This is a genomic window from Bacillus sp. S4 (genome assembly GCF_040838205.1).
Taxonomy (GTDB): Bacteria; Bacillota; Bacilli; order Bacillales; family Bacillaceae_G; genus Bacillus_A; species Bacillus_A cereus_U.
Genome location: NZ_JBFPJI010000003.1, coordinates 1 through 57671, shown reverse-complemented (window position 1 = coordinate 57671; position 57671 = coordinate 1). Strand labels below are relative to the sequence as shown.

Sequence of the window (57671 nt, the reverse complement as noted above, 5' to 3'; positions counted from 1 at the left end):
AACTAATATTTCATCTGTTACATTGTTAGAAATGGTACTAGCAACTAACTGTAGTAAGTCATTTACATATGTTTGTGAAGATTTAAACTCCTGTACAACTGGGATATTATCCAACTTATCTTGAAGCGCATCAATTTCAGCTTCTACTTTTTTCAAAGCTTCCCATTTCCCATAATGTTGCAAGTTTACTGCTTGTTTTTGCAAAGCTTTTATTTCATCAATTGCTCGCTTTACATTTTCATTTTTATGAATTTGTGCTTCTGCTCGCTTAAAAAAATCGACTTCTTCTGTTTCAGAGATCATTTTTGCTAATTCTTTCGCTTGCTCAACAATTTCATCTTTCGTATATACTTTCATCTATTATTTCACCTCAATCGGTTCCTTAACCAATTTCCCGTTAAGAGACCAAGTTTTTGCTTCCGTTACTTTTACTTTCACAAGCTGACCAATTAAAGATTTTGAAGCAACAAAGTTTACAAGTTTATTCGTACGTGTGTATCCTGCAAGTACTTCAGGGTTATTCTTACTTTCTCCATCAACTAATACTTCTACAATTTGTCCTATATAGCGCTTATTCTTATTAACTGCATATTCATTCACTAGTGTATTTAAGCGTTGTAATCGCTCTTTCTTCACTTCCATCGGCACATTATCCTGCATTTTTGCAGCTGGTGTACCTTCACGCGGAGAATAAATAAATGTAAATGCCGTATCAAATCCTACTTCACGATATAACGACATCGTCTCTTCAAACTGCTCATCCGTTTCATTTGGGAAACCAACGATAATATCAGTCGTTAGTACTGCATTCGGAATGGTTTCTTTAATTTTTCGTACAAGCTCTAAATAGTGTTCTCGCGAATATTTACGCGCCATAATTTTAAGCATATCTGTACTACCAGATTGAACTGGTAAGTGGATATGTTCTACTAGGTTACCACCTTTTCCAAGAACATCAATTAAATGATCATCAAAATCACGTGGATGGCTTGTTGTAAAACGAATACGTGCGATATCGATTTTACGAAGTTCATCCATTAAATCGCCAAGACCATATTGTATATCTTCAAAGTCTTTACCGTATGCGTTTACGTTTTGTCCAAGTAACGTAATTTCTTTATAACCGTTCGCAGCTAAATGGCGAATTTCTTTAATAATATCTTCTGGACGTCTGCTGCGCTCTTTTCCGCGTGTATACGGTACAATACAATATGTACAGAACTTATCACAGCCATACATAATATTTACCCAAGCTTTAATATCACCACGACGTACTTTCGGAAGGTTTTCAATTACATCCCCTTCTTTTGACCAAACTTCAACTACCGTCTCTTTTGAGAACATTGCGTCCTTTAAGATATACGGTAATCTATGAATATTATGTGTACCAAACACCATATCTACATGCTGATTTTTTTGCATAATTTTATTTACAACAGATTCTTCTTGAGACATACAACCACATACACCAATTAAAAGATCCGGATTTCTTCGCTTTAATGATTTTAAATGACCAAGTTCACCGAACACTTTATTTTCAGCATTTTCACGAATTGCACAAGTATTTAATAAAATCACATCTGCCTCTTCAGTTGAAAAAGTTGGCTCATATCCAAGTGTTGTAAAAATCCCAGCCATTACTTCTGTATCATGTTCATTCATTTGACAGCCGTATGTACGAATGTAAAACTTTCTTCCTGCGCCAAAATTGCGGAACTCTTCAGGTAAGCCAAAATCTCGTTCAATTTTAACTTCTTCTTTCCCACGCTTTTTCGCCAATTTCAAGGAAGGTGGTTGGTATACACTTTCAAAGTATTTACTATAATCTTTCTCTTCTTTTTTCGTAGAGGAATTTGCTTGTCGACTTGCTAATCGTTGTTGCTCGTTCATCGGTAATCTCCTTTCACCCTTAACTATACACACTCTGTAGTCCATTTTACTGCGCTTAGACCCATCTCAATGATGTTAGATAGCTTGAGAGATAACTTGCCCTTTGAAACTTGAGTAATCGATCTAATCATCCGTAAGAATGAAGTCTTCCCCACACAAATAGACATTCCCTTTTATTATTTCATCTTGTCCTACCCAAAAGCATATTGCTTTATCCCTATACACATTATCATAGTATAGAGCCTTTAGCCAACTTTAACGAAGAAGAAGCCTTATCCTATATTACATTTCACAGTTAATGAACATGCTATTTTTATACAACGATTTATATATTATTTTATCATTCTGAATTTTCTAAGTAAACAAATCTATTAATTATTTTTATTCACTCAAAAAGAAGGTTGCCAAGTGGCAACCTTCTCTCCGATCATTACATAAATTCAGCAACAAGCTCATCAAACATTTTCTGATCCATATTTAAATCAGCTTGCACTAAAGGCTTTTCACTATAGTCTTTTACAAGCTCTTGGTAAGAAGGCTGCTTTGTATTTTGATAAATTAAACCTGTTACTAACCCGTTCTTTTCCATTAATGTTTGCATAGCCATCATGCGGTTAGATGGATCATATCCTTCTACTGTACTTAGTTTCGTTAAATTCTCTTTAAACCAATCATAAGTATTTACTTTATTGTAAGTAACACATGGACTAAATACATTAATTAATGAAAAGCCTTTATGGTTAATACCAGCTTCAATAATTTGCGTCAATTCTTTTAAATCACTTGAAAAGCTTTGCGCCACAAATGTCGCACCAGCTGTTAATGCCATTTCCATAACATTTAGTGATGGTTCAATTGAACCTTGTGGTGTACTTTTCGTTTTAAATCCAGCTTCACTACGTGGTGAAGTTTGACCTTTTGTTAATCCGTAAATTTGGTTATCCATTACGATGTACGTAATATCAATGTTACGACGAATAGAATGGATCGTATGTCCCATACCAATCGCAAAACCATCACCGTCACCACCGGATGCAATAACTGTTAAATCACGATTTGCCATTTTCACACCTTGTGCAATCGGAAGAGCACGTCCGTGAATACTATGCAAACCATATGAATTAATATACCCTGAAATACGACCTGAACAGCCGATACCAGAAATAACAGCTAGCTCATCTGGATTTAAACCAACGTTAGCTGCCGCACGCTGAATCGCAGCCTGCACCGAGAAGTCTCCGCAACCTGGGCACCAGTTTGGTTTTACACTGTTACGAAAGTCCTTAAATGTTGCCATTTAATACAACCCCTTTTTTACATTCGTTGTAAATCTCTTTCGGCAAGAATGGATTTCCATCGTATTTTAAAAGATTAGAAATTTTCTCACCATTGCCAAGATTCATTTTCATAATGTTAGCAAGCTGACCAGTTGCATTGTTTTCTACTACTACAACACGCTTCGCTTTTTTCACAAGTGGATCGATTTCAGCTGTTGGGAACGGATGAATTAAACGTACATGGGCATGGTTTACTTTCATTCCTTCTTGTTCCAAACGCTGCATTGCCTCTTCGATCGCACCACGAGTTGAGTTAAAGCCAACTAACAATACGTCTGCGTCATCATGCTTAGCATTTTTGTAAATAGGGGTATTAAACTGCAAGTTCGCCATTTTACGGAAACGTTTGTCCATTTGATCTTTACGATTTAACGCTGATTCAGATGGTTTACCCGTTTCATCATGTTCTACACCTGTAACATGGTGAATACCATTTTTCATACCAGGTAAAACACGTGGTGAAACTCCATCTTCTGTTACTTCATAACGCTTGAAGTATGCTTTATTTTCACGTTCTGGTAATTCTATTTCTAAATCAAGCTTACCGCGACGAATTTCAACTTTATCTAACTTAAGTGGTTCTACTGTTTGCTTTCCTAAAGAAAGCTGTAGATCTGTTAAGAAGATAACAGGCACTTGATATTCTTCTGCTAAGTTAAACGCTTCTACAATATCATAGAAAGCTTCTTCAACTGTACTTGGCGCCATTACGATTTTTGGAATTTCACCATGCGTTCCGTAAATCATAGCCATTAAGTCAGACTGCTCTTGTTTTGTTGGTAAGCCCGTACTTGGACCACCACGTTGTGTATCAATGATAACTAGTGGTGTTTCAGTAATACCTGCTAAACCAATTGCTTCCATCATTAATGAAAGACCAGGACCAGCAGATGCTGTTAATGTACGAACACCAGCGTAGTTTGCACCGATCGCCATTGTACAAGCTGCGATTTCATCCTCAGTTTGGATTACTGTTCCGCCGACTTTCGGTAACTTTTTAATTAAATATTCCATAATTTCAGATGCAGGTGTGATTGGGTATGCGGACATAAAGCGAGCACCACCAGCTACCGCACCAAATGCGATTGCGTCGTTTCCAATCATAAACATGCGTTTCTTACCATCAGCTTTTTCAAGCTGCATCATGTTTACTTTCTCACCAAGCAATTCTTTCATATATTGAGAGCCGCGTTTAATTGCTTCCATATTCTTTTGAACGACTTGCTCCCCTTTACGACCAAAGATTTCTTCAACAACCTCTAAATAAGCTGTTTCGTCTAACCCTAATACCGAACTAGATGCCCCAACAGCAACCATATTTTTCATTAATGATGTGCCTAACTCTGAAGCAATATCTGTAAACGGTATCACATATAGATTTACATCTGTATTATCAGGTATTGTTGGATTAAATTTCGCATCCGCAACTACAATTCCGCCCGGACGTAGTTCGTGGAAGTTAAAATCAATTGTTTCTTGATCAAAAGCAATTAAAATATCTAAATCATCTGAGATCGCGCGTACTTCTGTTGTACTTACACGAATTTTATTATTTGTATGGCCGCCTTTAATACGTGATGAGAAGTGGCGGTAACCGTATAGGTAATATCCTAATCGGTTTAATGCAATACAGAAGATTTCCCCTGTACTTTCAATTCCTTCACCTTGTTGGCCTCCAACTTTCCATGAAAGTTGACTAATCATCTCCTACACCCCTTTTGGCTGCATTCATTGTAGTGTATTTTTTTACAGTATTAGTTTAGCATTTTTTATGCAAATAAACTACAATGGACGCAAATTATGCCTCTTCTGATTTCCCTTAATCTTTAGTATAATGCTATTTCGTTCACCATTCTAGTATTAGGTCTTAAAAAAATCAATAAATTACCGCGAGTAAAATTTATTTTTTCTGATTTTTTAGAAAATAATAATCAAAAAGTAATACAGTCAATAAAATTTTTATACAAAAAATGCTCTACCATTGATTCACTATACTTTTTACAAAGTTGGTTAATTATATTTTCATAATCCCTATATGCTTCTACACCTACAACAGTTTCTAAAATCCCATCAAAATCAGAACCAAACCCTATATTTTTTTCTCCACCTAATGAACAAATATATTCCACATGCCTTAATATATCTGCTATATTCGCTTGTCTTTCATTCGTTAAAAACTGTGGTACGAAAGTAATACCAATAATGCTATTTTTCTTTATAAGAGCTCTTATTTGTTCATCGGTTAAATTGCGTGGATGCCCACAAAGTTGATAACAGTTTGAGTGAGATGCAATTGGGTTTTCAGCAATTTCTATAACATCCCAAAAGCTTCTTTCATTTAAGTGAGACACATCCGTCCATAAATGTAACGTATTAAGTTCTTGTACAACCTGTCTACCAAATGTAGTTAAACCTGCCCCACGTGCCTCTAGCGCTCCATCCGCTAACAGATTGGCATAGTTCCATGTCAATCCAAAGGAACGTACACCTAAGCGATAAAACAAACGTAATTTCATCGCTTCTTTTCCAATTGCTTCGCATCCTTCTAATGTTAATAATGCTCCAATCTCGTCCTGTTTTAGCATGTTAATATCGTTTTTTGTCTGAATAAACTTCATTCCTGGTAGCGATAAAATTTCATTATGAAAAATATCTATCATTTGCAGCGCAACTTCAAAACGATTTTCATACGCTACTGTTTCTGGTACATATATAGCAAAGCATTGTATACTTCCTTTTCTTTTCTTTAATTGTTCAAATGTAATATGTAATTGTGAATCGTTTTGAAAGTCTTTTTTCCCCTTTGCACTCCATAACTGAAAGAGTACATCGCAATGCGCATCAAAAATTTTCATTTTCATTCCTCCATTACAAAAACAACCTGTTTGCATACATGCAAACAGGTTGTTTCAACTTAACGCGGTTCTACAATTAATTTTATTGCTGTACGCTCTTCACCATCAATCATAATATCTGTAAACGCTGGGATACAAATCAAGTCCAAACCGCTAGGCGCTACAAATCCTCTTGCAATTGCTACTGCCTTTACCGCTTGGTTCAATGCACCTGCACCAATAGCTTGAATTTCTGCTGTTCCGCGTTCGCGAATAACACCTGCAAGTGCACCAGCTACAGAATTAGGGACCGACGTTGCTTTAACTTTTAATATTTCCATTCCGCGTTTCCTCCTCGTTTCTATAAAAAGTAATAGCAATTATTTCACTTTAACTTATATTCACGAGGAATGACACGTATTCCTGCTAAATCCCTGTAATTTTTCTAAAAAATTAAAATATAAAAAATCCTCTAACTTTTCGTTAAAAATCAATCAAAAAACGGCTGGTCATCATTAATTAAAATACGCTCAATTTTCTTCGCTTTCCCTGTATTAGGATCCACATCAATTAACACTGCACTTAATTGCGTTCTACCATTCGTCACTTCAAAACGTACTGGTAAGTTCGTTAAAAACTTCTTCAATACCGCTTCGCGATCCATACCTAAAATCCCATCATATGGGCCTGTCATACCAACATCTGTAATATAAGCTGTTCCGCTTGGTAAAATACGATTATCAGCTGTAGGAACGTGTGTATGTGTACCTACTACCGCTGTAGCACGACCGTCTACGTACCAACCTAACGCCTGCTTCTCACTTGTTGTTTCAGCATGAAAATCAACAAAGATAATGTTTGTACGTTTTTTTGCAATGCTGATCAACTCATCCACTTTACGGAATGGACAATCGATTGGAGGAAGGAAAGTACGTCCTTGTAAGTTAATAACTGCAACTTCTGTTCCATTACAATTTACAAAGATAAGCCCTTTTCCCGGCGTCCCTTCTGGGAAGTTAGCTGGTCTTGCAAGATATTTTGCATCATCAATAAACTCAAATACTTCACGGTTATCCCAAGCATGGTTTCCAAGCGTAACCGCTTGTGCCCCGCACTCTAAAAAGTTTCGATATATTTTTTCCGTAATTCCACGTCCACCCGCAGCATTTTCTCCATTAATAATTGTTACTGTAGGTGTATATTTTTTCTTTAAAGCCGGTACGTACTGTTGAATCATGTCTCTACCAGGAGATCCTACTACATCCCCAACAAATAATATTCTCATATGTCTTACCCTTTCTATGTACTACATTTTTTATTACCATACTATAACGTGAAGCTATTTTCTTACAACAGTTACAATTTATCTATTATAAGTTTCTTTCACTTGCATACTGCTCATAAAGTGAAACTATAATCAGTGGGGCGTTAACGGGCAGTTTATCCCCCACCTAATTTCTTTGCTCAAGCCGAATTTTGAGGTGGGAGTTTTACTACCCGTTAACGCGGGATAAATAGTTTTTTTATTTTACCCAATTCCAACACAAAAAAATAAAGTGGTGTTTCACCACTTTATTTTGCGTATTCCACTGCACGTGTTTCACGAATAACAGTTACTTTAATATGTCCTGGATAATCCAGTTCATTTTCAATACGTTTTCGAATATCACGAGCTAAACGATGAGCTTCTAAATCATCAATTGTATCTGGTTTTACCAGAATACGAACTTCACGTCCTGCTTGAATTGCGAAAGATTTTTCTACGCCTTCATAAGACTCTGAAATTTCTTCTAACTTTTCAAGACGACGAATGTAGTTCTCAAGCGTTTCACTACGAGCCCCCGGTCTTGCAGCTGATAATGCATCTGCTGCTGCAACTAGAACTGCAATGATAGAAGTTGGTTCTGTGTCACCATGGTGAGATGCGATACTGTTTATTACAACAGGATGCTCTTTATATTTCGTTGCGAGTTCAACACCAATTTCAACGTGACTACCTTCTACTTCATGATCGATTGCTTTTCCGATATCATGTAATAGACCAGCACGTCTTGCTAGTTTTTCATCCTCACCAAGCTCCGCTGCCATAAGTCCAGTTAAGTATGCAACTTCCATAGAGTGTTTTAAGACGTTTTGTCCATAACTTGTACGGTATTTTAAACGACCTAAAATTTTAATTAAATCTGGATGTAAGCCATGAACACCCACTTCAAACGTTGTTTGCTCTCCGACTTCACGAATATACTCGTCCACTTCACGTCTTGATTTTTCGACCATCTCTTCAATACGCGCTGGGTGAATACGTCCGTCCTGTACTAGTTTATCAAGAGCGATACGAGCTGTTTCACGACGAATCGGGTCAAATCCAGATAGAATTACCGCTTCTGGTGTATCATCGATAATAAGGTCAATACCTGTTAACGTTTCTAACGTACGAATATTACGACCTTCACGTCCGATAATACGTCCCTTCATTTCGTCATTTGGAAGATTTACAACCGAAACGGTTGTTTCAGCAACATGATCAGCTGCACATCTTTGCATTGCAAGAGATAAAATCTCTTTTGCCTTCTTATCCGCTTCTTCTTTCGCGCGAACTTCACTTTCTTTTACCATAACGGCAATTTCATGAGAAACTTCACTTTCCACTTTACCAAGAATAATTGCTTTCGCTTGTTCGCGGGTCAGATTGGAAATGCGCTCTAATTCTGTTTGTTGCTTTTGAACTAACTCTCCCACTTTGCTTTCCAACTCTTCAATCTGTTGTTGTTTCGCTACAAGAGATTCCTCTTTCTTTTCTAACTGTCGCTCGCGCTTATCGAGCGTTTCGTCTTTACGATCAAGGTTCTCTTCTTTTTGCATTAAACGATTTTCTTGTTTTTGTAATTCGCTTCTACGGTCACGAATTTCTAATTCAGCTTCTGTACGAAGTGTATGAATTTCATCCTTTGCTTCTAAAAGCGCTTCTTTCTTAAGTGCTTCAGCATCACGATTCGCTTCGTCTAGAATACGTTTTGCTTCATTAGCTGCACCATTAATCTTCGCTTCAGCAATAGACTTTCGAACAAAAAAGCCAACAACTGCACCGACTGTTGCAAGCAAAATGGAGATGAGTATCCAAACTGTACTACTCATGATTTCACCTCCCCTTGCTATGAATGAAAAAAGACTGTCGGCATGTACATTGAATTACAACGTACAGCAAAGACCGTCGTCCCGCTTTTTTAAGGGACTTTCTTCATTTCACAATTAAAATGTCATATTATTATTTCGGCAAGATTTAAGTCTTACTCCGAATATTACTTCTCTTCTTGAGAAGAGTGTATCGTATATAAGAAAAAATATACATTCTCATTGTATCTATCGCAATTTTCATTGTCAAGCGTTGTCTACTTTTACTTTCTTTACCTTCAGCCCTGAATCTTATATGGATTAAAAAAACAGACGGCATATTATCCTGGAAAACCTTAGAAAATCCCAATTCATTCACTTAAAATATATGAATATTCCCCTTTACACATAGCCTTTTGGACAGAATAAATATTTTATCTCCAGCTATATACAACGCTTTCATAGTGGATTAAAAAAATAAAAGACACGGTCCCGTGTCTTTTATTTTTTAATCTTGACGAGTTGAATCTTCCGTGTCTTCAACACCAGAGTTTTCACCAATTCCGTGATGTTCACGAACAAAGAAGGCAATTTCCTCTCTTAAATCCGTATTCTCTTTTAAGAATTGCTTCGAATTTTCACGACCTTGCCCTAAGCGTTCTTCATTATAAGAGTACCAAGCACCGCTCTTTTGAACGATATCAAGTTCAGAAGCCATATCTAAGATTTCACCTTCTCTTGAAATACCTTCTCCGTACATAATATCAACTTCAGCAACGCGGAATGGCGGTGCTACTTTATTTTTAACTACTTTTACTTTCGTTTTATTACCAACGATGTCATTACCTTGCTTTAATTGCTCAGCACGACGTACTTCAAGACGGACAGTTGAATAGAATTTCAACGCACGACCACCTGGAGTTGTTTCTGGGTTCCCGAACATAACCCCAACTTTTTCACGAATTTGGTTGATAAAGATTGCGATTGTTTTTGATTTGTTGATTGCACCTGAAAGTTTACGAAGTGCTTGTGACATTAAACGTGCTTGTAAACCAACGTGAGAGTCACCCATGTCCCCTTCGATCTCAGCTTTCGGTACAAGAGCTGCTACAGAGTCAATTACGATAATATCAACCGCGCCACTTCGTACAAGTGCTTCTGCGATTTCTAGTCCTTGCTCCCCTGTATCAGGCTGTGATAATAGTAATTCATCTATGTTAACACCTAATTTTTGTGCATATACAGGATCCATTGCATGCTCCGCATCAATGAACGCTGCTTGTCCACCTTGACGCTGTACTTCCGCGATTGCGTGTAATGAAACTGTTGTTTTACCTGAACTTTCAGGTCCATAAATTTCAATAACACGACCACGTGGGTATCCGCCTACCCCTAGTGCCACATCAAGTGCTAAAGAACCACTTGAAATTGTAGAAATTCTACGCTCCGCTTGTTCTCCTAATTTCATAATTGAACCTTTACCGAATTGCTTCTCTATTTGTTTTAACGCCATATCTAATGCCGCTTGACGATCGCTCATTCAAAATTCCTCCTTAACTAAATTGCTAATCTTATTATACCTATTTTCAATTCAATTTGCCAACAAAAATCGAACATTTATTCGATTTTTTTATTTTAGATCGAATAAAACTAGGTTTTCCAACAAAAAAAACTAGAAGAAATTTATATCTCTTCTAGCTTTTTAAATAAATGATAAAATCCATATTTTGTAGAGCGTTCTCTAATTTGTTGACGACTTCCACTTAAATTAAGCGAGAAGACTACAGCTGGTTCATCTTTAATCGCCAATCCAATAAATACGGTTCCTGGTTCTTTATACTCTGAAGCATCCGGTCCTGCCACCCCAGTGAAACTAATCCCGATATCTGCTTTTAACAGTTTCTTTACATTTTCAGCAAGATAACGAGCACACTGTTTACTAACCGCGCCGTCAGTGCGTAACACTTCTTCAGGCACATGTAAAATTTGTTGCTTCACATCATTTTGATAACAAATGACACCGCCTTTAAATACAGACGAGACGCCAGCATTTTCTGTTACTTGATTTCCAAAAAGACCACCTGTTAAACTTTCTGCACATGCTAAAGTTAACCCTTTTTCCTTCAATAGCCTTATTGCCTTGTAATGAAGGAAATCTTGGTCATATCCGTAGAAAAATTCTCCTACTCTTTCTAAAATCAAATCTTCCACATGCTGAATCAGTTTCTCCGCCTCATCAGCATTTTGATGTTTGGCAGTTAAACGTAATGTCACTTCTCCATCATTTGCGAGTGGTGCAATGGTTGGGTTCGTTTGACCATCAATTAAATCTTGAACTTTCACTTCTAATTGAGATTCCCCAATACCAAAAAAACGAAGAACACGAGAATAAATATTTTCCCCCGTTGTAAACTTACATAAAAAAGGCTCTACGTAACTTATATACATCGGCTTCATTTCTTTTGGTGGTCCTGGTAATAAAATATAAACTTTTCCGTTCTTATTTAACCCCATACCAGGCGCCATACCGTGATCATTCGCAAATACAGTCGATCCATTTAAAACGAGCGCCTGCTTTTTATTATTCTCCGTAAATTCACGGCCTGTACGCTTAAAATAATCGCTTATCGATGTTAATGCCTTTTCATCATACACAAGCTCTTCATCTAAATTAGATGCTATTGTTTCTTTCGTTAAATCATCTTTTGTCGGTCCTAATCCACCTGTAAAAATGAGCATATCAGCTCGTTCTTCAGCCAATTCAATTGCCTTCTGTAATCGCTTGTTATTATCCCCAACAACAGTATGGTAGTACACGTTAATTCCGATTGAAGCTAACTTTTCAGATAAAAACTGGGCATTTGTATTTGCAATTTGTCCAAGTAATAATTCCGTTCCAACCGCAATAATTTCAGCATTCATCCCAATTCCCCCATAAACTTCTATTTTGAGTTTACAAAAGCATCTTTATTTTTCCAGAAATAATCCCATCCTGAAATAACGGTAAAGAATAATGCAATCCATATGAAAATATCTGCAACTGGAATATGAAGTAAACTTAACGGTACATCATGTAATAAGTATGCTGCAATCGCAATAATTTGTGTCCATGTCTTAATTTTCCCTAGCTGATTTGCTGCAACTACTTCCCCTGTCCCAGCAAGCACAAGGCGTAAACCTGTTACTGCAAACTCACGGCTTATAATTACAATAACGATCCAAGCAGGTACATATTGCATCTCTACCAATGTGATAAGTGCTGCAGAAACAAGTAATTTATCTGCTAACGGGTCAAGAAATTTCCCTAAATTCGTTACAAGATTATATTTCCTTGCATAATATCCATCAATCCAATCTGTAGCTGCAGCAATTATAAAGATTAGTGCTCCTACTAAATGTTGAATTGGTAAATTGACATCACCAATTGTATATGAGCCCCAGTTAAAGGGCGCTAGCATAATTACCATAAAAATTGGAATTAAGCAGATTCTAGATATTGTAATTTTATTTGGTAAATTCACAGCTATTCCTCCATCATGTCAAAAACATTTGTTCATTGAAAAAAGTCATCGAAGCGATGACTGTTATTGCGCAGGTTGCCCTATCCCTTGGTTTTTTATCACCAATCTTTGGTGATATTCTTTTTCTGGATCTAATGGGAAAGTAACCACTTGGCCATTCAGTTTAATTTCAACATTCGGTGCACTTCCAATATTAAGCCGCACTTCTTTTACTGTTGATAAATCACGTTTTTCTGTTTGACCACTTTGTACTGTAGTGTTTAGAATTTCGTTACCCGCATCATCTTTAACATCTACATAGCTTGCACCCTTCGCTGAAATTTCCAGTTCTAATGTTTTATTATTATGAATTTCCAAAGTAGATACCTTACCACTCGTTCCAACTACCTTCACTTCTTGTTGTCCAGTTGGTTGCACTGGTTGTTCCTCTTTCTTTGGCTCTTCTTTCTTTGGCTCTTCTTTTTTTGGTTCTTCCGCTTTCACTTCATCTTTCTTCGTATCTAGCGGAGAATCTTTTGCTTTTTGAACTTCAATTTTCTCACTTTGAGCATTCGGAACTTGTCTATCATCTTTTCCAGTTAACGCTTGAATAACAAACCAGACTACCACTCCAAATGCGATTACTAACAACACAATCAAAATTTTTGGCATATGATCTGCAATTGGCCATGATGAAGATTTTTGCATTGTTTCTTGTGTTTTTTGTCCAGTTGATACTTGTGGAACTTCACGATTTTCAGATTGTGGTATCGTACTCTGATATTCTACAAGCAGTTCCTCTCCATTTAATCCAACAGCATCTGCATATTGTTTAATGAATGCACGCGCATAAAAAGCTCCTGGCAACACATCATAATTGCCTTCTTCAATCGCTACTAAATGGCGTTTTTGAATTTTTGTAATCTCATGCAGCTGATCAATAGATAAGCCTTTCGCTTCTCTTGCTTCTGTCAGCTTTTGTCCTAATTCCGTCACTACTAACACCTCAATATTTCTTTAAAAGTCGAACATAGAGAAATTGTTTTTCGTACCTTGCTCAATTTCATCTACTAAATTATATTGAATTTCTTCATCATAATCGTTACGCAATTCGATAATATAATCAAAATCATCCAATGTGTATTCTGACTGACTCACAAACACATCCGGATGTTCCACAACTTTCGTTGCAGGCAATCTCATGATTTCACGAACGAGCTGCCAGTGTCTTTCATTGGCACGCTTTGTCGACACAATTCCATCTAGTATGAAAATATTATCGTCGCTATACTCATCTTCAATCAATTGGCTACGAACAGTTTGCTTAATGAGAGTAGATGATACGAATAACCATCTCTTATTTGCACAAACACTTGCGGCAACAATAGATTCTGTTTTTCCGACACGAGGCATTCCTCGTATCCCAATTAATTTATGACCTTCTTTTTTCATTATCTCCGCCATAAAGTCTACAAGCAATCCTAATTCATCACGCACAAATCGAAATGTTTTCTTATCATCTGCATCTCGTTGTATGTACCTACCATGTCTAACTGCTAGCTTATCTCTAAGCTTTGGCGGACGATATTTCGTTACCGTTATATTATCCATCGTATTTAAAATTGATTCAAGTCTAGAGATTTGTTCTTGATTATCACACATAAGCAAAAGTCCACGTCGTGCATTATCTACACCATTAATTGTGACAATATTGATGCCAAGCATACCGATTAACGAAGAAACGTCACCAAGTAAGCCAGGTCGGTTTTTATGTATTTCATATTCAAAATACCATTCAATCATCCAAGATCACTCCCCTACGCTTACTTTACACCTACGTACTATATTATATGATTTCACCTTAATAGGGAAGCTAAATGTATAATCTATTCCTCCTAATTACTATACAAAAAAAGTAGAGAGGAGCTTCTCCTCTCTACTTTTACTTATGTTGTACAAACTTCACCATTAAATTTGCGATTGTATGTTGCTCTTGTTCATCAGCAACTTTCCAAAGCTCAGACAATAATTTTTCTTGATCGTTGCGCGCTTCTACTTCATTTGCTAAATAATCACCAACACGAAATGCCATATCTGATACGGCACCACCATCAAGCCCTTTTCCCCCCGCTTGTTCTAAACGTTCTCCTAAAAAGCTCTTCCACTGATCAAAATTATCTAACACTGACATGTTTAAGCACCTCACTATTTTAGTAATATAATCATGCTTAATTTGTGCATTTTTTTATTTTTTATGTAAGAAATTTTTAGCAATGCCAACCGCCATTGACTCCAATAATTTGCCCCGTAATATAAGAAGCTCCTGGCGAAACAAGGAAAGAGATTGTTTTTGCTACCTCTTCGGGTAGTCCTATTCTACCTAATGGAATATCTTCAGCAATTTCATTTTTATCATCTTCTGAAAATACATGTAACATTTCTGTTTCGATCGCACCTGGCGCTACCGCATTAACGCGCAATCCACTTAAAGAAACTTCTTTCGCTAAAGCCTTCACATATGAATTTTGTGCACCTTTTACCATTGAGTACAGCACCTCACAAGACGCTCCTATTTGCCCCCAAATAGATGAAATAATGACAACATTACCACTTCTCCGCCCAATCATTGGTGGAAGTGCCATCGATAGAAGTCTATATAAACTCTTTACTTGAAGCTCCACCATATAATCTAATTCTTCATTAGTAACATCTGTTACTAATCCAAAGATACTCTTTCCAGCTGCGTATACAATAACATCAATAGGATGTTCGATTTGTCCCCACAATTTCTCCGCTCCATCGATAGAAGCTAAATTTGCTTGCACAGGAATCACTACATCAAATTCCTTTTGTAACTCCTTTACCTTCTCTTCGCTTTTATTGTAATGAATATAGACTGTGTAACCATCCTCAATTAACTGCTTCGAAATAGCAGAGCCAATCCCTCCGCTTCCTCCAGTTACTAATGCATACTTTTTCATAAATTCCCTCTCTTATCTTTTATGTATAAATAAATAATACCCTCATCTTACCATTTGGCAATAACCAAACGTTAGATGAGGGATATAGATACTGCGTTTTTCATTCACATATTACTTCACTTTTTTGGTAACACTTGGCAGACACTCATTTTCTCTTCAATTAATAATGTTTTTGCTGCTTGTTGTAGGTCTTGAACAGTTAATCCTTCTAACACTGTAAGAGCATCAAATAAACTAGATTCATTAAACGCATATCGTGTAAACTGATTTGCAATATATTCAGGTGAATTCAACGATCGTAAAAATCCGCCAATTTTCTTTTTCTTCACCCGTTCCAGCGCATTCTCATCTAACTGATCATAATTCGTTTGTAGTAAAATACCTTTTAATTGTTCTGCCAATTCATCAGGTTGCTTCGTATCTCCACCAACCATTGCAAAACCGAAGTTATTTTCTTCTGTATAGTCATACGAGAACGAATCATCAATAAGACCTTCATTATATAAAGATTCGTAATGAACTGACCCTTTTCCAAATAAATAATCTAAAAGTAATGTAAGCGCAATTTCTTGTTTTAAAAGGGCTTGCCCTTTTTCTTTTAAATTCGTTGCCTTAATACCAACTAAACATTTTGGAGTTTGGACTGGCATTGAAATAATCTTTTTCTTTTCATTTACTTCTTCTGGTTCCTCTTCAAAAGAACGAACAATTTCCGGTTGATTTTCGTAATCTTTTTTCGCTTGATTTTCACGAACTAAATCCATTGTTTTTTCAGGATCAATCGCTCCAACAACAAATAATAACATGTTGCTTGGATGGTAAAAAGTCTCATAACATTCATACAGTAGGTCTTTTGTAATTTTACTAATAGACTCAATCGTCCCTGCAATATCAATTTTAATTGGATGTTTCACAAACAAACTATCGATTAACCCAAAGTATAAACGCCAGTCTGGGTTATCTTGGTACATTTGAATTTCTTGACCGATAATACCTTTTTCTTTTTCAACCGTTTTTTCAGAGAAATACGGTTCTTGTACAAAGTCTAACAACGTATTTAAATTGCTTTCTACATTTGATGTACAGGAAAAGAGATAAGCGGTTCTTGTAAAAGATGTAAAAGCGTTCGCTGAAGCACCTTGTTTACTAAACAATTGAAACGCGTCATGGTCCTCTTTTTCAAACAATTTATGCTCAAGGAAATGAGCAATTCCATCTGGTACACGAGTCATGTCTTCTTTTCCAAGCGGAACAAATGTATTATCAACAGAGCCGTACTTCGTCGTAAATGTTGCAAATGTTTTGTTGAAGCCTTGTTTCGGTAAGATATATACGTCTAATCCATTCGGAAGTTTTTCATAATATAGCGTCTCTTTTAATTGCTCATACACAATTTTCTCCATTTATTCTCCCTCCGTTCCATGTAAAAAGTAAATTGTATCTAGTTCAATATTATTAGCAACTTTCACAATTTCTTCTTTCGTCACGCTTTCGATGCCCGTTAGCCATTCTTCAACTGGACGCGTACGCTCTGAAATCACCCCGTGATAAAGCATTTCAACAAAACCACGTGGTGTATCAATTGCCTCTAAGATTTGATTTTGAATTACACTTTTCGTTTGCTGAATCTCTTCCTCTGAAAAATCACCACTTTGCATTGCTTTCATCTGTTCTTTAATTATTTCAACAGCTTTTTCAAAGTTCTTCGCTTCAATCCCAGACATAACGAAGAGCAAACCTTTATGACTTTCAAATCTCGATGCTGCATAGTACGCTAAACTATTTTTTTCACGGACATTTACGAATAACTTCGAATGAGAAAACCCTCCAAATAATCCGTTAAACAATTGTAATGCAAAATAATCTTCATCTTTATACGTAATGAATGTGCGATAGCCGATATTTAATTTACTTTGCTTTAGTTCTTGTTTTTCAACAATTTCTTTTTCTTCATTATTTCGTTTATGAAGAAGTACATTTCTTTCTTTCCTAGCGCGAGGTGAAATCGAAAAATACTTATTTATAAGCTCCACAGCATCTTCTGAAATGTCACCAATGATATATAAATCCATTTCATCTTCAGCTAACACTTTTTGATAATATTGATACAAACTTTCATTTGTAATAGAAGCAACACTCTCTTTTTTCCCATTTGCACTTAAGCGATATGGTTCTACTTTGCACATTTCTTCAATTAAACGCTCGTTTGCATAACGCATTTTATCATCATAAGTAGCTTCAATTCGTTGCAAGAGTGCTCGTTTCTCACTTTCTACAATAGAAGATAGAAAACCGTCCCCTTCTGTCGCTGGATGTAAAACAATATCAGATAACATAGAAAGCGCCTTTTCAAATAACGGTGGTGCATCGCGTAAATATGTTTCATTTGCAATGTCTACATAAATAGAGATGATATGGTCTTCCCCTTTTTTACTTACATCTACCGCTAAAGAAGATCCATATAATTCTTCTAAATATTGACGAAGACGAATTACAGAAGGCAGTTTTTCTGTCGCACTTTGCAATACGTACGGCAATAGAGCACGCTCTGTCACCGTCTCCTCATTTAAAGGTGCTTTAAAACGAAATACAAAGGTATTTGTTTTAAATTTATCAGTCGGAATAATATGTACTCGCAAGCCACCTAATTCATGCAGTTGCTGTTCCATTAGTTTCATTAATAGCCCTCCTTTACGTATGTAGGAATATTCCTCTTCAATATACAGTTTTTAGAAATAAAAAATCAACTTTTCTTCCTTATTATGCTTACATTTGATTCTTTCTAAAAACTTTAATATGTAAGGAACATAGTAAAATTCCGTATTAAATATATTCTATGTAAAAAAGCCCGCACTAATGTGCGAGCTTTTCTTATACTTTCTAAATACTCATCGTTTTCCTTTTTCATAAGGCGTTCCTAATGCTTTCGGAGCTTCAGATCGTCCTACAAAACCAACAAGTGCTAATATTGTAAATACATACGGTAATATCGTTAAGAATACACTTGGAATTTCTTTTAATACAGGAATGGTACCACCTGTTATCCCAAGTGATTGAGCAAATCCGAAGAACAGCGCTGCTCCAAGAGCACCAAGTGGATTCCATTTACCAAAGATCATAGCTGCTAGCGCCAAGAAACCTTGTCCAGTAATTGTAGCACCTGAGAAGTTACCAGAAATCGACATTGCGAAGACCGCACCACCCACTCCTGCAAACATTCCAGATATACAAACTGCAATATAACGCATTTTATATACATTAATCCCCATCGTATCTGCTGCCATTGGATGTTCACCAACAGCACGAAGACGAAGACCGAACGGCGTTTTATAAATAATGTACCAAACAACAAAAGCTAAAATAATAGCAATATACGATGTTAACGGTACATTTGAGAAAAAGATTTTCCCGATTACCGGAATATCCGAAAGTCCTGGAACATCGATTTTTTCAATTCGGTATTGAATAAAATCAGTCTGTCCTTTACCAAAGATTTTCTTAATCGCAAATACTGTTAAACCGAGGGCCAAAAAGTTAATCGCTACCCCGCTTACTACTTGATCCGCGCGGAATGTAATGGATGCTACTGCGTGAAGAAGTGCAAATAACCCACTACCAATAGCTGCAAATAATAGTGCAATCCAAGGAGTCATTGCTCCCCACGTATCACCCATTAATAACGTTGTAACGATACCAGTAAATGCACCAAATAACATTAAACCTTCTAATGCTATATTTACAACTCCAGAACGTTCACTGAACACTCCACCTAACGCCGTAAAAATAAGTGGCGCTGCCGTATATAACGTACCAGTCACAAGAATGGCTAAAACATCTAAAAAGCTCATTTATTTTCCCTCCTTGCTCATGCGTGTAAGTGCCCAGCGTAAAACATAACTGCAAGCAACAAAGAAAATAATACATGCGATAATAACATTAATTAACTCAGAAGGTACATCTGCTTCAAAATTCATTTGTGGGGCTGCACTTTTCAAACCACCGAACAGTAAAGCCGATAATAATATACCAAATGGATTATTCCCTCCAAGAAGAGCTACCGCAATCCCATCAAATCCAATACCTGTAAACGAAGACATCGCTGTCATGTTTTGGAATGTACCAAGCCCTTCCATAGCACCACCAATCCCTGCAAACGCACCCGCAATCGTCATAGATAGCACAACATTTCGAGAAACTTTCATCCCCGCATACTGAGAAGCATGTTGATTAAATCCAACAGATTTCAATTCGTATCCCAATGTCGTTCTATCCAATAAGAACCACATAATAATCGCAATTAAAATCGCTACGATAATTCCCCAGTGTAAACGAGAACCATCCGTTAAAGAAGATAACCATTCAGAAGATAAAGAAGCACTAGATTTTATGTCATACGATTTCTCATTCGCCTCATGTAAAAAGCGCTTAATTAAATCATACGTCACATAAAGTGCAATATAATTCATCATGATTGTTACGATTACTTCATTTACTTTAAATTTCCCTTTCAAATATCCCGGGATAAATCCCCACAAACCACCAGCTATCGCCGCTACTAAAATTGACAACGGAATATGTAAAATTGCCGGTAATGATACTGCATATCCAAACCAAACAGCAGCAAGCCAACCAACTAATAATTGCCCCTCTACTCCGATGTTAAAAAGACCTGTACGGAATGCAAATGCCACAGAAAGTCCTGCTAACACAAGCGGAATCATCGTACGTAATGTCTCACCAATTGCTTGCGGATTTCCAACCATTCCTTCCCAAAGCGCTGCATACCCAACAATTGGATCATATCCACTAACTAACATTACAATGGCACCAACAAGTAAACCAAAAATAACGGATAATACAGGAACTAAAATGTTAATTGTTCGCTCCGTTAAAAATTTTTTAGCCATTTGTATTCACCTTCTCTTTCTCCGTTCCGCCAGCCATCAACAAACCAAGCTGTTGTTCATTTGTTTCTTTCGCATCGACAATTGCTACAATTTTCCCTTCATATATAACAGCAACTCGATCACTTACATTCAAAATTTCATCCAGTTCTAGCGATAGAAGTAATACTGCTTTCCCATTATCTCTCTGCTCGATTAATTTTTTATGAATAAATTCAATCGCACCTACATCTAAACCACGTGTTGGCTGTGCCGCAATTAATAAATCCGGATTACGATCCACTTCACGTGCGATAATTGCCTTTTGCTGGTTTCCACCAGATAGTGCGCGAGTTAAGGTTTGTTCACTAGGTGTACGTACATCAAACTGTTCAATAAGCTCTTTTGCTTTTTGTGTGATTTTACTAAAGTTTAAAATCCCTTTCTTTGAGAATGGGTTTTTATAGTACGTTTGCAAAACTATATTATCTCTAACAGAAAAATCAAGCACAAGCCCGTGTTTATGACGGTCTTCTGGAATATGACCAATTCCTTCCTCTGTAATTCTTCGAACAGGCCAATTCGTTATTTCTTTTCCTTTAATTGCAATAGAACCTGACTCAACTTTTCGTAAACCAGTAATTGCCTCTATTAATTCACTTTGTCCATTTCCATCAATCCCTGCAATACCAACGATTTCTCCTGCACGAACAGTTAAGTCAAGGCCTTTTACAGCAGGTAATTGGCGTGCATCATGAACGACAAGATTCGCAACAGACAGAACCTCCTCTTTCGGTTTGGCCCCTATTTTTTCTGTTTTAAAATTCACTTGACGTCCGACCATTAATTCTGCAAGTTTATGTTCATCCATTTTCGCAACGTCAACTGTACCAATTCCTTTACCTTTACGAATAATTGTGCAACGATCGCAAACTTCCATAATTTCTTTTAATTTATGTGTAATAAGAATGATAGATTTTCCTTCTTGCACAAGCTTTTTCATAATTTGAATCAACTCATGAATTTCTTGAGGAGTTAACACTGCAGTCGGTTCATCGAATATTAAAATCTCCGCACCACGATAAAGCGTCTTTAATATTTCAACCCTTTGCTGCATCCCAACCGAAATATCTTCAATCTTTGCATTTGGATCAACAGCTAAACCGTACTGTTCAGATAATTGTTTAATTTCTTTTGCAGCCTCTTCAACAGCTATTTTCCCTTTTCTCTTCGGCTCATTTCCAAGAATGATATTCTCTGTAACTGTAAAATTATGAACAAGCATAAAGTGCTGATGGACCATCCCAATTCCAAGGTCATTTGCTATATTCGGATTTGTAATTTTTACAGGGTTTCCTTTAATTTTAATTTCGCCCTGTTCTGGTTGATACAAACCGAACAGTACATTCATCAACGTTGATTTCCCTGCACCATTTTCTCCAAGTAAAGCGTGTATCTCTCCCTGTTTTACTTGCAGCGTAATATCATCATTCGCTACAATGCCTGGGAATACTTTTGTAATATTGTTCATCTCAATTACGTATTCCATTTTGTTCCTCCTTCTAGCAGGGAACACTCCCTAATTACACTCTATTAAAAGTATTTTTATATATACAAAGGTTAGTTCTAAGAACTAACCTTTGCTATTGCTCTATCATTATTTCTTTAGAGCAGCTTCGTATGCTTTATATTCATCATCAGTCGCAGGTACTTTAATTTCACCAGCAGTGATTTTCTTCTCAAACTCTTCTACTTTTGTTAAAATTTCTGGGTTTACTTTTTTCACATTATCAGTTGATTTCGAGATACCAACACCATCATCTTTTAAACCAAACTCTTCTACTTTACCGCCTTTTAACTTACCATCTTTCGCTTCTTGTGCTACTTTTGCAACTGCAATATCAACACGTTTCACCATAGAAGTTAAAGTTACGTTTTCAGGCATACCTTCTTGATTTTGGTCACGGTCAACACCGATTACCCAAACATTTTCACCTTTTTTCTTACGGTTTTTCGCTTCTGTGAATACACCGTTACCAGTTGCACCTGAAGCATGGTAAATTACGTCAACGCCTCCACCGTACATCGCTGAAGCTAATATAGATCCTTTTTCTGGCTTATCAAATGCATCAGCATATTGTGATACGATTTCGATATTTGGGTTTACTGCTTTTGCACCAGCTTTGAAACCTGATTCAAATTTTGTAATTAATGGACTCTTCACGCCACCAACAAATCCAACTTTATTTGATTTTGTTGTCATTGCTGCTACAGCACCAACTAGGAATGAACCTTCATGGTCTTTAAATGTAATACTTGTTACATTCGGTTCTTTCACAACAGTATCTACAATTGCAAATTGCTCTTTCGGATATTGTTTTGCAACCTTTTCAATCGAGTCTTGCATTAAAAATCCAATACCAAACGTTGTATTATAATGATCTTTCGCAAATTTCGTTAAATTCGGAATGTAATCAGCATCTTTACTTGATTGAAGGTAACGATATCCTTCATTTTTCTTTAAATCGTTGTCTTTACCAAATTTCGTTAAACCTTCCCAAGCTGATTGGTTGAATGATTTATCATCAACGCCCCCAACATCTGTAACCATACCAACCTTAAACTCTTTATCCCCTTTTTTGTCACTATCCGCTTTATCCGAGTTACCACATGCACCTAACACTGTACTTGCCGCTAACGTTAACGATAATAAAAGACCTGTTTTTTTCTTCATACTAGAAACCCCTCCTGAAATGTTTTGTCTAATGATTCATACGCTGCTGTCCCTTACTTCTTGCTGTCACCTCCCTAAAAAGGAACTTCCCTACATACGCTTTCTTAATACGTGGAAGCTAAACTTATCAGCTCTAAAGTAATTAATAGAATATAAGATTGGCTCATCATTTTGATCATAGTGCATTTGTTTTAAAACTAGCAGTGCCGTTTCAGGTTCACATTCTAAAATCGGTGAAATTTTCGGGTGATAACCAATCGGTTCAATGTGAGCAACTGCGTACGTGATACGCTTGTGCGTATTATTATGTATTACTGTAAGCAGCGATTCCTCATTGTATCCCGATAAATCTGGTAATATCTCTTTTGCCAGTTTATCAATACAATATACAACTGGTTCCCCATCCGCTGTACGAACACGTTCAATCATTACTGCGCTAAAACCATCTTCACAATCAAATTTCTCTTTTTCTTCTTCTGTTAAAGTTGTTGTAGATGATGATAAAAAGATTGTTCCTGGTGTTTTCCCCACACTAGAAATCATATCTGTAATACTAGAAAGTTGCTCTATTCCAGAAGAAAATAACGGCTTCGCATTTACAAATGTCCCTACACCATGTCTACGAATAACAACATTTTCTTCTTCTAAAATACGCAGTGCTTCCCTTAAAGTTGCCCTACTTACACCAAGTTCTTTCGCTAGATCAAACTCTGAAGGTAACTTTTGTTTTTCTTTGTAAGCCCCATCTTTAATTTTTCCTTTGATGTGATCAATCACCCGCAAATATAGGTGACGACTATCGGATTTTACTGACATAAGACTCCCCCGCATTTCAATTATTCGACCTCTGATGTAAGACTTCTTTTCTCTTTTTTCAACTTACAACATAGTATAAATTACTAAATACTAAAAATAAGCGTAATTATCGAATAAATATTAATAATTTTTCAAGATGAAATTTTCACACTTTATTCCATAAAAAAAACTTTGCACCATAAACATTCCTCATATCGAGAAAAAGTTCGGCACAAAGATTCCTTACATCCTTTGTTACACACTTTTCCCCTCATAGTCTAGCAATTCATGGTTGCCAGGTAGAAACTTATGGACCTTATCTCCAAGATTATATGAGGTAGTGGTTCTTTTCGAAGTAATCTTACCACTTGCTCCCATATGTGTCAACAGAATTCAACATTTTTCTACATTAAATATCGAACGTTTAGAAAATCAAAACGATAAGCATTCGTATTCTAAAGAGCCCTCCGTTATGTAAGCACTTTCTTTTCTATTGACTATAGTATATAACAAAAACAGCATATAAAAAAGCCTAATTGTAAAAACAATTAGGCTTTTTTTAAGAACTTTTTTCTTGCACATCTTTAATGAGTACTCCCCTTGGTTTACTACCTTCATAAGGACCTACTACACCATTCATTTCCATGGCATCAATTAAACGAGCTGCTCGCGTATATCCTACCCTAAATCTACGTTGTAACATAGAAACAGATGCTGTTTGCATTTCTACTACAAGCTGAACCGCTTCATCGTATAATTCATCTTCTACTTCCTGCTTTGTTTCAGGAACATCTTGTGGAATCATATCCTCTTGATATTGCGCTTTTTGCTGCGCAATAACAGATTCTACGACTCTCTCAACTTCATCATCTGATAAAAACGCCCCCTGTACACGAACAGGTTTCGATGCACCAATTGGTATGAACAACATATCTCCACGACCTAGCAACTTCTCTGCACCACCACCGTCAAGAATCGTTCGAGAGTCTATTTGGGAAGATACAGCAAATGCAATACGCGATGGAATATTCGCTTTAATAACACCCGTAATAACATCAACTGACGGACGCTGAGTCGCAATAATTAAATGAATACCAGCAGCACGTGCCATTTGTGCTAAACGCATAATCGCATCTTCTACATCCGAAGAAGCAACCATCATTAAATCAGCTAACTCGTCCACAATTACCACAATATATGGTAATTCAGGTTGTTTCGCTTCCGATTGGCTATTATGTTCTTTAATATAATCGTTATACCCTTCAATGTTACGCGTACCGCTATGCGCAAATAATTCATAACGACGCTCCATTTCACTCACAACTTTCTTCAAAGCCTGTGACGCTTTTTTCGGATCAGTTACAACTGGTGTTAATAAGTGCGGAACACCGTTATATACATTTAACTCTACCATTTTCGGATCAATCATCATTAATTTTACTTCATGCGGTTTCGCACGCATTAAAATACTTACAATAATTCCATTAATACATACACTCTTTCCACTACCAGTCGCACCAGCTACTAATAAATGGGGCATTTTATTTAATCGTGCCAATACAGCCTCTCCTGTAACATCACGTCCAAGACCGATTAATAACTTCTCTTCTGGGTGGTTATTCGCCTTTGAATCAAGAACTTCTCTCAGCGTTACCATAGAAACTTCTGAATTCGGAACCTCAATCCCTACAGCTGATTTCCCGGGAATAGGTGCTTCAATACGAATGTCTTTCGCTGCTAAAGCAAGCGCCAAATCATCACTTAAACTAACAATTTTACTTACCTTTACTCCCATATCAGGATACACTTCATACTTCGTAACTGCAGGACCTCTATGTACTTTTGTTACTTTCGCTTTCACACCAAAACTTTGGAATGTACGTTCCAATTTACGAGCATTTTCATAAATTTCCGCATTTTCATTTGTAACTTGCTTATTTTGGGGAAACTTTAATATATCAAGCGAAGGAAGCTTATAATCTTTATTTTCCACATTAGAAAATTGCATAGGAGGTGCTTTCGTTTCACCTTCTAGCGATTCAACGATTTTTTCTCCTCGTTTCTTTTGAGATTGTTCTTCTGGCGTAGGTGGAACTGCCTCTTCAATAAACGGAGGAGTGATTAAATCATTTTCTTCTATCTGCTTTTCCGTCTCTTCACTTACTGGATAATTCTCAGTAAAATTTGAAATAATTGGTGGACCAATTTCTATTTCTTCTACTGGCTCAATAGCTTCTTCTTGTTCAGCAACACGTTCACGTCTCTTGCTTCTTGTTGTTTTTTTCTTTTCAGTTTGCTCGGCGACCCTTTGAGATTTCCAATCTTTATAATCCCCTTGCATTACTTGAAATTGACTTCTAAGAATTCTCCCTACCGGAGCAAGTACTTCTCCAATGTGCTTATTTGTTATACAAAGTATTCCAAGAATAACTAAAATAATTCCAATGATATATGCCCCTACTTCGTCAAATAAGAAGTAGCACGTTGCGAACATCAGTGCACCGAACATACCACCACCTAAATGAACACTATCCGGGCCCTTTTTCATTTCAAGGAAGAAGTAATCTTTTGTACTAACAATTACAGAAGTATTTTGCACAGCTCCATCTTTCGTAAGAAGGTTAAATAATGTAATATGACTAAACATTAATATTGCTAGTACAATTAAATAAACACCTATTAACCGTTTATTTAAAAGGTTTGGCCATCCACGCTTTATTACAAATGCAACAGATAAAGCTATTACACCTAACACACCAATTATGTACCACTCACCAAAGAAGAAGCGAAAAAATAACACAAACGATTTACCTACAACACCTAGCTGTAAAATCGTAATAATTGAAAGTGCAAAAAGAGTCAACCCGACGATTTCATAATACAAAGTTGGCTTTATCGTACGTCTTGCCTTTGCCTTCGTCCCTCTTTGCTTTTGTTTTGCCATTTCTTCACCTCGTGTTCTAAAAATTAAGTACAACTTCCTTATAAAAAAGTTCTACTTATATGTCTTTCTCTCTATTTTTCAGGTCTTTATATCTTCTATTTTTACACTTCTTGTAAAATGTTAAATAAACAGAAGAAAGCAGCCTACTCATGGCTGCTCAACCGTCTTGTTTTGTATATTATACCATAGCTCCTAAACAAAATCCTTCTTTTTGCTAAAAGGTAATTTTCTGTCCAGGCTCAAAATCTAGGTAGTGAGACGGATTCGTACTTAATACACGTACAATAGAGTAACATTGATTATCCTCCTCAGAAACCACTAATTCCACGCCATTTATATTCACAACTTTTTGGCTTTCGCATTGTGAATAATCGGCCGGATACACAAGTTGCTCCGGCATAATTGTATATAAAATCATTGTAGCATTGTCCCTTCTGCACTATTATCCATGCGTTCATCAATTAATTCGTTTAATTTTCGAAGTGCGCTACCAATACCACCGACACCATCTATAAGACCATACTTCACTGCATCTCCACCTATTACATTCGTCCCAATATCTCGCGTCAAATTCCCTTTTGCAAACATAAGCTCTTTAAAACGATCTTCCGTTACTTTCGAATGCTTTGTCACAAATCGAATGACTCTTTCTTGCATTTTATCCAAATACTCAAATGTTTGCGGCACACCTATAACAAGACCTGTTAAACGAATCGGATGAATTGTCATCGTCGCTGTTTCGGCAATAAATGAATAATTAGTCGAGACCGCAATCGGTACACCGATTGAATGCCCTCCTCCTAAAACAAGAGATACAGTTGGTTTTGAAAGCGAAGCCACCATTTCAGAAATCGCTAACCCAGCTTCAACGTCACCTCCAACTGTATTTAATATTAACAGTAAACCTTCAATTTTTGGATTTTGTTCAATCGCGACAATTTGCGGAATGATGTGTTCATATTTTGTTGTTTTATTTTGTGGTGGCAACTGAATATGACCTTCCACCTGCCCAACAATTGTTAAGCAATGAATACGCGATTCATTCATTTGTGGTACATTCGTCTGTCCAAGTTGCTGAATTTTCTCCACTATAGAAGCCTCTTTTGGAACTTCTTTCGGCTCAGCTTCTTTTTCTTCATTTGTATAACGATCACGTTCTGTCATATCGCATCCCCTTTCACTCGTATATAACTATTATTTCTTAAGTTATAAATTTCATTCGATAGGGTTAAAAAAGAAAAAGATCACCTGTAAAGGTGACCTTCTTTATACTTCCATAATAATCGGTAAAATCATTGGCTTTCTCTTCGTTTCTTCGTACAAGAACTGGCCTAATAATTCACGAATATTTTGTTTCAACATAGACCATTCAATTGTATACTCTTTAATTGATTGTTCAACAATCATACGTACAATATCTGTGGATCGTTCGATTAATGCTTCTGATTCACGAACATATACAAAGCCGCGTGAAATAATTTCTGGACCAGAGATTATTTTCTTTTCATCCTTACCTAGTGTTACAACAACAACTAAAATTCCATCTTGAGATAACATCTTTCTATCTCGAAGAACGATGTTACCGACGTCACCTACACCTAATCCATCAATTAAAACATTGCCAGCTTGCACTTTACCAACTAATTTTGCTTCATCGTCACCAAAAGCAATTACATCACCTTTTTCTACGATAAAGATATTCTCTCTCGTAATACCTACATCTTCCGCTAAATATGCATGTGCTTTTTGCATACGAAACTCACCATGTACGGGTACAAAATACTTCGGCTTCATTAAATTTATCATCAGCTTTAATTCTTCTTGGCTACCGTGACCTGAAACGTGAACTTTTCTTTCACCGTAATAAATAACCTCAGCACCAGCTCTAAATAACAAGTCAATAATTTTTGATACAGATATTTCATTTCCTGGAATTGGAGAAGCTGCAATAATAACAGTATCACCTTTACGAATTGAAATTTGTTTGTGAGCTTGCTTCGCCATTCTAGAAAGGGCTGCCATCGGTTCCCCTTGACTACCAGTCGTTAAAATAGCTACCTTTTTTTCCGGGAAATTGTCTATTTCTTGTAATGAAATAACCATACCTTCTGGAACATCTAAATAACCAAGACGTCTTGCAATATCTACCACTTTTACCATGCTACGTCCTACTACTGCTACCTTCCTTCCAGTTTCAGCAGCTGCATCAAACACTTGTTGAATACGATGTACATTGGAGGCAAATGAAGCAACAATAATACGTCCTTCTGAACTATAGAATACTTTAGAAATCTCTATACCAACTTCTTTTTCCGAACCTGTATAACCAGGACGTTCAGCGTTTGTACTATCAGATAACAAGCAAAGCACGCCTTCATTTCCAATTTGCGCCATTTTCCCAATATCTGCTCCACTATTTCCGATTGGAGTTTGATCAAATTTAAAGTCTCCTGTATATACTACAGCACCTTTTGATGTATGGAAACAAACACCCACAGAATCCGGAATACTATGTGTCGTTCCGAAGAATGACACAGTTGTTGAATTAAACTCTACTGTTGAATTCGAGTCAATTGTTTGTAAGTCTACACGGCCTAACATTCCTGCTTCGCCAAGCTTTTCTTGTATAAGTCCTACCGTTAATTTCGTCGCATATACTGGAATAGATAATTTACGAAGCACATAAACAATTCCACCAATATGATCTTCATGACCATGGGTAATAAATAGTCCTTTTACTCGCTCTTGATTTTCTACTAAATATGTAATGTCAGGAATAACAATATCAATCCCAAACATTTCATCTCCCGGGAACATCAATCCTGCATCTACAATAAAGATTTCAGAATCAATTTCAACACAGTACATGTTTTTTCCGATTTCACCTACTCCGCCAAGCGCAAATACTTTAACAGACTCATTCTCTTTTCTCTTCATGTTGTTGCCTGGTTTAAAAATCTTGCAAACACTGATTTCACTAAAATTGCAGAGACACCAGGGGAAACTCTACAACCACCATATATTCACCGTCCAAGACGAATGTCCTTACCGTTATGCGATATCATGTCCTTGTTAATTTTTTAAACCAGGTTTCACCTCTCTTTCATTATATAAATCAAATATCTTATTCGATATGATATGAAAATTTCATTGAATCGTAATTTTTACCAATTTTGCTAAGCATACCCGTACTAAGCTACTTAGCCATATTATACCTGATACAAGAAATAGAACACAAGTTAAATTATGCGAAAGACAAGAGAAGACGCTAAAGTGAGGCTGTAATTTTCGGGGGGGATTTTCATATCATACTCACTATTTTTCCTACGTAATAGGAGTTTAATGGAAAAATATTCATGTAAGTTCTTTACATAAACATGAAACGATATTCACTAAAAAAATCTTATCTCTGTACTCCGTTTCTAACTAATCCTACACTCTGCCATCGCCTTCTTATTACAGCCTATTAACTATAGCTAATTTTCACCACTTACATATAGTTAGTCAAAATAAAAATGACCTAGTTTCACACTAGGTCATTTTTATTAACGAGGAATAGATTGCATTACAGATTGTAACGTTACTCTTTCTTCTTCCGTTAATGGAAGAAGTGGTAAACGTACAGAACCTACATCTAATCCAACCATTTGTAATGCTGTTTTTACTGGTGTTGGGCTTGGCGCCATAAATAGTGCATCCGTTACTTTTACTAGTAATTGATGTAATTTCTGCGCTTTTTTGAACTCTCCAGCTTGGAATGCAGCAATCATTTCTTGCATTTCATTCCCGATAACATGAGATGCTACAGAAACAATACCTTTTGCTCCAATTGCCATAGCTGGTAATGTTAAACCATCATCACCGCTGTATACTGCAAAGTCGTCCGCTGTTTTTTCAATGATTTCTGTCATTGTTAACACATCGCCGCCTGCATCTTTAATCGCAACAATGTTTTCTATTTCTGATAAACGAACAACTGTATCAACGGAGATTTGTACAATAGATCGCCCTGGAACATTATATAGCATTACCGGAAGCGGCGTACTTTCAGCGATTGTTTTAAAGTGCTGGTACATCCCTTCTTGACTCGGTTTGTTATAATACGGTGCCACTAGCATAACTGCATCAACACCAACTTCAGTTGCCTTTTTTGTTAAATCAACAGAAGCATGCGTATTATTGCTACCTGTTCCAGCGATTACGGGCACCCTTTTATCGACAACAGATACGACATGGCGATATAACGCTACTTTTTCTTCTGATGTTAATGTAGGAGATTCTCCAGTCGTTCCTCCTACCACGATTGCTGTTGTACCGTTATCAATTAAATAATTTACCAATTTCGTTGTCTTTGCAAAATCGATATTATCGTTTTTATCAAACGGTGTTACCATCGCGGTTGCAATTGTCCCAAAATCTATCATGATCTCACTCCTTATTGTTCCAGTTGCTTTTCTTTTGAAAGCTCAAATGCACTATGTAATGCATTCACAGCCTCCACTAAATCGGCTTCTTTTACAAGAACCCAAATTGTCGTATGACTATCTGCTGATTGCAGAATTTGAATACCTTTTTCCGCTAAAGCTGTGACAATTTTCGCTGTAACCCCTGGAATACCTGCCATTCCAGCACCAACGATAGAAACCTTCGCACAATGCTCTGTTACAACTGGATCATATCCAAGTTGCTTTAAAACCTCAACTGCACGCGCTGATACACTATCCTTTACTGTGTAAGCTACACCGGTAGGAGAAATGTTAATTAAGTCCACACTAATCCCTTCATTAGCCATTTCTTTAAACACGTGTTGTTGTAAATCATATGCAGTTTCTTTTGCAAGCACTTTAATTTGCGTTACATTTGACACATGGGCAATCCCTGTAACAGGACGCTCTTCTACATCCTGCCCTTTTGTAGCACCATCATATGCCGCAATAAGCGTACCTTCACTATCAGAATACGTAGAACGTACACGAAGTGGTACTTTTGCATGCATCGCAATTTCAACCGCACGCGGATGAACAACTTTCGCACCTTGATAAGCCATGTTACAAATCTCGTTATATGTTACAGTTTGAAGATGACGCGCATCTTTTACGATACGAGGATCCGCAGTCATAACACCTTCAACATCTGTGAATATATCGATATATTCAGCATGAAGCGCAACACCTAATGCTGAAGCTGAAGTATCACTACCTCCGCGGCCAAGTGTTGTCGTATCTCCATTTTTCGTTTGACCTTGGAATCCAGTAACGACGATAACATCTACATTTGCTAACTCTTCATGTATACGATCGCAATTCATTTCAATAATCTTAGCATTCGTAAAGTCATTATTCGTTACAAAACCAGCTTGTGCACCATTTAATGCTGCTGCTTTTATACCATTCTCATTCAACATGTTAGAGAAAACAATTGCTGAGATTAATTCTCCGCATGATAATAATAAATCTTGCTCACGTTTAGAAATATTAGATTCCTCTTGATTTACAAGACTTAATAACGTATCAGTTGCGTACGGTTCACCTTTACGGCCCATTGCTGATACGACAGTAACTACTTTATAACCAGCAGCTAACGATTTTTTTATATGGTGAAGCGCATGCTTACGCCCATTGTCATCACGTACTGATGTTCCACCAAATTTTTGAACAATAATTTTCATATTTTGCACCTTCTCTTAGCCGTTTACACTAATTGTAATTTTACTAAGCGCTCTGCAATTTGAACAGAATTCCATGCAGCGCCTTTTAATAAGTTATCAGATACGACCCAAAGATGGAATCCTTTATCATTATTTAAATCTTTACGGATTCTTCCAACGAATACTTCGTTTTTACCTACTGCAGTAGCTGGCATTGGATATAACTGCTCTGCTGGATTATCTTGCAGTACAATACCTTCTGCATTTGCAAGTAAGTTTTTCATTTCTTCTACTGTTACGCCTTCTTTATCTACTTCAATGTACACAGACTCGGAATGACCCGATACAACTGGTAAACGTACACATGTCGCAGCTACTTCTAATTCAGGCATATGCATAATTTTTTTCGTTTCATTAATCATTTTCATTTCTTCAAATGTAAATCCATTATCTTGGAATTTATCAATCTGTGGAATAGCATTAAAAGCGATTTGGAAATGCTTTTCGTCACCTGATACAGGTAAAACATTCGCCTTTACTTCTTCGCCATTTAAGATTGCTTGTGATTGTTCATGAAGTTCTTCAATAGCTGCCGCACCAGCACCTGATACAGCTTGATATGTGGAAACGATTACTCGTTTTAAACCATATTGCTGGCGAACTGGCTCAAGAGCTACTACCATTTGAATTGTAGAACAGTTTGGATTTGCAATAATACCATTATGTTCTTTTAAATCATTTTCATTTACTTCAGGTACAACAAGTGGCACGTTTTCTGTCATACGGAATGCACTTGTATTATCAACAACAATTGCACCGCGCTTTGCTGCTTCTGGCGCTAATTGTTTCGATACAGATCCACCTGCACTAAATAGTGCAATATCTACTCCTTCAAAACTTTCAGGAGTTGCCTCTTGAACTGTAAATTCTTCGCCTTTAAATACAAGTTTCTTACCTGCAGATCGTTTAGATGAAAGTAACGTTAACTTCCCAATTGGAAATTCTCGTTTCTCTAAAGTATTTAACATTTGTTCACCAACTGCGCCGGTTGCTCCAACTACAGCGACATGAAAAGTTTTTTGCTTTTCCATCACTATGCCCCTTTCTAGATACCAATCCTTCTATAACTTAGAATTAGAAGGAGCTTACAATGCCCCCTCTAATCTTAATAACGTTAATTTTATCGTATTCTACAGTAAGAATGATGGTTTCAACAAAAATTGTACGTTTTTTTTCGTTTTTTAATTCATATATCTGAATTTTTCTACAACAACAGGTTGTAATTGTTTTCCTTGTAACGCTTCTAATACTGTATCTTCAAGTAACTCCATACGAGCTACCATTGAGTTCGGTTTTTTCTCTGGTGCATCTTGGCCGAATGGTACGAAGTAAATGTCTTTTGTAGCCATTAGGCGCATTAGGTTGACGCCAACATGGTAGCGACAATGAAAATGTGTAGTTTTTTCATTACCTTCTATTATATATGTAAACAACATGAGAAATTAGATTTGTTTAATTCCCTAAATTGTACATATAAGTCATTAGCATCAATTTATTAATTTCCCCTTAGTGTTTTACCTCTACGTTATACTACATTACCTATTGAGAACTATAACAAACACATTTGTTGTAAAATACATTTTTTTTGAGGAAACTTTAACCATTTATTGTTATAATTATATCTGCAATATTTTCCCAGGAGGGTTCCCATAAAGAGCAATAGGATAATGGACATACATACTAGGCACTCCCCTTCTTTAATACGTTCATAGAAATATAGAAAGGGTTTATACGATGGGACAATTTCAAAGTAATTTTCAATCGGCACAACAAATAGCTACGCAGATGAGAGCAGCTTCGGATACAATTCAAAGTGCAACAAATCGTCCTATAACAAAGGCGACGCGTACAACACTATCTGTTAATTCCAAAGCACAAGAAGCGAATCAACAAATGTTAGATTTTACGAAACAATTTTCCACTGCCTTTCAACAAGCGGTCGATAATATTCATTCGGTAGCCAAAGAGTTCGAGAGAATGGATTACGAACTTCACAACATTTTTCGCTAATGTGACCATCTTTGTAAAGATAGAATGGTAGGAGGAAAAAGATGGATCGAGATATCGAAAACCAAATTAAACAGTTAAATCAAAAGTTACGAAATGTATTTGAAGAGCAGGACCGAAATCAATTCGCGATTCAAACTCAGGAACAAGTGGAAGCAGATTTTTTTGAATGGAGAGGTCGAAACCGTCGTTTGTTTGATCGAATTTTAGGAACTTGGCATGGTGATAGAGAAATGTCTCAGTTTTTTATGAATACGTATCAAGATGCACAACATATTGAACGAAAAGTCACATTTGAATTGGAAAACAAAAAAGAAACATTGCTTAAAGAAAGACGAGACCTTAGTGATTTAGAAAACGACCTTTCCTATCAGCAACAACAATTAGTAAGGGAGGTTTAATGCATGAGTTTAAATATGTATTTGGGAGAAGTACAAAGCCAGACTCAAAGCATGAACGCTGTATGTACCGCTACCATTCAAGGTATGGAACAAGCCATTCAGTCGATTGACGCTTTTGCAATTGATACTGTTCTACAAGGACAAACATATAGCAGTGCAAAAGCATTTTTTGTACAAACCTTTCGTCCTTTAGCACAAGGGATCATTTATTTATGTGAAGAATTAATTGTTCAGAATGATGCCTTTCCAAGTCAATTTGCATCAAAGGTAGCTTCAACTGATGTTATCGAACAAGAAATAAGAGAACAAATACAGAAAATCAATCAATCGATTGCAAGTATAGAAGCGATAGATGTAGCTATGCCAATGCCAATGTCTGGAATAGACGCAATTGTGGCTGTTTTAGTTGCGATGAGAAAAAAACTTGAAGAAAAACTAGAGCATTTATATGAATTCAATTATACTTCTAGTAGTAATTATGATACTGCACTCCAACTAGCCGCTAACATTGCGACGGGTTTAGCGGAAGTCCAAAGTGGAAAAGGTTTTAGTCCCGTAAGTGGTACATTTAGTACACAGGGATTGAATATGGACTGGACGACTTCCATTCAAAAAATGACAGAAGCTAAGGCACGCGAAGCGGATAATTTTGTAAATAACAATTTATCAGATGATAATATCGAAGAAGGTACAATGTATGATACCCCCCCTGAAAAATCTATGCTTAGAAAAATTTTGGATGGTATATACGTTGGTTCTGGGGAAGTTATTGGAGGTATTGTAGAAGGGTTTGATTCATTAGATGATACAGTAACAAAAGAAAATATTAAGTATGCTATAGGTCACCCTTTAGAGACGGCATATACTATGTGTAATACTTTTTCGGATTCATTTATGAATGATGTTTGGCATGGTGATTTAGAAAGTGGTACAAAGTGGGGAACAAATATTTTTATGGGATTTGGGTTAGGATGGATTGGGGATAAAGGGATAAGCAGAGTAGGGAAAGTAACTACACTCGGTGAAGGTACGAATCTAGCAAAATTCTCAGAAGGTATCTCGTCTGTTTCGAATCAAATACCATTGAAAGATAGATTTGCTTTTGCTGGTGGAAATATCATAACCAAGATACCTCAAAGCGAACTAAATCAAGCCTATTATAATTTTGCAAAGACTACAATTTCTAGTGCGGAAAAAAGAAAATCTCCAGGAACAGTAACTTCAAGTTTTAATCTTGAACGAAGTTTAGGGACTCAAAAGAAATTAATGTATAATAATGGTTCAATTGGTGTTATTCCGCAAGAAATTCGAAATAAGTTGGTTGGAAAGGAATTCAAATCATTCGATGAATTTAGAGCTGAGTTTTGGAAAACAGTTGCTGATTCGAGCTACGCAAACGAATTTAATCGCATGAACAGGATGAGGATGCTGGAAGGTAAAGCGCCTTATACTCCCGGATCAGAGCAGTATGGAGCACATAAAGTGTATGTCTTACACCACAAGCAACCTATTCATCAAGGGGGCGATGTCTATAACCTTGATAACTTAATTATTGTATCTCCTAAGACTCACCAAACCATCTTAGACCCTGCTTATCATTTTGGAAAAAAAGGGTTATAAATTTATAAGGGGTAGATAACATGAACAGTAAAATGACTAAAGATGAGCTTATTAAACTTGTAGAACAAATATGTGATCCTAAATTACCAGATGAGTTGGGTAGTAAGTATATTGATATCTTAAAGGCGAATGTGCCTCACCCAGCTCCGAGTGACTTGATTTTTTGGGATTTTAGAGACTTAACTCCAGAAGAAATAGTAGAGATTGCTTTGAACTACAAAGAAAAAGAAGAGAAATAAAATATTAAAGGACAAGCTGCCCACCTAAAAATGGGCGGCTTTCTTCATTATCTAAATCTAAGCCAACTTACATAAAAATCACTAGCCGTAATATAGTACTTATGCCCCTTCGAATTATAAACACGATACTGTGGATACCCATTGACATTTACCTTTGCGTCGATTGTAAATCCAAATCCTACGTCAACTGTACCAGCAGCATCTTTATCCTGCCAAGAAGGAGCATCATAGAAACGTAGATTGTTAACTTTTGAAACAACACGCTTTCCAACAATAGAAGAATCTACTGTGCTTTTCTTATTAAACTTCACATAAGATGGATCGTTTTTAATCCATTGTTCACCGCCAAGGTTTAACCAACCATCCTTTTCAGCCCACACAACATAAGCTTCTGGTTTGTTTAGCTGACGAATCTTAGAATAGCTTGTATCTGGTCCTTTACGTAAGTTAACGTTGTAACCCTCAATATAAGCAATACCGTCTGTTACAGCCGTTGGGACCTCTGCTGGTTTAGACGGCTTTTCAGGTACAGAAACTTCTGCATTAGAATTATTGTATGCACGTTGTACATCTGCTCTAAATTGAGCTTCTGAAACGCCATGAGATTTTAAGTAATCAAGTGGATCTTCATGATCTGTTCCACCAAGGTATTTCGTTACATCGTAGTGAGTCCATAATCCTTTTTCTACAGATAAATTGTTATCTTTTAAGATTTTCGCTAAAAGTTTTACGTATTTTTCATATGAACGCTTGAATTTTGTATAGTCTGCTGTTTCACATAACTCTACATGTACAAATCTTTTATTTGCTCCTGGTCCTGCGCCATAAGCAATGTATTTCGTATCAGCAATTTGGATTGTTTCATTCCAATCAACTGCATAATGTACGAATGCTGAACGCCATGTACGAGACTCATATTTTTGAATATTAATAGCTGGTGCTTCTGGTGTTGCTGTAGAATGTGCTACTACGCCCTCATAAGCACCTACACCATTACGATATGGTTGTTTAGGTAAATCAGGAATAATAAGTGTTCTATCAGCAAAAGCACTTGTTGCAATAGATAAAACTAAAATAACCGCAAAGACTACAGAAGAAATATGTTTTAATGTCTTTTTCATTTTACATCAACATCCTTTTTCATAATTTTTGTGTGATCAAATAGTCCACTTGCTGACAATCCAATGATGATTCCTTGAAATACATTTGTTTTGATATCTCCGCCCAAAAATAAAACGCCTAGCACAATGCCAAGCGTTACATTCAATAACGGAACGTATTTTGTTTGTAATCCAATTGTTTTCGCAATCTGTGAAAGACCAACTACAATTCCAATCATTACAGTGATTTCAAACATTACATACCACCTCCTTTCATTAAGAAAGTGAGCGCTGCGCCTATAATACCACCAACAATAAGGCGTAAAATCCATGTAGTATTGGCGCCGATTTTATCAAGAAGCTTAGTTATATTTACAATGTCCTTTTCATTGACTGTAGTACGTGTTTCTAAGTTTCTGATATCACGCTGCATATCTTTTTGGTCTGATTTAATTTGTTGGATTTCTTGCTTTAAATCTTGTAATCCTTCCACTTTGACCACCCCTTTTAGGCAATAAAAAAAGACCAGCTTATCGCTGCTCTGGTTTCTAATTTATTAATTTTTGGATTAATAACTCTTCTAGCCGTGCGATTCTGTCCTCTTGTTTTTGAATCGCTACTGCTTGTACTTCTAACTTCTCAGCTTGAGTCTTAACAGTTTCCTCAAGAACTAGGTGCTTCTTGTAGACTTCCTGAGTACCTGCAATACCTATTGTGATAAGAGGATACATGTTGACTGTCTTTTTATGCTCAGTAGCGAATGGCTCAGGGACTTCCTCAGCAACGAATCCGTATTGATGCGCAATGTCCTCGTAAGTTGGCATTTTCTCACCTGAGCCACTGTTAATTATCTCCTGGCGCTTCTCGTACAGCTTATTTACATCAGCTTTCATGTAATACTGGCGAGGTGTAAGCTCCATAAGTTTGTCTAGTGGATTAATAGCTTCAATGTCTTTAATTGCAGTCTTGAGTTGACGTGTAGAGCGTTGAGATAGTGATCCGTAAGTTAAAGTCCCGCAAGATACTCCAGCGTAGTCATTACCTTTATTGTTTTTAACCTGCAAGCCTTCCATAGTGTACGGATACGCACGAGCTACACGGAGAGTTAATTGGTTACCTATATTTAAGTCTACGTCACCTGAGTTGATACCGTTCTCCGACATCTTCAATGTCCACTTATCGACAATATCTCGTCCATTCTTAAACAGGTAAGTAGCGGTATTTGAGTTAAAATTCATATAAGTAGCAGAGTCTATCGATATCCCATTAGAGCTATTTGAACGTATTTTGATATCGCCTTTAATGGCGTTCATTTCAATAGGTCCTTGTGAGCGTATCTCCATCTTGTCCATGTAACGGTAAAAGTTAATGTATGAGCTCTTATTGATGTCATTGCCAGTTTTACCGCCTGAAGCGATACCAATAGATGCTACTGCGTTTGTCCATGCAGTTCCTTGTACAACGTGGTCAATTACAAGAGATCCCTCAAGTTGTTTATTTACCGCATAGTCATTCCCAAGGACTAAAGCAGATTGGATTCCGCTATCTGTACGTGAGATAAATCCAAAGTATCCACGGGGCTGAGTGCCATTCATTAACGTTAGATGTTGTTTCTCTAGCTTCAGATAGTTCCCCGATGTATCTGCATTCGTGTAAATCTGCGTCCCTCTCAAGATACCTGAGTTGATGGACTCTGCCGTCACGGCACCAACAAGGTTTATCTTATTAGCTTGGATCAAAACGGCTTGAGCTGTTTGGTTAATCGTTGAAGCTATGTCTCCTGATTTAACTCGTGAACTTATTTCTTCGGCTTGTAACTTTATTTCTGACTCATGACGTTCTACTATAGCTTTACTTCCAAAGCGTCCGTCTGAGTCAATTTTGTTGTACACTTCAGTTTTCTCAGCTCGTAAGGAAATAGCTTTGGTGTTCTGATTGATATCAGTCTGCATCGTAGTTACTTTTTGATTAAACTCAGAAGTAGCAACTTTCTTAGCGACTTCCCCAATGAGCTGATCGTAGTTAGTAATGTCTTTAGGGTTTTCCATGAAGGTAGACAATTCAGAGCCTTGTACTACCATCGGCTGAGATAACCATACACGTCCATTCTTCCTTACATATATACGGATATTAACCTCATTAGCTGGCTGTGTAGGAGCTTCTAACTTTACAGATAATTGAGTCCATGTGTTACTTGGTAGCTTCTTATCAAAGTAAGTAAGCTTGGTTGCAACTTGAGTGCTACCATTACGGAATGTCATCTCAATAGCTCCACCTTCATCGATACCGTTTGCATTGTCAGTGAATATCCATACTGAGAAGATGTAAGCTCCTGAGCCATCTACAATAGGCATCGATTGGCTAATGTTTGTAAAATTAGCGTCTGTCAACCCTGAGCATTCTATCTTTACAGAGTTATAGCCTTCATGATGTCTAGCATTCACAGCCATAACTGTAGCGTTTGCGTTGGTCCCACGAGCTTCCCATTTAGCTATAGACGGCTTAGTAGATGTTACTATTCCCGTAGTAGGATGAATAGTTCTATCTTCAAAGGCAGAGTTAGAAATCATATTGACTTTTCCAATATTTCCGATGTAGTCTCTCATCTCAGTATCTGTTACGCTAGAGCTAATCTCATTGCTCAGTTGAGTTATCTTACTTGTATTGGTTTGAATCTGAGCTCCTTGTGTACCTTGAGTTTTCCCAATAGAGCCAATTTCAGCGGTGTTCTTGTCCACTGTTTGCTGTATAGCGTTTGTTTGACTTGATAAGCTTCCAACTGATTGATTTAATGATGAAATAGTAGCGGTATTGCTATCTACAGTTTGCTTAATCTCATTAGTCTGCTTTGTAGTAGCTACTTCTGAGCGGTTTCTGTCCCATGCTGTAGAGATTGATCCGTGCTCAAGTTTTAAATCCTTGAAGGCAAGCTTCTTCCCTGTTGAGTTTGCACCCATAGGATATCTAACTCGTAGTATAATCCCTTTAGCGTCAGATTTAAGCTTGAAAGTATATGAACCTCTAGTGAATCCTGTATTGTCTACCTTAATAGGGAGTTGCCCTGACTCGTTCCATCCCGTGCCGGTAGATTGAAATACTACTAAATGAGCATATCCTGAGTCACCTTTAAGGTCTGCTGAGAAAGTGAACTCATCTCCAGCGTTGAGCCCTCTTAGGTCAGTTAACTTATAGCTACCAACTTGATAGAATGAATCAGCTCCGTCAATAGAAGTCAGCTCTATATAATTATCTTTGAAGACGTGAGAAGAACGTCCAAAAGAGTGACCTCCTACATCGTTCGGAAACTCAGGATACTCGTTGTTTGCTGAAGAATTAACTAGAATGTTTTCATTTCCATTCTCGACGGCTACTTGAAGTTTTGTAATCGTAGCAGTATTGCTCTCAACTGTCTGTTTAATCTCATTAGTAGTCTTAGTGAAATCTCCAGTTGAGACAGCTTCTTCAATAGCAGGATTCCATGCAGTGGGAATTGTTCCCTCTTCAAGTTGAACATGAGAGATATTGATATTCCCAAAGACGTCACGTGAGCCTGTAGTTATCATTAAAGATTTTACGTCCTTATCCTTAATAGTAAATGTCTGACTCTGTAGAGCATCCAACCACGTAGTCCCTATTGCACTAGCGTCACGTCTAATAGATAAATACTGTGCTTCATCATCAGCATAGCGCACTACGATTTCAGCACCCGTCCAAGGATTAGTCCCTTTTCCAGTGATATTACCTGTTAAGATATAGCTAAGAGTCACTTTTTTGTTACGGAAATTTACTTTGCTGGAAGTCTTTAAGGTTTTAATTGATGAATAGTTAGCAGTAGCATTTTTAACATCACAGATAAACTCAGACTCTATAGCTAAGTTAACTGATCCAATCTTCATATTCTTGAAGTCGCCTTCTACTTTCTCAATCTTCTTAGAGTTTTCATCAGCAGATATTTTAACGTCATTGACTGTCTTAGTTACATTGGTCACATTTGTATCTGTCTGCTTTAGTTCTTCCTTAGTAGCTGTTAACTTTAGAGCTTCAGCCGTTTGCTCATATTTAGTATTCATATCAGAGAAAGCTTTAATGTTGGTTTGCTTGTCCACCTCATAAGTTTGCTTGCCTACTAAGTTTTTATCTACATAGTCTTTTGTGTAGACATCATCCGTATTAGCTTTCTTTTTCATTTCCTCATCTAGCCAAGTCTGGTCCACTTTAGAGTTAATATCTATCTGGATATCAGAGATTTCTTGCTCTACAGCTTCGACCTCTTGTTGCAAGTCAGCAGTGGCTTTCTCTAGCTCTCCAGTATCAGGCGTGATACGAGTCCATTGACCACCACTCCATAGATACATTACTTTATTGTTTGGATCTGAATTGTTAACCCAAATAGTTTTACCATCTTTTAAGTTCTCAGTAGGGGCAGTCGGTTGCTCAATAACTTCTGCGGTGTTCTTCAATACATAGTCAACTGTAGCTTCTGCAAGGTCCTTTGCAATCTTACTTTCTTTCTCTGCCTTCTCTGCTGCTTTCTTAGCATCTTCAATAGCTTGGTCCTGCTCGTTTACTTTGTTCTGTAATTGGTCGAACAAGTCCTGAGGAACCTTGTCATACAATGAGCTAAGTATCTTTTGGTATAATCTGCGCAACTCATCGTTTTGGTCAACAATTTCACGATAATCACCAAACGCATATTTATCTTGTGTAGGGTCTTTAAAAGATTCATCACCAGCGATAGCACGAGCTTCAAGATATAGCTTAGGTGTAAAGCCCGTATCTATAATTCTGATAGTATCGCCTTCATTGATTAGTTCGTGTGCTAGTCCAAATATTCGTCCTATACTTTGAGCTTGAACTTCGTATGAAACAGAAGTATTCACAAGCTTATTCATTTCTGTTTTCATGAGAGTCATAAGTCTCTGTGGAGACATATCCTGGTCTTCTGTTTGTGGAGTATAAAAAGCGAATTTATGTTTTCCTTTTTCATTCCACCGTTGAAAAGCTGCATCATCCACAAGATAAGGGACACCATTATTTATTTCTGAGATCGTAATGAACTCTCCGTTATCTTTTGTTACGTAACCTAATAAGGCGGTACAAATGTTTTGAGAGTTTTCGATACGTTTAATTCCCATCAAATCTTTACCAAGAGTTATTTCTTTCCTTGTATCTCTTCCTCGCTTTTTAACCATGTCCACATAACGAGCAACTATTTGGGAACCTACAACTTCGGCGCGGTATTGGATTTCTAATTCAAAAGAAGCGGAAATTTTTTTTAGTAAATTCAATGGATCAATAAATTCTTCAATTACCATTGAATGCGCTCCATCATGTTCTGTTTTACCTATTTCCCACTTCGTCCCTTTAAGGGCTATTTCCATACATTGTTTCAATGTTTTACTTTCGATTTTTTGCGGTTCGATAATTCCTGCTTTAGCAAGCTGAATCCATTCACCAGATGCATAAACTATTAATGACTTATCATCAGAATTTTTTTCTGCTTCTGTAATGACATAAGGAACGATTCTACCACCACGTACTTCTTTTAACACTAAATTTTGTTGTACAAGCGTTGCCGCATGATCTGTATTCTCAAACACTCTAAACTCTAATGTATCGATATTATTCTTAATTTCCCAATGCCGTTTATCATCCCAATAATCTTTTGGTTGTATAGCTGAAACGATTTGACTTGTTTTAAAATCAACAACATGTAAGTCCCCACTTGGTGTTCTCATCTAAATCGCTCCCTATACGTTAATTCCGCTATTCCCACATTGGCTGGACGTACTATAATTTCATTTTGTCCCCGTTTTACAACAGGAAATGAACTGAATATATCTTTTAATGCAATTGCATTTGTTCCGTTGATCGTTACAAGTGAACGTTCTGTATCTATTTGGATTTTGTCTCCAACATCGAAAATATAAGGAGTTTCATCTACGTTTACACTGTAAAGCTTCCATACTTTTAAATCCTCAATCCACATATCCATAGGAGTAGATAAGGCTCCGTATTGTAGGAAAGCAATTGCTACTTTCGCTATTGACTTAGACGTTGCTGGATTCTCCTTAGCTACATCATTCCAACGTTCCACAAGAGAAGTGCCGTCTACTCCGTTTAGCCCATCTGCTTTAGCAAAGTAAACACTCCATTCAGTGCCTCGCCTTGCTATAGAATAATGACCTCTGAAATCGTTAAATGTATCCGCATAGAATCCAGTTGTATCCACCAGCGTTTTAGTGCCCCCAATAACCGCATTAGCTTTCGTCATAATATGGCTAGCGTAATCATCATTCATGTTTAACTCGGAGATAACTGATCCGTCCTGAGCTAGAAACATTAAGACTACTTTTCCGACCTGGTTCATGTAAGAAGAAAACAGCTTTACTCTCATATCCGCTCTAAAGTCGATTAATGGACCAGTGGGGATGTCTCTTGTGTATATAGGACCGTGCCAGCCAGTGCCGTCTCCGTAGAGATTAGTTTTGAAGTAGGCGTTATTGATGACTTCCATATCACCAGTACATGTATAGTTACCAATCTTCCCAGTTGCTTTAGTCCAAGGGGTTAGCGTGTTCATTTCATCTTTAATGACCATATCTTCTTTCTTGACTACCTTGTTTTGAATCCCAGTAGGATAGCCAAGTCGGAAATAGTCATCACCGTTCCACACATCAAGGAAAGGACTCATTGCTCCTACAGTTATATCTATAATTGGATTAGACTCTACGGAGCCATTGTTACGGAATGAAGCCTTTAAGTCTCCGTTCTCAATAGCCATTATTTTCCCCTGTACAGATCCCAACTTATAAGGCATTGGGCAAATAAATTTAAGGATTCCTTTACCCAGAGTAACGAATTCATCTGGATCAAACCCCTCGTCCACAACTGCTAAATATGTTCTGTTGGGCTCTACATCGAAAATAAGCTCTACTGGCTGTTCTGTAATAAGCCAATCAGCTACTTCTTCTTTCAGTGTTTCTAAATTTGATTCATCGGGGACGATAATTCCAACAGGAATCGAAAGAACACGGATGTCAGTTTGTGTGTTTAATAACCTTGCCCCTGGATAACCTGGAACACTTAGAAAATTCCTTTTTAACGGTGCCCATGCTGGTCTTTTCCATCCTTTTTCTATTTGAATAAAATCTTTACGTTGATTATTAAATGTAAAAGAACTCATGTTAACACCTCTTTTCTTTATAAAATAAAAGAAACCCTAACCTAAAAGGCTGAGTTTCTTGCTACTTCTCTATCTTGATACTCGGTTGTATATCTATAAGTACCTCTTGCTACATCTCGTCCTTCCAAAGTAACAGGAACTTCAACAACCAAGTCACCACCAAGCATTGGAATTGCTCCGCCACCAGATGATCCAGCCGAGTAATTAAACACTTGATTTGATACACCATTTGTCATGGCTTGTCTGCTATTTGACATACTTCCATACACACCACTCATAACAGTTTTTAATCCTGATAACTGGCTCATAGAACTATCCATCATACGACTCATATCACCCATTAATTGACTCATAGATCCGGTAGTACCAATCATAGTTTTAGCAATACCTTCACCAATAGCCCCAAGTGTCTTTTTATTTAAAGGTAGAACCGCTTCTGGTCCAGCTTCACCAGCACCTTGCAAGTTACCACCATTCATTCCAAAGATAGTTGGTTTAGTGAAGATACCGCCTTTAGCGCGCCATTGTACATCGAAACCGGTTGGATACTTAACTTCTTTACCCATGATAGTTTTTGTATCAGTTGTTAAACTAAAGTGTGGAAGCTTAGGCATTTCAGGTTTAGGAATTTTTAATTTCAAGTCACTAAAGAATCCCTTAATCTTCCCAATAAATTCTTCTACTTTGCCAACCGCATCTTTTATTGGATCAATAATAAATCGTTTAGCTGCTTCGAATTTTTCCTGTGCTGCATTCTTCACGGAATCAAATTTTTCTTTAGCTGAATTATATAAATCGGTGAATTTTTGCTTGGCTTGATTATACGTTTCAGTTACTGGATCAATCACATATTTTTTCACCAAATTCCAAGCTGTAAGTGTATAAGATTTTATTTTTTCCCAATTACTTAATATCCAATTTGCTAAATCTCCAAGTTTTTGCTTGGTTGTATTCCACAATTCTTGTACTGGTTGGATAACATATTGTTTGACCAAATTCCAAGCCGCAAGAGTATATGATTTAGCAAGTTCCCATTTTGAACTTAACCAAGATATCAAATCACCAAATTTTTCTTTTACAAAGTTCCAAGTATCTAGGACGGGTTGAATGATATATTGTTTAAATAATCCCCATGCAATTTGTGCCGCAGCCTTTGCTATCTCCCATTGTTTACTAAGCCAGTTAACTAATTCACCAATTTTTGTACTTACCCAATTGTAAGCTTCTTGAATTGGTTGAATAATATATTGAGATATTGCCGCCCAAGCAATTTGTGCACCTGCTTGTATTAATAACCATCCAGCTTGTAGGACCGTTGAAATTAATGAAATAATTGGATCTAAGAATGTAAGTATAGAATTCCAAATTTCTTGCCATTTTTGGAACAATTGCATAAAGAATTGAGATGCTGTTTCGACTAAGGAAGACCACCAAGTAGATGCGTTCTCAACCAAAGAAGAGAGCCACCCTACAGCTGTATCAACTAAAGAAGATAGCCAAGAAGAAGCCGTCTCTACTAAAGATGACCAATAAGTCGATGCTGTCTCGACCATTGATGACAGCCATGTAGTCGTTGATTCTACTAAGGAAGACCACCAACCAGATACCGTTTCAACAAGTGAAGAAAGCCAAGTTGATGCTGTTTCGACTATTCCATTCCACAATCCTGATAGATATTCTCCAATGAAATTGAAGGTATCTATCGTCCACTGTTTTATAGAATCCCAATTTTGATAAATGGCTACACCTAAAGCAACAACTGCAGCTACAACTATAGCAATTAATGCTACCCATCCCATCATTGCAGCCCCTATACCCGATATGACGACAACTATTGGTGCTAAAGCCATAAATGCTCCTGAAATTACACCAATAGCTACTGCAATTGTTGCTAATGTGGCTGCTAATTTAGGATTATTAGAAATCCAATCAGCAATTTTAGCAACAACATCGGCTATCACACTAAGAACGGGCTGGAGCGCAACTTGTAAATCTTGCATTGCCTTTTGGAATTTAATTGCTGGATTTGCATCCATTTTCTTAATGGAATCATTCAATTTATCTTGTTGCTTCCCGAAATCAACTGTTTTTTCTTTTGCACCTAGCAAAGTATTAATGATGTTTTGCCCTTGATCTTCGTACATCGTCCCGAAAAATTTAACGCCTAATTCATTACGTTTTGTTTCATCATCAACTTCTGATAAAGCTTGTGCAATTTCAGTCATAGCTGCTGAACCTTCTTTACCACCGTTAGCTACAGCTTTACCCCATTTTTCAACTTGTTCCGCTGAAATATTAGTACCTGCAATTGCTTCTTTCATAGCTTTATCGACGCCTTTACCAAATTCGGCTGCTTTAATACGCCCTTCTTTCAGACCCGTAATGTTCAGTGAAGTTCGCAACACTTCACCCGTCCTCTAAGGACTGCTTACTGTCACCAGTAAGACCAGACTATATCATCATCTTTATATAAGATGCTCCCCGTTTCGGATGTCATTTGCTTACACCCTACGTCTTTCAACTAGTCGTTACACACTTCCTATTTATAGGATTGGCTCGGTATTGTCTCTTATGTGAGAGTTTCACCGAATTAGAGGAGTTTGCTATGAATGTCACCACTCATAGGGACAATTGTTTATCCAATAGGTTATCAATATTCCAGGTACCAGTTTCAACCCCAGCTTCCATAATCGCTTGTACTTCTTCAGCGTTATATCCTGCTCGTGTCAGCTGTCCACCATATTCAGCGATAATATCTAATTGTTCAGGTGGAAACCCTATTTTAAGTAAAGCGTCTGTCATACCAAGGGCGCCTTCTTGCGAAATGCCTAGTTCATTTCCGATTTCATTTGTTTCTTGAATTAGTTCCGTAAAATCTATACCTTCATAAGATTGAGCTATCGCTGCTGCTCCTTTTACAACTGCTGCATTTGCTTCATCACTAACGTTTTTATTTAAGGCCCATTGCCTACGTACGCCCTCTAAAGATGCTTCTGCATCAACACCATAAGCGGTAACACCCCTTACAGCTTCCTCCACAGATTTCTTTGAAGATTCAGGGACATCAAAAGAAATATCAATTTTTGTTTTCAACTTTGACATATCTAATGCTTTTTCAATTGCGGTTGAAATACCGCCACCAGCTGCCATTCCACCGATAACATTCTCTAATCCTACTTTTAGACCTTCAAACTTTTTCTCTGTTCTGCCAGCTTCTTGCTGTAAGTCTCTTAATTCATTTCGTACTTGTTGTATCGAATTACCATCATCCACAGATCGAAGCGCACGTTGTAATTTCTCAATATCCGCTTCTGTTCCTAATGCTTCACGACCAATAAGTCCAATCGCTTGTTCCAACTGCTTGCTAGTAGCCGTTCCGCTTTTAATTGCATTCACAAGACGATTCCCTAATGCTCCTGCAAAATCATCAACGCTTTTTCCTGTAGCGCTAAACAACGTTTCTAATTGTCTTGTTGAACTTGCTACACTTTCTTGCTCAGCTTTCATGTTTCCAAGCTTATTTTTCAACCCATCAAGTGATCCTTGTGTAAATTCAATTTCACGCCTAAACGAACGGTATTGTTCTTCAGAAATCTTTCCATTTTGAAATTGTTCCTGCACCTGTTGCTCCGCTGCTTTTAATTTGTCTAGCTTCTGTGTGGTGTTTTCTATTTGTTGTGTAAGTAATTTTTGCTTTTGAGAAAGTGCCTCAATATTCCCAGGGTCAAATTTTAACAGTCGCTCAACATCTTTAAGCTCCTTAGTTAAATCATTGCTACGTTTATTAACATCCTTTAAGGCGTTTTGTAATCCAACGGTATTTCCCGAAATCTCAACCGTAATCCCTTTAATTCTTCCTGCCATATTTTCACCCCTCTTTCTTAGAAAGCATTAAAGTCTTTTTGAGTCGCTTTTCTTACTTTGTCTTTCTTCGGATTTTCCATTTCAGCAAATTCAGCAATATAATCAAAGCAATCACCAACAGTCATAACTTCTAAATCTCCATGTGTCAGCTTCGCTTTATAACAAAGAGCAAGGAACGTATCGGTTGTTAATTCGTCATCACCGATTGCTCCTTGCTCTTCATCATCTTCTGTTATTTTTTTTTTGCTCCCATTGTACTTTGAATCATGTCATTAATTTCTGGCATGATATCGTAAATAGGAAACTCGTCAAATCCATCTAGCCATGTAATTGGATCAGGAAGATTTGGATCTGCTGTTTTTGCATATAACCAAACTAAGTCGTAAATAACTTCGAAATCGACGTTCTTAAAATCTGCGGTTGATAGGTCGATAGTACCTTGTGACTCATCTTGCGAGGTAAATGTACCGATAGCTCCTAATGCCATCATATCTGCGAATAAATCACGTCTGAATTGTGCCTTATAGCGTTTAACTGTTGCCGCTGTACCTTTTAATCGAACTTGTTTTCCGTCAATTGTAATTGTCTTTTCCATTTATAATTACGCTCCTTTTGGTGCTGCTGGTGTTTTTACATATACTTTTTTGTACCAATTATCATAAATCGCTGGTGTTGTCTTAGATGTAGTTTTTGTTTTAACCATACGCTTTCCATTGATATCGATAGGACTAGATACAAATTTAAGTTCATTTGTATTAGGCTCTGCTGAATTAGTTTTTGTTTTAGATGCAATAGTTGGTCGGCTTGCTGAGTTGTTAAACATAACGTGTCGAGTTGCATTCACATCACCATCAAACTCAAATAATAAAGCGAACGTTTTTCCTTTTGCATCAGCTAACTCATTTAATACACCGTCTGTTTCATCTAATTGCTCACCTAACGCATCGATAGCAAATTGTTCTGGAATAGTCGCAATGGATAGCGTTCCATCATAACCTTGGTTATTACTTGTTGCATAGTAAAGCATGTCGTCCGCATAGAACTCAATTAAATCCCCACGTGGATCAAATGTTAATTCAACCGCTCCTGGAATTGGAATTGGGGTTTTAAATGTTACTACTCCATTCAAAGTTTCATAGAGAGCATAATAAACATTCTTCAAACCAAAGCTTACTTTGTTTTCATTCATTTACATCAACCTCGTTTCATATATTTTTTGAAATAATTTTTCAGATTCAATAAAAGTCCCATAAGAGTCATAAGTTATTTCATGATCGTCTAGGACTTTTTCAATCTTGGCTTCTGCAACCAAGTCTTTTTTTGCGGTATAAAGCTCAATATTTAAATCATTTACCTTGTAATAGACTTTGTTATCAGCCATCAGGTTTGCTGAACCGTCCACAAGAAAACAGATATATGGTGGGGCTGGAACTGGATTACCTGGCGTTGCTGTGAAATGCGAATAAGCCACAGGATAACCTGTAGCTTCAAGAATTTTTGTTAATTCTCCTAATGTCATTGTTGAATCGCCCTTTCAACAAGTTCAGTAAAGTCATTTATAGCTTTTTCTTCAGCTGGACGTATGTGAACTTGAGCTTGGACTCGACCACCACCAGCCTTTGCGTGACCATTTTCTAATAAATGTGTAACTTGTGGTTTTAATGCATTGTGGACGACAATTGCATCCCCATCTTTCTTTTTACGCCACCCCTTAGCATATTTACCTGTATCTTTAGGGCTTTTTTGCTTTAATTCTTCCACAAGATCATCCGCTACTTTTTCCTTTGCGGCTTCCATATCTTCCTCTACTAAATTTGCATATCTTTGTAATTCTCTAGCAATCTCACTCGCAAAATCATTCATATTAAGTATGCTCCTTTGCGAAAATGGTCAATGTTTGATACATTTCATCATCATTCATTGGCGGTTCGATAATATCAAAGATACGATTTTTCATATTAATTCGCATTTCTTCTGTTATACCAGAAGTGTATGGAATAACGAATCGATAAACCCGTGTAGCCTGTGAAGCTGAAGCTTCAATGTACTCGGAACCTTTTACCGTTTTTATCATTGCCCAAGCCTTTTTTAATTCTTGCCAAGATGTTTCGATTACTTGGTTTAATTCATCTTTTATTACTACAGGTTGTTCGATAATAATTCGATTCCTAAAATCACCTGTATTCAATGGTTTTTTATATTGAAAAGGACGCATTTTATTCACCGTCCAGTTTGATTTCTTCTAAAGCTTTTTGAATACCAAAGCTATTAATTTCCGTTAAAAAGTTCTTAGTAAAATACTCTAGCGCATCATTATAAACATAACGAGAACGTTCAAAAACTAATTCTTTGAACGTCTCATCTTTGTTTATGTCATATTCTCCACAGTCTTTTATTAAAGCTTGGTTTGATGCAAATAGGATGCGTCTTAGGTTATCATCTTCATCGTCACCCAAGCGCATCCTATCCTTGAATTGCTGTAATATTTCATTTGAAATCACTGTTTCCATTCACATCACCCTTGAGCTGGTGGAGTTGGTGTTTCTTCAAGTTTTAATGTGTAAACTTGTGATGTATATTTATCCTTCGGCTTGCCTGTAGCATATTGCTTAGCGATATAAAGCGTTGCATCCTCTAAAGCTAATGTTTCTTCATACTTTTTAATTGGTTCAGTTCCGCCCATCGCTGCAATATACTCTCCTTTAACAAAAAACAGCACCTTACCTTGAGGTACAAATACTGATTCTGAAGGAGTTGGATTGAAAGGTAAACTTGTCACATACACCCCAGCTGCATTTTGAATTGTTGCATTTGCTTGGATATCAAAAGTATCAAACGGATTTGTTACCATAACTACTTTCCCAGCAATATTTTTTGGTCTGTCTGCATCAGTTTTACCATCAGGATTTAGCTTTTTAGCCAGTAATTTAACAACACCTTTTAATTCATTGATTGTTTTGCGACCTGGTTCAAACGTTAAAGTCCCTGCTGTTTTTTTATCTGGATATACTCCTCCAACTACACTTCCACTTGGATCTTTTAACAATCCGATAGGCTCATCTTTACCTGTACCAATTACGAATCCACGTTCTAAACCTACAGACATAGCTTCTGAAATCATTGTACGAACATAGCGTTCCACCCACACTGGACCAAGTTTAATCATGTCATTTGCCAATGGGATAAATGCCGTTAATTTAAGTTGAGAGATAGACTCTTTTCGGAATGTAGCATTTAGTTGTCCTTTAATATCACCGAATAACGGTCCCCATACAGCTGCACCTTCTGGATCTCCATAGATAAATTCTGTCACAGCACCTAAGTTTTCTAATCCGATATGTTCTAGTAATGGATGACCTTGAACTAAATCATCAAAAATTCGTTCTTGTGTTGTCTTAGGTAATGTTTCAGTATCTTTAAATCCACCATCTTGAACTACTGCATTGAAGAATTTCATTTCCTCACTCGTTAATACGTTAGAACCACGAGACTGCATAATTGAACGGTCTACAATAGATTCATTGACTTGATTCAAGATATCCGAACGGACATCTGTAGCAAGTGCTTCAATCATAGAATTTAATGCCGCTGTTTGTTCTTCTGGTGTTCCTTCCTGTGTTGCTTTCGCAAAAGCTAGTTTTTTCTCTTCAAAATTATTAAATTTAATCACCATATTTTATTTTCCTCCTAAATTTAAAAAGAGCGTACTCAAATTCTGTTTATTAACAGGCTCTTGAATAGGCTCTTTTGGATTTTGATTATTTGGTTGTTTCGTATACTTAGCTACTAAATCTTCTTTGAAATTTTCTACAACTTCCTCTTCTTCATCTTCTTGCGTATCATCAATTTCAATTTCATCAGCAATTTCATCAGCTAAACCAAGAGCAACTGCTTCCTCTGCCGTTAGCCAAGTTTCATCCTTTAAAAGCTGTTTTAATTCTTCATCTGTTCCAACAAAACGTTTCTTATAAGATGCCGCTAAAGCTGAATCGATTTTTCGTAAATCTCTCGCTGTTTTTTCAAAAAAATCTGCATTTCCATATTCGATGGTACTCGCTTGATGAATCATCATCATAGTATTACTAGGCATAACAATCTTATCACCAGCCATTGCAATAACAGATGCTGCACTGGCTGCCCAACCATCAATATGAACTATAATTTCGGCATCATGCTGCTTTAACAGATTGCAAATTGCTACACCATCAAATGCTGAACCTCCACCCGAATTAATATGAACGTGAATTTTTTCTGCTTTTACATCTTGAATTTTTCTTCTTACTGCTTCAGCGTTATTTTCACTAAACCATCCACCGATTGATCCATAAACGGTTAATTTGTACTCATTCTCACCTTTAGCTTCAAAGCGAATATCTCGTTTTAAATTTAAAAGCTTATTCATGTTCAAATGTTCCATCATTTATCACCTCCTTCAGATTCATTTAGTTTCGTATAGTTCTTCGTAATATGATGGATATTTAAGTTTGGATCATCAGAACCTTCATAATCTACTTCTGAACGAATCTCATTTCCTGTAAATGCACTTGAAGAAATGAGTTTATCAATACTTGTTGCAAGGTCAAATATACTCTGATAAGAAACAGCTTTAACTTCAATCTTTTGTCCTGAAAGATATTCATTCATTTCAAAGAATTTAACATTCGCTTCATCAGATAGCTTTTTTAATAATGGCCTTACTGTAAAAAGCATGTAATTTTTCGTTTGCTTCTCTACATCAGCCATTTCGCCATATAACAAAGCTGTTGGAATACCAATAGCCATTGCTACTTGATTTAAAAAACCATTGGTTACTTTATTGATTTCTTCCACACTAGGACCATTCGCAACCCCATTATATATTTCGTTATAATTAATACCCTTTTGTTGTGGAACAATAGCGATATCTTTCGTACCAATTGCTTTATACATATTGTCAATAAACTCTTGCAACTTGGCTATCTGTTCTTCTGTTTTAGCACCGATAATATCCATATCAACTGTTCCACGAACTTGATTCTTACGTTTTTGAGAGTTTAATAGCCTACCGAATAAGTCCCCGTAATCTGCAAATAATCCATCAATAAGTGGAGATAATTTATCATTCCGATACTTTAAATGAATAACTTCGCTTTGCTTAAAACTTCTCTTAAACGTATAATCCTTTACTATTACATCGGTAAAAGTATCTTCAAACACAGCATATTCGTTATGTTGAAATCCATCAGCAATAAGTAAATCACCATCATCTGCTTGTATAACTAAACACTCATTATCATAAATAAGTTTGCGAATAAATCTTTCCCAGAAGGTGCTGGCCGTCATGTTTTTGTTCGGTCTAACGTTTAATCGATAATAAAGCTCATTCTTCTCAAATGCTTTACCGTTTCTTACTCTGAATTCAGATTGACTAATCGTTCTTCCTAAAAATGATACGCATGTATCAATTGCTAATCGTTTCATATGAACCCTGTTTGCTGTATCAGCAATCAAATCCAGATCGACCATAAATTCTAGCTCTTTATTTCTTTTGAATACTGAACCTAACCATCCAATGGTTATCACCCCCTTTATTAGAATTTAATATCACTGAGTATAAAGTCGGTCGCCTCTTGTATCTCGTCCGCTCGATAAAGAGCATGGACAAAACATTGGAATCCATCTGTTTTTCTACGTACTGGCTCTTTTTTCTCATATATTTTATTTCCATCACCTTTGATAACAACCAATACGTTTTGCGTGTACCAACGCATTAAAGGGTTATCATCAAAAATAATTTGTTTATTTGCAAATGCCATTTCAATACGTGGAGCTAGTAAACTATGAATTGCTTTTGGATTTCGTATAACTTCTATTTCAAACCCTTCCGCAACTAATAAAGGCCTTATTGCTTCCATACGGAAATTATCCGCTATAATCTTTTTAATTCCGTATTGCTCGCGCATTTCTACAAACCAATCAACAATGTGTTGAGGGTTAATAGTCGGTTCATCCACAACCGTTAGTAGTCCTTGTTCTTCCCATTCTTTTATTGGAGCAAATTTCTGTTTTTTAAACTCACCTGCTTTTTTAGAATATCCATAATAGATATCAACAAATTCCTTTCGGACAAAGGAATGCGTTTTAAAAATGTACTCACCATTTTGTCTAAATAAAAGGCCACATGCTGCAAAATCTCTAATACTCGCAAAGTCTAATGCTCCTATACATTCTTGAGCATACAAATTAGGGAATGGACGATTTGTAGCAAGAATTTCTGACCACTTTGCAACAGAACGTTCTAAATTTGTAACTGGTAAATTCATACGCTTCGTCATGAACTCTTCTCGGTTACTCGGATCATCTTCTAAATCTTCGTATTCTTCCTTGATTGTTTCAAGCAATCCTTCAGCATACTCACTTAAAGGTTGCGATAACATAGGGTTTGCCATTTCCCAATTATCCGAATCATCAACTTCTTTTTCATCATTCAATTTACAAATGAATGGAAAGATAGCGTTTGGACGGGCTTCACCGTTTAAAACCTTCATCGCTTTTTCTTTTTGCTTATCTAAAAAACCATCACGTACATATCCATCTGTTCCAATATAAAATTCTCGTGGGTTTTTCTTTTTCCCCAAACCGCTGATATGGACTCGAACATCTTTATTGCTTTCATATTGATGTATTTCATCAAATACAACCGCACCATCACGCAAGCCGTCTTTTGTATCTCCGTTTGATGTCCTAAACTTCAATATACTTCCTGTTGCTTTAGAAACGGTTTGAGTTAATGTTGTTTTAAATGCTCGTTGCAATATTTCATTTCGTTTAACGCATTTATGAACTTCATCAGGACTTGTTTTCGCCTGTTCTTCACTGTTTGCAACAACGGAAATGTTATACTCCGAAATACCATGCATTTCACTAATTAAAAAGTGAATGATGACTGATATTAATCCGTTTTTACCACCACCACGTCCAAGCATCCATAGGAATTTACGATAAAATACGCGACCATTTTTCTTGTAAAATAAAAAGACGAATGCTATTAAGAATTTCTGAAAAGATTGTAATGGAAAGTACCACTTCTCACCAAAGCGGATACACTTCTCAATCATTTCATCATCAAAATATAAATCGTCTCTGTTCAAAACATGTTTTTCTAGATATTCAATTAACAGTTCTCTTTCTTTGTTGAACTTTATTTTTCCGCTTCTATAAAGTTCAATGTACTCCTCAACATACTTTTGACTAATCATATTAAATCACTTGGACTATATCCCGAATTAGAAGCACCAACTTTAGGAACAAACTTTATATCTCTTCCTAATGCAATTAAAGAACTGTTAATTTTATTCCTCTCACTTATAAGAGGGTGGGCTTTAACAAAAACTTGAGAACCGTTTTTTATTGTTACGGACTCCCCTTCTTTATTGATAGTTTTATTTATTTTTCTAAATGCTTTAACAAGATCAATGTATCGTTCTACCTTTTCAACTTCGACTAAATCTGCAATATCAATACTGTTCATAAGCTGTTCTTTTAACCTTACAATACTAACAGCCATCTACCCACCCCCCTTACGTGCGTAATTTTGAAAAAAACCTGACAGTTAACCCCCTCCTCCGGTGCCCCTGAGACTATTTTTTGATGAAATTTTTTTAAGGGGGGGTGTTGTTTCTGAATCATTTTTACCACTTTTCATCATATCGCCATTTATTCGGTTTCTTTTTGAATATTCTTCCGTGTTCTTTATTGTGGCAATCCACACAGACTATTTCGAGATTATCTATTTCTAATGCAAGTTCTGGATGATGTTCAAGTTCTTTTATATGATGGACAACGAGTTGAATCTTCTTACGCTTTGCACTCTCACTGTATTCATTCGTGTCTGTTTGTACACGGCCATTGCGCTTGCACTCTTGGCACTCATAGTTGTCGCGCTTCTTTACTTTCTCACGAATGCCCTTCCACTCACCACAGTCATAGAACTTACGCTTCTGTTGTTTGGTTTTATATTCTTTCATTGCTCTTCACCGATTTACTTTCTTCTAAGGATAAATCGATTAGTTTATTGATTAAACTTATATCAGCTTCTCTCTTTGCGTTTGGTGTTGTGTTCCCAGCTAATGCATCACCCTTTTTAATAAATGACTGGAATTTTTCTATAGCAACATACTCTTTAAGCTCTTCTTCAGTAACAGCAGAAAGGATTGTACCAATCATAATTGCTCTCTCCAGCTTTGTTAGTTCCATTTATCCTCGCTCCTCACCTCAAAATAAAAACACCCGAACGGGTGTTTTTTTCGTTAGATGTTAATTTGTACTTCATTTACGGTGAACGAAGTTTTATTCTTCTTCCAATCACTTAATGCTACTACATTTATCTCCCCCATCATCATCAGTCATGGCAATCTATTTTTGGTTTTAAAGAACCTTGTGAGTACGTTTTCCGCCCTTACTTACAATACAAATATAACATGTTGAAAACCAAATAGTGCCCGTAAATCATTCACAAATTCTCCGCAAATGATTTGTAAATAATATATACTATAAAAT

At 36.8% G+C, this 57671-nt stretch carries 54 protein-coding genes, 1 pseudogene and 1 riboswitch (1 of these 56 running past the window's edge); of the genes and pseudogenes, 4 read left to right on the top strand and 51 right to left on the bottom strand.

Features of this window, described 5'->3' with window-relative positions; all coding sequences use genetic code 11:
• The 30 genes and pseudogenes from AB3X48_RS00925 to spoVFB form a co-directional block, all read right to left on the bottom strand.
• A protein-coding gene (locus AB3X48_RS00925; protein ID WP_002033698.1) for a YlbF/YmcA family competence regulator crosses the window boundary here: on the bottom strand, nucleotides 1-357 show its 5' portion. The gene continues 75 nt to the left of window position 1, outside the view; only the first 357 of its 432 coding nucleotides appear in the window; its start codon is at nucleotides 355-357; the stop codon falls past the left edge of the window.
• Between the two features lie 3 nt (nucleotides 358-360).
• The gene (miaB, locus tag AB3X48_RS00920; protein ID WP_016105951.1) at nucleotides 361-1890 is read right to left on the bottom strand and encodes a tRNA (N6-isopentenyl adenosine(37)-C2)-methylthiotransferase MiaB; all 1530 of its coding nucleotides are present in this window, start codon (nucleotides 1888-1890) and stop codon (nucleotides 361-363) included.
• 430 nt (nucleotides 1891-2320) lie between these two features.
• Entirely contained in the window at nucleotides 2321-3187 is an 867-nt protein-coding gene (locus tag AB3X48_RS00915) for a 2-oxoacid:ferredoxin oxidoreductase subunit beta (protein WP_002088040.1), read from the bottom strand.
• Nucleotides 3174-4931, bottom strand: coding sequence for a 2-oxoacid:acceptor oxidoreductase subunit alpha (locus tag AB3X48_RS00910; protein ID WP_002160764.1), 1758 nt, complete (start codon nucleotides 4929-4931; stop codon nucleotides 3174-3176). Before AB3X48_RS00910 ends, AB3X48_RS00915 begins: the two co-directional genes overlap by 14 nt.
• A gap of 227 nt (nucleotides 4932-5158) precedes the next feature.
• Entirely contained in the window at nucleotides 5159-6082 is a 924-nt protein-coding gene (locus AB3X48_RS00905) for a dipeptidase (RefSeq protein WP_002160763.1), read from the bottom strand.
• 59 nt (nucleotides 6083-6141) lie between these two features.
• Nucleotides 6142-6402 (bottom strand): stage V sporulation protein SpoVS, encoded by a 261-nt coding sequence (gene spoVS, locus AB3X48_RS00900; protein ID WP_000404341.1) that lies wholly within the window; start codon nucleotides 6400-6402, stop codon nucleotides 6142-6144.
• 149 nt (nucleotides 6403-6551) lie between these two features.
• Nucleotides 6552-7346 carry a 2',3'-cyclic-nucleotide 2'-phosphodiesterase gene (ymdB, locus tag AB3X48_RS00895; RefSeq protein ID WP_002014601.1) on the bottom strand — a complete coding sequence of 265 codons (795 nt, stop codon included), beginning with the start codon at nucleotides 7344-7346 and terminating at the stop codon, nucleotides 6552-6554.
• 287 nt (nucleotides 7347-7633) lie between these two features.
• On the bottom strand, nucleotides 7634-9196 hold the full coding sequence (rny, locus tag AB3X48_RS00890; protein ID WP_002160762.1) for a ribonuclease Y: 1563 nt from the start codon (nucleotides 9194-9196) through the stop codon (nucleotides 7634-7636).
• A 484-nt stretch (nucleotides 9197-9680) separates the two neighbouring features.
• Nucleotides 9681-10712 (bottom strand): recombinase RecA, encoded by a 1032-nt coding sequence (recA, locus tag AB3X48_RS00885; RefSeq protein ID WP_002014599.1) that lies wholly within the window; start codon nucleotides 10710-10712, stop codon nucleotides 9681-9683.
• Nucleotides 10713-10855: 143 nt separating this feature from the next.
• A complete protein-coding gene (locus tag AB3X48_RS00880) occupies nucleotides 10856-12094 on the bottom strand; it encodes a competence/damage-inducible protein A (protein ID WP_016105952.1) in 1239 nt (412 codons plus the stop codon).
• A gap of 20 nt (nucleotides 12095-12114) precedes the next feature.
• Entirely contained in the window at nucleotides 12115-12693 is a 579-nt protein-coding gene (gene pgsA / locus AB3X48_RS00875) for a CDP-diacylglycerol--glycerol-3-phosphate 3-phosphatidyltransferase (protein ID WP_246907747.1), read from the bottom strand.
• A gap of 63 nt (nucleotides 12694-12756) precedes the next feature.
• Nucleotides 12757-13668 (bottom strand): helix-turn-helix domain-containing protein, encoded by a 912-nt coding sequence (locus tag AB3X48_RS00870; RefSeq protein ID WP_016105954.1) that lies wholly within the window; start codon nucleotides 13666-13668, stop codon nucleotides 12757-12759.
• Between the two features lie 21 nt (nucleotides 13669-13689).
• Nucleotides 13690-14475, bottom strand: a complete 786-nt coding sequence (locus tag AB3X48_RS00865) for a DUF3388 domain-containing protein (protein WP_002066761.1) — start codon at nucleotides 14473-14475, stop codon at nucleotides 13690-13692.
• A 139-nt stretch (nucleotides 14476-14614) separates the two neighbouring features.
• Nucleotides 14615-14863: a DUF3243 domain-containing protein gene (locus AB3X48_RS00860; protein WP_000114449.1), complete on the bottom strand. Its 249-nt coding sequence runs from the start codon at nucleotides 14861-14863 to the stop codon at nucleotides 14615-14617.
• 76 nt (nucleotides 14864-14939) lie between these two features.
• Nucleotides 14940-15653: an elongation factor P 5-aminopentanone reductase gene (gene ymfI / locus AB3X48_RS00855; RefSeq protein ID WP_016105955.1), complete on the bottom strand. Its 714-nt coding sequence runs from the start codon at nucleotides 15651-15653 to the stop codon at nucleotides 14940-14942.
• Between the two features lie 116 nt (nucleotides 15654-15769).
• Entirely contained in the window at nucleotides 15770-17056 is a 1287-nt protein-coding gene (yfmH, locus tag AB3X48_RS00850) for an EF-P 5-aminopentanol modification-associated protein YfmH (RefSeq protein ID WP_016105956.1), read from the bottom strand.
• On the bottom strand, nucleotides 17057-18331 hold the full coding sequence (gene yfmF, locus AB3X48_RS00845; RefSeq protein ID WP_016105957.1) for an EF-P 5-aminopentanol modification-associated protein YfmF: 1275 nt from the start codon (nucleotides 18329-18331) through the stop codon (nucleotides 17057-17059). It lies immediately after the preceding gene.
• A 210-nt stretch (nucleotides 18332-18541) separates the two neighbouring features.
• The gene (locus AB3X48_RS00840; protein WP_002111342.1) at nucleotides 18542-19501 is read right to left on the bottom strand and encodes an ABC transporter permease; all 960 of its coding nucleotides are present in this window, start codon (nucleotides 19499-19501) and stop codon (nucleotides 18542-18544) included.
• Nucleotides 19502-20560: an ABC transporter permease gene (locus AB3X48_RS00835; protein WP_002111343.1), complete on the bottom strand. Its 1059-nt coding sequence runs from the start codon at nucleotides 20558-20560 to the stop codon at nucleotides 19502-19504.
• Nucleotides 20553-22085: an ABC transporter ATP-binding protein gene (locus AB3X48_RS00830; RefSeq protein WP_002111344.1), complete on the bottom strand. Its 1533-nt coding sequence runs from the start codon at nucleotides 22083-22085 to the stop codon at nucleotides 20553-20555. The genes AB3X48_RS00835 and AB3X48_RS00830 overlap by 8 nt, the downstream gene beginning before the upstream one ends.
• Before the next feature lie 108 nt (nucleotides 22086-22193).
• Nucleotides 22194-23270, bottom strand: a complete 1077-nt coding sequence (locus AB3X48_RS00825; protein WP_002111345.1) for a BMP family lipoprotein — start codon at nucleotides 23268-23270, stop codon at nucleotides 22194-22196.
• 90 nt (nucleotides 23271-23360) lie between these two features.
• Nucleotides 23361-24086 (bottom strand): GntR family transcriptional regulator, encoded by a 726-nt coding sequence (locus tag AB3X48_RS00820; RefSeq protein WP_002160754.1) that lies wholly within the window; start codon nucleotides 24084-24086, stop codon nucleotides 23361-23363.
• Between the two features lie 233 nt (nucleotides 24087-24319).
• A riboswitch (purine riboswitch) is annotated at nucleotides 24320-24421 on the bottom strand.
• 203 nt (nucleotides 24422-24624) lie between these two features.
• Complete coding sequence (locus AB3X48_RS00815; protein ID WP_002160753.1) at nucleotides 24625-27009, bottom strand: DNA translocase FtsK; 2385 nt, start codon at nucleotides 27007-27009, stop codon at nucleotides 24625-24627.
• Nucleotides 27010-27223: 214 nt separating this feature from the next.
• Nucleotides 27224-27427: a YlzJ-like family protein gene (locus tag AB3X48_RS00810; protein WP_002111349.1), complete on the bottom strand. Its 204-nt coding sequence runs from the start codon at nucleotides 27425-27427 to the stop codon at nucleotides 27224-27226.
• The gene (tepA, locus tag AB3X48_RS00805; protein ID WP_002146116.1) at nucleotides 27424-28173 is read right to left on the bottom strand and encodes a translocation-enhancing protein TepA; all 750 of its coding nucleotides are present in this window, start codon (nucleotides 28171-28173) and stop codon (nucleotides 27424-27426) included. Before tepA ends, AB3X48_RS00810 begins: the two co-directional genes overlap by 4 nt.
• A 102-nt stretch (nucleotides 28174-28275) precedes the next feature.
• Nucleotides 28276-29946, bottom strand: a complete 1671-nt coding sequence (locus tag AB3X48_RS00800; RefSeq protein ID WP_016105958.1) for a ribonuclease J — start codon at nucleotides 29944-29946, stop codon at nucleotides 28276-28278.
• Between the two features lie 608 nt (nucleotides 29947-30554).
• Nucleotides 30555-31433: a 4-hydroxy-tetrahydrodipicolinate synthase gene (gene dapA, locus AB3X48_RS00795; RefSeq protein ID WP_002160752.1), complete on the bottom strand. Its 879-nt coding sequence runs from the start codon at nucleotides 31431-31433 to the stop codon at nucleotides 30555-30557.
• A gap of 11 nt (nucleotides 31434-31444) precedes the next feature.
• Nucleotides 31445-32677: an aspartate kinase gene (gene dapG, locus AB3X48_RS00790; protein WP_002160751.1), complete on the bottom strand. Its 1233-nt coding sequence runs from the start codon at nucleotides 32675-32677 to the stop codon at nucleotides 31445-31447.
• 23 nt (nucleotides 32678-32700) lie between these two features.
• Complete coding sequence (gene asd, locus AB3X48_RS00785) at nucleotides 32701-33747, bottom strand: aspartate-semialdehyde dehydrogenase (RefSeq protein WP_002014577.1); 1047 nt, start codon at nucleotides 33745-33747, stop codon at nucleotides 32701-32703.
• 150 nt (nucleotides 33748-33897) lie between these two features.
• Nucleotides 33898-34086, bottom strand: a pseudogene (spoVFB, locus tag AB3X48_RS00780) (dipicolinate synthase subunit B); the annotation flags it as partial.
• Between the two features lie 364 nt (nucleotides 34087-34450).
• On the opposite strand from spoVFB, the gene AB3X48_RS00775 reads away from it, so the two are divergent.
• From AB3X48_RS00775 to AB3X48_RS00760, 4 genes are read left to right on the top strand one after another with little or no spacing between them, the layout of a single operon-like run.
• The gene (locus tag AB3X48_RS00775) at nucleotides 34451-34726 is read left to right on the top strand and encodes a TIGR04197 family type VII secretion effector (RefSeq protein WP_016105960.1); all 276 of its coding nucleotides are present in this window, start codon (nucleotides 34451-34453) and stop codon (nucleotides 34724-34726) included.
• Nucleotides 34727-34767: 41 nt separating this feature from the next.
• Nucleotides 34768-35124 (top strand): DUF3958 family protein, encoded by a 357-nt coding sequence (locus tag AB3X48_RS00770; RefSeq protein WP_016105961.1) that lies wholly within the window; start codon nucleotides 34768-34770, stop codon nucleotides 35122-35124.
• A 3-nt stretch (nucleotides 35125-35127) separates the two neighbouring features.
• Nucleotides 35128-36744, top strand: coding sequence for a pyocin-S2/colicin E7-DNase domain-containing protein (locus AB3X48_RS00765; protein ID WP_367958556.1), 1617 nt, complete (start codon nucleotides 35128-35130; stop codon nucleotides 36742-36744).
• Nucleotides 36745-36764: 20 nt separating this feature from the next.
• On the top strand, nucleotides 36765-36983 hold the full coding sequence (locus AB3X48_RS00760) for a bacteriocin immunity protein (protein ID WP_003193833.1): 219 nt from the start codon (nucleotides 36765-36767) through the stop codon (nucleotides 36981-36983).
• Between the two features lie 47 nt (nucleotides 36984-37030).
• Here the strand turns inward: AB3X48_RS00760 and AB3X48_RS00755 are convergent, their stop codons facing one another.
• From AB3X48_RS00755 to AB3X48_RS00655, 21 genes are all read right to left on the bottom strand, one after another.
• Nucleotides 37031-38104: an N-acetylmuramoyl-L-alanine amidase gene (locus tag AB3X48_RS00755; RefSeq protein ID WP_016105963.1), complete on the bottom strand. Its 1074-nt coding sequence runs from the start codon at nucleotides 38102-38104 to the stop codon at nucleotides 37031-37033.
• The gene (locus AB3X48_RS00750) at nucleotides 38101-38340 is read right to left on the bottom strand and encodes a holin (RefSeq protein WP_088099448.1); all 240 of its coding nucleotides are present in this window, start codon (nucleotides 38338-38340) and stop codon (nucleotides 38101-38103) included. Before AB3X48_RS00750 ends, AB3X48_RS00755 begins: the two co-directional genes overlap by 4 nt.
• Nucleotides 38340-38576, bottom strand: coding sequence for a hemolysin XhlA family protein (locus tag AB3X48_RS00745; protein WP_088099449.1), 237 nt, complete (start codon nucleotides 38574-38576; stop codon nucleotides 38340-38342). Before AB3X48_RS00745 ends, AB3X48_RS00750 begins: the two co-directional genes overlap by 1 nt.
• 55 nt (nucleotides 38577-38631) lie before the next feature.
• Nucleotides 38632-43821: a phage tail spike protein gene (locus AB3X48_RS00740; protein ID WP_367958553.1), complete on the bottom strand. Its 5190-nt coding sequence runs from the start codon at nucleotides 43819-43821 to the stop codon at nucleotides 38632-38634.
• Complete coding sequence (locus AB3X48_RS00735) at nucleotides 43818-45269, bottom strand: distal tail protein Dit (RefSeq protein WP_088099451.1); 1452 nt, start codon at nucleotides 45267-45269, stop codon at nucleotides 43818-43820. Before AB3X48_RS00735 ends, AB3X48_RS00740 begins: the two co-directional genes overlap by 4 nt.
• 41 nt (nucleotides 45270-45310) lie before the next feature.
• Nucleotides 45311-47413: a phage tail tape measure protein gene (locus tag AB3X48_RS00730; protein ID WP_337360601.1), complete on the bottom strand. Its 2103-nt coding sequence runs from the start codon at nucleotides 47411-47413 to the stop codon at nucleotides 45311-45313.
• A 475-nt stretch (nucleotides 47414-47888) separates the two neighbouring features.
• Nucleotides 47889-49133, bottom strand: a complete 1245-nt coding sequence (locus AB3X48_RS00725; RefSeq protein ID WP_088099452.1) for a hypothetical protein — start codon at nucleotides 49131-49133, stop codon at nucleotides 47889-47891.
• 17 nt (nucleotides 49134-49150) lie between these two features.
• Complete coding sequence (locus AB3X48_RS00720) at nucleotides 49151-49339, bottom strand: hypothetical protein (protein WP_229193772.1); 189 nt, start codon at nucleotides 49337-49339, stop codon at nucleotides 49151-49153.
• A 26-nt stretch (nucleotides 49340-49365) separates the two neighbouring features.
• Nucleotides 49366-49728 carry a hypothetical protein gene (locus AB3X48_RS00715; RefSeq protein WP_002128744.1) on the bottom strand — a complete coding sequence of 121 codons (363 nt, stop codon included), beginning with the start codon at nucleotides 49726-49728 and terminating at the stop codon, nucleotides 49366-49368.
• Nucleotides 49729-49734: 6 nt separating this feature from the next.
• Nucleotides 49735-50322, bottom strand: a complete 588-nt coding sequence (locus AB3X48_RS00710) for a major tail protein (protein ID WP_367958550.1) — start codon at nucleotides 50320-50322, stop codon at nucleotides 49735-49737.
• The gene (locus AB3X48_RS00705; RefSeq protein ID WP_088099454.1) at nucleotides 50323-50652 is read right to left on the bottom strand and encodes a hypothetical protein; all 330 of its coding nucleotides are present in this window, start codon (nucleotides 50650-50652) and stop codon (nucleotides 50323-50325) included. It lies immediately after the preceding gene.
• Nucleotides 50649-50996 carry an HK97 gp10 family phage protein gene (locus tag AB3X48_RS00700; protein WP_423747638.1) on the bottom strand — a complete coding sequence of 116 codons (348 nt, stop codon included), beginning with the start codon at nucleotides 50994-50996 and terminating at the stop codon, nucleotides 50649-50651. Before AB3X48_RS00700 ends, AB3X48_RS00705 begins: the two co-directional genes overlap by 4 nt.
• Nucleotide 50997: 1 nt before the next feature.
• The gene (locus tag AB3X48_RS00695) at nucleotides 50998-51348 is read right to left on the bottom strand and encodes a phage head closure protein (RefSeq protein WP_088099456.1); all 351 of its coding nucleotides are present in this window, start codon (nucleotides 51346-51348) and stop codon (nucleotides 50998-51000) included.
• Between the two features lies 1 nt (nucleotide 51349).
• The gene (locus AB3X48_RS00690) at nucleotides 51350-51643 is read right to left on the bottom strand and encodes a hypothetical protein (protein WP_088099457.1); all 294 of its coding nucleotides are present in this window, start codon (nucleotides 51641-51643) and stop codon (nucleotides 51350-51352) included.
• Between the two features lie 5 nt (nucleotides 51644-51648).
• A complete protein-coding gene (locus tag AB3X48_RS00685) occupies nucleotides 51649-52806 on the bottom strand; it encodes a phage major capsid protein (protein WP_088099458.1) in 1158 nt (385 codons plus the stop codon).
• Nucleotides 52807-52809: 3 nt separating this feature from the next.
• Entirely contained in the window at nucleotides 52810-53550 is a 741-nt protein-coding gene (locus tag AB3X48_RS00680; RefSeq protein WP_088099467.1) for a head maturation protease, ClpP-related, read from the bottom strand.
• Nucleotides 53550-54695 (bottom strand): phage portal protein, encoded by a 1146-nt coding sequence (locus AB3X48_RS00675; RefSeq protein WP_088099459.1) that lies wholly within the window; start codon nucleotides 54693-54695, stop codon nucleotides 53550-53552. The genes AB3X48_RS00680 and AB3X48_RS00675 overlap by 1 nt, the downstream gene beginning before the upstream one ends.
• A gap of 8 nt (nucleotides 54696-54703) precedes the next feature.
• On the bottom strand, nucleotides 54704-56371 hold the full coding sequence (locus tag AB3X48_RS00670) for a terminase TerL endonuclease subunit (RefSeq protein WP_016105977.1): 1668 nt from the start codon (nucleotides 56369-56371) through the stop codon (nucleotides 54704-54706).
• Complete coding sequence (locus AB3X48_RS00665) at nucleotides 56368-56679, bottom strand: P27 family phage terminase small subunit (protein ID WP_016105978.1); 312 nt, start codon at nucleotides 56677-56679, stop codon at nucleotides 56368-56370. The genes AB3X48_RS00670 and AB3X48_RS00665 overlap by 4 nt, the downstream gene beginning before the upstream one ends.
• Nucleotides 56680-56803: 124 nt before the next feature.
• The gene (locus tag AB3X48_RS00660; protein ID WP_367958545.1) at nucleotides 56804-57139 is read right to left on the bottom strand and encodes an HNH endonuclease; all 336 of its coding nucleotides are present in this window, start codon (nucleotides 57137-57139) and stop codon (nucleotides 56804-56806) included.
• Complete coding sequence (locus AB3X48_RS00655) at nucleotides 57126-57368, bottom strand: hypothetical protein (protein ID WP_367958543.1); 243 nt, start codon at nucleotides 57366-57368, stop codon at nucleotides 57126-57128. The genes AB3X48_RS00660 and AB3X48_RS00655 overlap by 14 nt, the downstream gene beginning before the upstream one ends.
• Between the last annotated feature and the right edge of the window lie 303 nt (nucleotides 57369-57671).

Coding starts and splice junctions, on each gene's coding strand:
- miaB (WP_016105951.1), bottom strand. CDS start 1,890: ATGAACGAGCAACAACGATTAGCAAGTCGACAAGCAAATTCCTCTACG.
- AB3X48_RS00915 (WP_002088040.1), bottom strand. CDS start 3,187: ATGGCAACATTTAAGGACTTTCGTAACAGTGTAAAACCAAACTGGTGC.
- AB3X48_RS00910 (WP_002160764.1), bottom strand. CDS start 4,931: ATGATTAGTCAACTTTCATGGAAAGTTGGAGGCCAACAAGGTGAAGGA.
- AB3X48_RS00905 (WP_002160763.1), bottom strand. CDS start 6,082: ATGAAAATTTTTGATGCGCATTGCGATGTACTCTTTCAGTTATGGAGT.
- spoVS (WP_000404341.1), bottom strand. CDS start 6,402: ATGGAAATATTAAAAGTTAAAGCAACGTCGGTCCCTAATTCTGTAGCT.
- ymdB (WP_002014601.1), bottom strand. CDS start 7,346: ATGAGAATATTATTTGTTGGGGATGTAGTAGGATCTCCTGGTAGAGAC.
- rny (WP_002160762.1), bottom strand. CDS start 9,196: ATGAGTAGTACAGTTTGGATACTCATCTCCATTTTGCTTGCAACAGTC.
- recA (WP_002014599.1), bottom strand. CDS start 10,712: ATGAGCGATCGTCAAGCGGCATTAGATATGGCGTTAAAACAAATAGAG.
- AB3X48_RS00880 (WP_016105952.1), bottom strand. CDS start 12,094: ATGAATGCTGAAATTATTGCGGTTGGAACGGAATTATTACTTGGACAA.
- AB3X48_RS00865 (WP_002066761.1), bottom strand. CDS start 14,475: ATGATTGAATGGTATTTTGAATATGAAATACATAAAAACCGACCTGGC.
- AB3X48_RS00860 (WP_000114449.1), bottom strand. CDS start 14,863: ATGTCAGTGTTAGATAATTTTGATCAGTGGAAGAGCTTTTTAGGAGAA.
- ymfI (WP_016105955.1), bottom strand. CDS start 15,653: ATGAAAAAGTATGCATTAGTAACTGGAGGAAGCGGAGGGATTGGCTCT.
- yfmH (WP_016105956.1), bottom strand. CDS start 17,056: ATGGAGAAAATTGTGTATGAGCAATTAAAAGAGACGCTATATTATGAA.
- yfmF (WP_016105957.1), bottom strand. CDS start 18,331: ATGAAACTAATGGAACAGCAACTGCATGAATTAGGTGGCTTGCGAGTA.
- AB3X48_RS00840 (WP_002111342.1), bottom strand. CDS start 19,501: ATGAGCTTTTTAGATGTTTTAGCCATTCTTGTGACTGGTACGTTATAT.
- AB3X48_RS00835 (WP_002111343.1), bottom strand. CDS start 20,560: ATGGCTAAAAAATTTTTAACGGAGCGAACAATTAACATTTTAGTTCCT.
- AB3X48_RS00830 (WP_002111344.1), bottom strand. CDS start 22,085: ATGGAATACGTAATTGAGATGAACAATATTACAAAAGTATTCCCAGGC.
- AB3X48_RS00825 (WP_002111345.1), bottom strand. CDS start 23,270: ATGAAGAAAAAAACAGGTCTTTTATTATCGTTAACGTTAGCGGCAAGT.
- AB3X48_RS00820 (WP_002160754.1), bottom strand. CDS start 24,086: ATGTCAGTAAAATCCGATAGTCGTCACCTATATTTGCGGGTGATTGAT.
- AB3X48_RS00815 (WP_002160753.1), bottom strand. CDS start 27,009: ATGGCAAAACAAAAGCAAAGAGGGACGAAGGCAAAGGCAAGACGTACG.
- AB3X48_RS00810 (WP_002111349.1), bottom strand. CDS start 27,427: ATGATTTTATATACAATTATGCCGGAGCAACTTGTGTATCCGGCCGAT.
- tepA (WP_002146116.1), bottom strand. CDS start 28,173: ATGACAGAACGTGATCGTTATACAAATGAAGAAAAAGAAGCTGAGCCG.
- AB3X48_RS00800 (WP_016105958.1), bottom strand. CDS start 29,946: ATGAAGAGAAAAGAGAATGAGTCTGTTAAAGTATTTGCGCTTGGCGGA.
- dapA (WP_002160752.1), bottom strand. CDS start 31,433: ATGATAGATTTTGGGACAATTGCAACCGCGATGGTAACACCGTTTGAT.
- dapG (WP_002160751.1), bottom strand. CDS start 32,677: ATGAAAATTATTGTTCAAAAATTTGGTGGAACATCAGTACGTGATGAC.
- asd (WP_002014577.1), bottom strand. CDS start 33,747: ATGGAAAAGCAAAAAACTTTTCATGTCGCTGTAGTTGGAGCAACCGGC.
- AB3X48_RS00775 (WP_016105960.1), top strand. CDS start 34,451: ATGGGACAATTTCAAAGTAATTTTCAATCGGCACAACAAATAGCTACG.
- AB3X48_RS00770 (WP_016105961.1), top strand. CDS start 34,768: ATGGATCGAGATATCGAAAACCAAATTAAACAGTTAAATCAAAAGTTA.
- AB3X48_RS00765 (WP_367958556.1), top strand. CDS start 35,128: ATGAGTTTAAATATGTATTTGGGAGAAGTACAAAGCCAGACTCAAAGC.
- AB3X48_RS00760 (WP_003193833.1), top strand. CDS start 36,765: ATGAACAGTAAAATGACTAAAGATGAGCTTATTAAACTTGTAGAACAA.
- AB3X48_RS00755 (WP_016105963.1), bottom strand. CDS start 38,104: ATGAAAAAGACATTAAAACATATTTCTTCTGTAGTCTTTGCGGTTATT.
- AB3X48_RS00750 (WP_088099448.1), bottom strand. CDS start 38,340: ATGTTTGAAATCACTGTAATGATTGGAATTGTAGTTGGTCTTTCACAG.
- AB3X48_RS00740 (WP_367958553.1), bottom strand. CDS start 43,821: ATGAGAACACCAAGTGGGGACTTACATGTTGTTGATTTTAAAACAAGT.
- AB3X48_RS00735 (WP_088099451.1), bottom strand. CDS start 45,269: ATGAGTTCTTTTACATTTAATAATCAACGTAAAGATTTTATTCAAATA.
- AB3X48_RS00730 (WP_337360601.1), bottom strand. CDS start 47,413: ATGTACGAAGATCAAGGGCAAAACATCATTAATACTTTGCTAGGTGCA.
- AB3X48_RS00725 (WP_088099452.1), bottom strand. CDS start 49,133: ATGGCAGGAAGAATTAAAGGGATTACGGTTGAGATTTCGGGAAATACC.
- AB3X48_RS00715 (WP_002128744.1), bottom strand. CDS start 49,728: ATGGAAAAGACAATTACAATTGACGGAAAACAAGTTCGATTAAAAGGT.
- AB3X48_RS00710 (WP_367958550.1), bottom strand. CDS start 50,322: ATGAATGAAAACAAAGTAAGCTTTGGTTTGAAGAATGTTTATTATGCT.
- AB3X48_RS00705 (WP_088099454.1), bottom strand. CDS start 50,652: ATGACATTAGGAGAATTAACAAAAATTCTTGAAGCTACAGGTTATCCT.
- AB3X48_RS00700 (WP_423747638.1), bottom strand. CDS start 50,996: ATGAATGATTTTGCGAGTGAGATTGCTAGAGAATTACAAAGATATGCA.
- AB3X48_RS00695 (WP_088099456.1), bottom strand. CDS start 51,348: ATGCGTCCTTTTCAATATAAAAAACCATTGAATACAGGTGATTTTAGG.
- AB3X48_RS00690 (WP_088099457.1), bottom strand. CDS start 51,643: ATGGAAACAGTGATTTCAAATGAAATATTACAGCAATTCAAGGATAGG.
- AB3X48_RS00685 (WP_088099458.1), bottom strand. CDS start 52,806: ATGGTGATTAAATTTAATAATTTTGAAGAGAAAAAACTAGCTTTTGCG.
- AB3X48_RS00680 (WP_088099467.1), bottom strand. CDS start 53,550: ATGGAACATTTGAACATGAATAAGCTTTTAAATTTAAAACGAGATATT.
- AB3X48_RS00670 (WP_016105977.1), bottom strand. CDS start 56,371: ATGATTAGTCAAAAGTATGTTGAGGAGTACATTGAACTTTATAGAAGC.
- AB3X48_RS00665 (WP_016105978.1), bottom strand. CDS start 56,679: ATGGCTGTTAGTATTGTAAGGTTAAAAGAACAGCTTATGAACAGTATT.
- AB3X48_RS00660 (WP_367958545.1), bottom strand. CDS start 57,139: ATGAAAGAATATAAAACCAAACAACAGAAGCGTAAGTTCTATGACTGT.
- AB3X48_RS00655 (WP_367958543.1), bottom strand. CDS start 57,368: ATGGAACTAACAAAGCTGGAGAGAGCAATTATGATTGGTACAATCCTT.